Genomic DNA, 57,671 nt, shown 5'->3' with positions numbered 1-57,671 from the left:
CGGGAATGCGCAGTCTTCCAGTTCCATCACGACGCCCTTCACGGCGGCTTGCGCTTGCGGCAGATCGAGCAACTGAAGGATCACGGGCTGGTCTTTGCCGAGCAGATCGCCATTGGCGATACGGAACAGCAGCGAGTAGCCGATTTGACCTGCGGCGCCGGTTACGGCAACGCGCTTTGCGGACTTAGCCATTGAAACTCTCCTGACGGTGCGTGGAACGCTAGGGAAAAACGCTATTTTATGCGCGTTACGCGAAGCGTTGATGAAGACATGCCGGCGATGCCGCAGCGCTCTCCGATAGCGGCGCAACGCATGGCTCCGCATGAAAGCGTGACGGCATGGCTGTCATGCCATGAATCCTTCTTCGAGCGAGAGACTGCGCGGTGTGACGTGAGGAAACGGCGATTCGCTAGAGTCTGACGGACAAGCGCCCATTCGAGACGGCGCTGGACGTTGCGAGGCGGTAGGCAGGCAGCGGCGCGCGAATCGATTGGCCGATCGGCGTGAGGCGAAAGCGAAAGGGCGTGCCTGGCGGTTGGCGGCGCTGCCCGCGATGTGCCGAACGCACCGTTCACCGGCGAAATGCGCCGATTGAACCGGTCCAAACGAACTTTCCACGGACTGCGCGGCGACCCGCAAACCCTTGCTCGCCAAGGAGTGTAGGATTGGTCGGAGGCAAAGTCAACAGTATCTTATGTCTTATATAAGACATAGGATCATGCGTGAAAATGTGGACGCGCGGCAGCCCTTTGTGTTGAAATGCGCGGCATGAATTCCAACGCGGCAAATCCGGCGAGCACCACCTCACCCAACGGCAACGCACAGTCGGCCGAGGGCGCGCCGTCGCCGACGTTCAGCCCGCTGTATCAGCAGATCAAGGCGCTGATTACGCAGGGCCTCGAATCGGGCGAGTGGAAGCCGGGCGAGATCATCCCCAGCGAAGTGGAACTGGCCGCGCGCTATAAGGTGAGCCAGGGCACCGTCCGCAAGGCCATCGACGAACTCGCCGCCGACAATCTCCTCGTGCGCCGTCAAGGCAAGGGCACGTTCGTTGCGACGCATAGCGAAGATCGCGTGCAGTTCCGCTTCCTGCGCCTTTTGCCCGATGACGGCGACGTTCATCCCCACGTAAGCCGCCTGCTCGAATGCCGGCGCCTGCGTGCGCCCGCCGAAATCGCGCGTCAGCTCGATCTCAAGCCCGCCGATCCCGTGGTGCTCATCAAGCGCCTGCTGCAGTTCGACGGCGAAACGACCGTGTTCGACGAAATCTGGCTGCCGGGCGCGGTTTTCCGCGGACTGACGGCCGAGCGGCTCGCCGATTACAAGGGCCCGCTGTACGCGATGTTCGAAACGGAGTTCGGCACGCGCATGATCCGGGCGTCGGAGAAGATTCGCGCGGTGGCGGCGGACGAGCCGGTCGCGCAATTGCTGCAAGTGCAGCCGGGTTTTCCGCTTCTTTCGGTCGAACGGATCTCGTACACGTACGGCGATCGCCCGGTGGAAGTGCGGCGCGGCTGGTATGTCACGACCGGCTACTACTATCAGAACGACTTGAGTTGACCGAATGAACAGACGCGGCGGGCATCGGCCGGGCGGTCCGCGAAGCATCGACAAAGCATTCACGTTCGCCATTTTCACGCGTGCAGCAATAGTCTCTTGGGCGGGTTTTCCCTGCAGCGTGAAATAAAAAGGCGCTAAAATCGCGGGTTAGTGTAATAACAAGTTGGGGTCTAGCATGGCTGAAGCCGTAAAAAAACCAAGGCCCGAGTACCGGAACATCGGGCTTGGACAGATTGCGAAATATCGCTTGCCGCTAGCAGGGAAGGTCTCCATCCTGCACCGTATCAGCGGCTTGCTGCTCTTCGTTGCACTGCCGTTCCTTCTCTATCTGCTCGATCAGAGTCTGACGTCGGAAATTAGTTTCGACGCATTCAAAGGCTTCCTCGCTCACCCCATCGTCAAAATCATCACGCTCGTGCTGTCCTGGGCGTATCTGCATCACTTCTGCGCAGGCATCCGCTTTCTCGTGCTCGACACGCACGTCGCCGTGAACAAGGAAGGCGGCCGTCAGACGGCGCTTGCCGTGCTCGTCGTGTCGCTGCTGCTGACGCTCGTCGTCGCCCTGAAACTTTTCGGAGCCTTCTAAACATGGGTACCCAGAACCGAGTCGGCTCCAAGCGCCTCGTCGTCGGAGCGCATTACGGCCTGGGCGACTGGCTCGCCCAGCGCGTGACCGCAATCGTCGTTGCCGTGTACACCCTCGTCCTGCTCGTGCTGTTCTTCGGCGCGCACAGCTTCTCTTATGAAGGCTGGGCGTCGATCTTCGCGATGCAGTGGATGAAGCTCGCCACTTTCGTAGCCTTGCTTTCGCTCTTCTATCACGCGTACGTCGGCGTGCGCGACATCTGGATGGATTACGTGAAGCCGGTTGGCCTGCGCCTGTTCCTGACGGTGCTGACCGTGCTCTGGCTCATCGGATGCGCCGGCTACGCTGCACAGATTCTCTGGAGAGTTTAAAGAATATGGCTGCAATCAAGACTTCCCTGCCGCGTCGCCGTTTCGACGTGGTCATCGTTGGCGCGGGCGGATCGGGCATGCGCGCATCGCTGCAACTCGCGCGTGCGGGCCTGTCGGTCGCGGTGCTGTCGAAGGTGTTCCCGACGCGCTCGCACACCGTCGCGGCGCAAGGCGGCATCGGCGCATCGCTCGGCAACATGAGCGAAGACAACTGGCACTATCACTTCTACGACACGATCAAGGGTTCCGACTGGCTCGGCGACCAGGACGCGATCGAGTTCATGTGCCGTGAAGCGCCGAACGCAGTTTACGAGCTCGAACACATGGGCATGCCGTTCGACCGCAATGCGGACGGCACCATTTATCAGCGCCCGTTCGGCGGCCACACGGCGAACTACGGCGAGAAGCCGGTGCAGCGCGCCTGCGCGGCAGCCGACCGTACCGGCCACGCGCTGCTGCACACGCTGTATCAGCAGAACGTCGCAGCCAAGACGCATTTCTTCGTCGAATGGATGGCGCTGGACCTGATCCGCGACGCCGACGGCGACGTGCTCGGCGTGACCGCGCTCGAGATGGAAACGGGCGAAGTCTATATCCTCGAAGGCAAGACCACGCTGTTCGCCACGGGCGGCGCGGGGCGCATCTTCGCGGCATCGACGAATGCGTTCATCAACACGGGCGACGGCCTCGGCATGGCGGCGCGTTCGGGCATCGCTTTGCAGGACATGGAGTTCTGGCAGTTCCACCCGACCGGCGTGGCCGGCGCGGGCGTGCTGATCACCGAAGGCGTGCGCGGCGAAGGCGGCATTCTGCGTAACTCGAACGGCGACCGCTTCATGGAGCGCTATGCCCCGACGCTGAAGGATCTGGCGCCGCGCGACTTCGTTTCGCGTTCGATGGACCAGGAAATCAAGGAAGGGCGCGGCGTGGGTCCGAACAAGGATCACGTGCTGCTCGACCTGTCGCACATCGGCGCCGAGACGATCATGAAGCGTCTGCCGTCGATTCGCGAGATCGCGCTGAAGTTCGCGAACGTGGACTGCATCAAGGAGCCGATCCCGGTCGTTCCGACCATCCATTATCAGATGGGCGGGATTCCGACGAACATGCACGGTCAGGTCGTCGGCACGGCGAACGGCTACAACGAGCCGGTGAACGGCTTCTACGCGGTGGGCGAATGCTCGTGCGTTTCGGTGCACGGCGCGAACCGCCTCGGCACGAATTCGCTGCTGGACCTGGTGGTGTTCGGCCGCGCGGCCGGCAATCACATCATCAAGTACGCGAAGGAAGCGCGCGAGCACAAGCCGCTGCCGGCCGACGCCGCCGACTTCGCGCTCGAGCGCCTTGCCGTGCTGGAGAAGTCGACTTCGGGCGAATACACGCAGAACATCGCGAACGACATCCGCTCGACGATGCAGGCGCATGCCGGCGTGTTCCGCACGTCCAAGCTGCTGTCGGAAGGCGTGGACAAGGTCGCGGAACTGGCCGAGCGCGTGAAGCACGTGCATCTGAAGGACATATCGAAGGTGTTCAACACCGCGAAGGTCGAAGCGCTGGAACTGGCGAACCTGATCGAAGTCGCCCGCGCGACGATGGTCTCGGCCGAAGCACGCAAGGAAAGCCGTGGCGCGCACGCGCACAGCGACTACGAGCATCGCGACGACGACAAATGGATGCGCCATACGCTGTGGTTCAGCGAAGGCAATCGCCTCGACTACAAGCCGGTTCAGATGAAGCCGCTGACGGTCGAATCGGTGCCGCCGAAGGCGCGCACCTTCTAAGGGCAAGGGAATCGAAATGGCAAAACGAATTTTTGAAGTCTACCGCTACGATCCGGACAAGGACGCGGCCCCGCGCATGCAACGTTACGAGCTCGAAATCGACTCGCACGAACGCATGCTGCTGGACGCATTGGTGAAGCTGAAGGCGCTGGACGAAACCTTGTCGTTCCGCCGTTCGTGCCGCGAAGGCGTGTGCGGTTCGGACGCGATGAACATCAACGGCAAGAACGGCCTCGCGTGCCTGACGAACCTGAACGACCTGCCGGAGCGCATCGTGCTGCGTCCGCTGCCGGGCCTTCCGGTCGTGCGCGACCTGATCTGCGACTTCACGCAGTTCTTCAACCAGTATCACTCGATCAAGCCGTACCTGATCAACGACACGCCGCCGCCCGAGAAGGAGCGTCTGCAATCGCCGGTCGAGCGCGACGAGCTGGACGGCCTGTACGAGTGCATTCTGTGCGCTAGCTGCTCGACGTCTTGCCCGAGCTTCTGGTGGAATCCGGACAAGTTCGTCGGACCGGCGGGCTTGCTGCAAGCCTATCGCTTCATCGCGGACAGCCGCGATCAGGCGACGGGCGAACGCCTCGACAATCTGGAAGATCCGTATCGTCTGTTCCGTTGCCACACGATCATGAACTGCGTCGACGTGTGCCCGAAGGGGCTCAATCCGACGAAGGCGATCGGCAAGATCAAGGAATTGATGGTGCGCCGGGCTGTCTGAAATGGACAATGCGATGGTCGACAAGCAAGACAGCGCTCACCAGTCCGACCCTCTTCGCCGTGCGCGCCTCCGGTGGCGTGCACGGCGCGGCCTGCTGGAAAACGATCTGATCTTCGAACGTTTTTTCAGCCGATATGAGCATGACCTCAGTGACGCCGACGTGGCCGCTTTGACCCGCCTGCTGGAGCTGAGCGACAACGAACTGATGGACCTGCTGCTCGCGCGGACCGAACCGGAAGGCGAGCTTGCCACGCCGGACGTGATTCGCGTGATTCAGATCCTGCGTTCCGTGTGATTTCGGCAGAGATCCGCGGAGTTTTGCACAATGCGCCGTGAGTCCGCGCGCCAAGCAGTTGAGAGCGGACAGCGGTCGATCGTGCAGTCCTGCCGCGCAGCTTCCGTCGTGCAAATTATCGAAAACCTGTATCCATACTTCGATTGAGGATGTGCTATGACCCCGTCAGATGTTAAAGCCACGCTATCGTTCAGCGACAACTCGCCGAGCGTTGAAATGCCGATCTACAAGGGCACGATGGGCCCCGACGTGATCGACATCCGCAAGCTGTACGGTCAGACCGGCAAGTTCACCTATGACCCGGGCTTCATGTCGACGGCGGCGTGCAATTCGGCGATCACCTACATCGACGGCGACAAGGGCGAGCTGCTGTATCGCGGCTACCCGATCGAGCAGTTGGCCGTAAACGCCGACTTCCTCGAAACGTGCTACTTGCTGCTGAAGGGCGAACTGCCCACGGCTGCGCAGAAAGAGGAATTCGTGGACACGGTCACGCGTCACACGATGGTGCACGAGCAGATGCACTTCTTCTTCCGCGGCTTCCGTCGCGACGCGCACCCGATGGCCGTCCTGGTGGCGGCGGTCGGCGCGCTGTCCGCGTTCTATCACGACTCGCTGAACATCAACGATCCGCGTCACCGCGAAGTCTCGGCGATCCGCATGATTGCGAAGCTGCCGACGCTCGTCGCGATGGCGTACAAGTTCAGCATCGGCCAGCCGTTCGTGTATCCGCGCAACGAGCTGTCGTACAGCGCGAACTTCATGCACATGATGTTTGCGAACCCGTGCGAAGAGTACAAGGTCAACGACGTGCTCGTGCGCGCGCTCGACCGCATCCTGATTCTGCACGCGGATCACGAGCAGAACGCGTCGACGTCGACGGTGCGTCTGGCCGGTTCGTCGGGTGCGAATCCGTTCGCGTGTATCGCTGCGGGTATCGCGTGTCTGTGGGGCCCGGCGCACGGCGGCGCGAACGAAGCCGCGCTGAACATGCTGGAAGAGATCGGCTCGGTCGACAACATTCCTGAGTTCATCAAGCAGGTGAAGGACAAGAACTCGGGCGTGAAGCTGATGGGCTTCGGTCACCGCGTGTACAAGAACTACGACCCGCGTGCGAAGCTGATGCGCGAAACCTGCCACGAAGTGCTGAACGAACTGGGCCTGCACGACGACCCGCTCTTCAAGCTCGCGATGGAACTGGAAAAGATCGCGCTCGAAGACGAATACTTCGTGTCGCGCAAGCTGTACCCGAACGTCGACTTCTACTCGGGCATCGTGCAGCGCGCGCTGGGCATCCCGACGTCGATGTTCACGTGCATCTTCGCGATGGCGCGTACGGTGGGCTGGATTGCGCAGTGGAACGAGATGATCGCTGATCCCGAGCAAAAGATCGGCCGTCCGCGCCAGTTGTTCATCGGCCACACGCCGCGTGAAGTGAAGCCGCTCGACAAGCGGTAAGTCGGTTGGTTGAAGCTGTAGTTTAGAAAGCCCCGGCGGGTGACTGCCGGGGCTTTTTGCTTTTTGGGCTCAGACCGCGAAGACTTCCTGCAGCGTGTGAAGCGTGTTCGCCAGCGTCTCGTCGGCGATAACGCCTTCCTTCTTCACGAGGCACAGTTTGTCGACGGTTCGGATCTGATCGAGCAAAATCAGCCCTTCCTTTTGCTTGAATGAAACGGGGATGCGAAACGGCGCTGGCCTGCCATTCGAGCTCATCGGCGCGATGATCGCCGTGCGCAAGTGATCATGCAGTTCGGGCGGCGACACAATCGCAAGGGCGCGTCTTCAGCACTTCGCTCTTTTTCGTCGGGTCCAGCGCGACCAGCCAAATCTCGCCGCGCTTCACCATTCGAGCGCTCCGTCGTTCGCGTTACCGAGCTCGCCGAGCACGAGCGCGTCTTCGCCGCTTGCAGCGACCGCCTTGCTCGCTTCCGCCCACGCCGCCCGCACGATCGCGCGTGGCTTGCGCAGCACGATTGCATCGCCTTCGACATCCATTTCTATTTCGTTCTCCAGCCCCAATTGCGTGAGGAACGGCTTGGGTATCAGCACGCCTTGAGAATTGCCGATTCTTCGGATGGTCGTTTTCATGAAGTTCATCGCGGTCACGTACCTGCGAACAATGTTTTTACCGACGTTTGCGGTCGTCAATCTCGATTCGAGATGAACATACGTCTCTTCGCGCGGCGGCGACACTCCGCCGAAAGTAATCGGCGACGCGAGCGGAAATGCCAGTCAAGCAGGTAGTCCCGATCCAGGTATCACCACCACTACGATAACTCACTGAATTTGCACGCTTTTTTCGTTTAGCCTAGTACCACGCGCCGTAATGGAAGTGGCATAATCGTCCAACAGGCCGCACCCCATAACACCCCGCAGTCACCTACGAAAGCGCTCACCATGTCCCAGACTCTCTACGACAAGTTGTGGAACACGCACGTTATCCACACGGAAGAGGACGGCACCTCGATCCTCTATATCGATCGTCATCTGCTGCACGAGGTCACGAGCCCGCAAGCGTTCGAAGGTCTGAAGCTGGCCGAGCGCCCGGTGTGGCGCATCAGCGCGAATCTCGCCGTGTCCGACCACAACGTGCCGACGACCGACCGCTCGCACGGCATCGCCGATCCCGTTTCGAAGCTGCAAGTCGACACGCTCGACGCCAATTGCGATGCATTCGGCATCACGCAGTTCAAGATGAACGATTTGCGTCAGGGCATCGTGCACATCATCGGGCCGGAGCAGGGCGCGACGCTGCCCGGCATGACGATCGTCTGCGGCGATTCGCACACGTCGACGCACGGCGCGTTCGGCGCGCTCGCGCATGGCATCGGCACGTCGGAAGTCGAGCACGTCCTCGCCACGCAGACGCTGCTGCAAAAGAAGAGCAAGAACATGCTCGTCAAGGTCGAGGGTCAGTTGCCGCGCGGCTGCACGGCAAAAGACATCGTGCTCGCGGTCATCGGCAAGATCGGCACGGCGGGCGGCACGGGCTACGCAATCGAATTCGGCGGCTCGACCATCCGGTCGCTGACGATGGAAGGCCGCATGACCGTCTGCAACATGGCGATCGAAGCGGGCGCGCGCGCGGGCATGGTGGCCGTCGACGATACGACCATCAACTACCTGAAGGACCGTCCGTATTCGCCGCAGGGCGTCGAATGGGATCAGGCGGTCGAATACTGGCGCCAGTTCAAATCGGACGATGGCGCGCAGTTCGATCGCGTCGTCGAGATCAACGCGGCCGAAATCGTGCCGCAAGTGACGTGGGGCACATCGCCGGAAATGGTGACGTCCATCGACGGCCGCGTGCCCGATCCTGAGCGTGAAAAGGACCCCGTCAAGCGCGACGCGATGGAGCGCGCGCTCACTTACATGGCGCTGCAGCCGAATACGCCGATCGAATCCATCAGGCCCGACAAGATCTTCATCGGTTCCTGCACGAACGCGCGCATCGAAGACCTGCGCGCGGCGGCGTATGTCGTCAAGTCGCTGGGCAAGCGCGTCGCGCCGAATGTGCGGCTCGCGATGGTCGTGCCGGGTTCGGGCCTCGTGAAGGCCCAGGCCGAGCGCGAAGGGCTCGACAAGATTTTCACGAACGCCGGTTTCGAATGGCGCGAGCCGGGTTGCTCGATGTGTCTCGCGATGAACGCCGACCGCCTCGATGCGGGCGAACGCTGCGCGTCGACGTCGAACCGCAATTTCGAAGGGCGCCAGGGCGCGGGCGGCCGCACGCATCTCGTCAGCCCGGCGATGGCTGCCGCCGCCGCGATCGAAGGCCATTTCGTCGACGTGCGCAAGCTCGCGTGATCAATCGGGATACTGAGAAAGACCATGGAAAAATTCATCGTTCATAGCGGGCTCGTAGCGCCGCTGGATCGCGAGAACGTCGACACGGACGCGATCATCCCCAAGCAGTTCCTGAAGTCGATCAAGCGCACGGGCTTCGGCCCGAATGCGTTCGACGAATGGCGCTATTTGGATGTCGGCGAACCCGGCCAGGACAACAGCAAGCGTCCGCTCAACCCGGATTTCGTGCTGAATCAGTCGCGCTATCAGGGCGCGTCCATCTTGTTGACACGCAAGAACTTCGGCTGCGGCAGCTCGCGCGAGCACGCGCCGTGGGCGCTGGATCAATACGGCTTTCGGGCGATCATCGCGCCGAGCTTCGCGGACATTTTCTATAACAACTGCTTCAAGAACGGCTTGCTGCCGGTCGTGTTGTCGGAGCAGCAGGTCGGCAAGCTCTTCAACGAGACGTATGCGTTCGTCGGCTTCAAGCTGACAATCGATCTGGAAGCGCAGGTCGTGCGAACCGGCGACGGCACCGAGTACGCGTTCGATGTCCCGGGCTTTCGCAAATTCTGCCTGCTGAACGGTTTCGACGATATCGGCCTCACGCTGCGTCACGCCGACAAGATCAAGGCGTTCGAAGCGGAGCGGCTCGCGAAGCAGCCGTGGTTGAACAATCGCTTGATCGGATAAATCAAAGGAAGAGACAGATGAAAATCGCAGTGTTGCCCGGCGACGGGATCGGCCCCGAAATCATGGCCGAAGCGGTCAATGTGCTGAATGCGCTCGGCGAAAAGTTCGAGCTGGAAGAAGCGCCCGTCGGCGGCGCGGGGTATGAAGCGCATGGCCATCCGCTGCCGGAATCGACGCTCAAGCTGGCGAAAGAAGCCGATGCGATCCTTTTCGGCGCCGTCGGCGACTGGAAGTACGACAAGCTCGAACGCGCGCTGCGTCCCGAGCAGGCCATCCTCGGGCTGCGCAAGCATCTGCAACTGTTCGCGAACTTCCGTCCGGCGATCTGCTATCCGCAATTGACAGCCGCGTCGTCGCTGAAGCCGGAAATCGTGTCGGGTCTCGACATCCTCATCGTGCGCGAACTGAACGGCGATATCTACTTCGGCCAGCCGCGCGGTGTGCGTCAAGCGCCGGACGGCCCGTTCGAAGGCGCGCGCGAAGGCTTCGACACGATGCGCTATTCGGAGCCGGAAGTGCGCCGCATCGCGCATGTGGCGTTCGCCGCCGCGCAGAAGCGCCAGAAGAAGCTGACGAGCGTGGACAAGGCCAACGTGCTGGAAACCTCGCAACTCTGGCGCGACACGATGATCGACGTCGCCAAGGAATATCCGGAAGTCGAGCTGTCGCACATGTACGTCGATAACGCGGCGATGCAGCTCGTCAAAGCGCCGAAAGCTTTCGACGTGGTCGTCACGGGCAACATGTTCGGCGACATTCTCTCGGACGAAGCCGCAATGCTGACCGGCTCGATCGGCATGCTGCCGTCGGCGTCGCTCGACAAGAACAACAAGGGCTTGTACGAGCCTTCGCACGGCTCCGCGCCGGACATCGCGGGCAAGGGCGTGGCGAATCCGCTCGCGACCATCCTGTCGGCGGCGATGATGCTTCGCTATTCGCTCGGCAAAGCGGAACAGGCCGATCGCATCGAAAGCGCGGTGAAGAAGGTGCTGGAGCAGGGCTTCCGCACCGGCGACATCGCGACGCAAGACGGCAAGACTGTCGGCACGAAGGAAATGGGCGCCGCAGTGCTGGCTGCGCTTTAAACGTTCAATAAAACGATCGGCCGTTTCTTTTCAGAGCGGCCGATCCGGTAGCATTGACGCGTCGTCCGAATGGATCTTTAGCGCGGGCCGCAACCGCGGACCAACGCGCCGCAGATCGTGTATATTGCTGGGTCATGGCGAAGAACTCTCAATTCTCTACGGATTCCATCGGTCGCGGCATCGACGCTCGCGCGACGGGTCTCGTCATCGTCAAGCGCATCGGCGTCATTACGTCGAAAACGCGCATTACGAAAGTCTCCATCAAAGCGATCACGATTCGCTGATCGTCCCTCGTGTCCGAGCGTCTTCCCCGCGCGGCCACGCCGGGCAAGGATGCGGGGAAGAATCCACACATAAGGTTAGTCATGAACGTAGGTCTCGTTGGTTGGCGCGGTATGGTCGGCAGCGTCCTGATGCAGCGCATGCAGCAGGAAGGCGATTTCGACCTGATCGAACCGGTGTTTTTCAGCACCAGCAATGCGGGCGGCAACGCGCCGTCGTTCGCCAAAAACGAGACGAAGCTCAAAGATGCAACGAGCATCGACGACCTGAAGAAGTGCGACGCCATCATTACCTGCCAGGGCGGTGACTACACGAACGACGTGTATCCGAAGCTGCGCGCGGCGGGCTGGAAGGGCTACTGGATCGACGCGGCGTCGGCGCTGCGCATGAAGGACGACGCGGTCATCATCCTCGACCCGGTCAACCTGAACGTCATCAAGGATTCGCTCGTCAAGGGCGGGCGCGATTTCGTCGGCGGCAACTGCACGGTCAGCCTGATGCTGATGGCGCTGGGCGGCCTGTTCCGCGAGAACCTCGTCGACTGGATGACGGCCATGACGTACCAGGCCGCGTCCGGCGCGGGTGCGCAGAACATGCGCGAACTGCTGTCGCAAATGGGCGCGCTGCACGCGTCGGTCGCGGACGATCTCGCGAATCCGTCGTCGGCTATTCTCGACATCGACCGCAAGGTTCTGTCGACGATGAACAGCGACGCCATGCCGACCGAGCATTTCGGCGTCCCGCTCGCCGGGTCGCTGATTCCGTGGATCGACAAGGATCTCGGCAACGGCATGTCGAAGGAAGAATGGAAGGGCGGCGCGGAAACCAACAAGATTCTGGGCAAGCCCGCGATGGGCCAGCCGGGCTCGATTCCCGTCGATGGCCTCTGCGTGCGGATCGGCGCGATGCGCTGCCACTCGCAGGCGCTGACCATCAAGCTGAACAAGGACGTGCCGCTCGACGAGATCAACGGCATTCTGGCTTCGGCGAACGACTGGGTGAAGGTCGTGCCGAACGAGCGTGAAGCGTCGATGCGCGATTTGTCGCCGGCCGTCGTCACTGGCACGCTGACGGTGCCGGTCGGCCGTCTGCGCAAGCTGGCGATGGGCGGCGAGTATCTGTCGGCGTTCACGGTCGGCGACCAGCTTCTGTGGGGCGCTGCCGAGCCGCTGCGCCGCATGCTTCGCATTCTGTTGGACAAGTAAAGTAAACTACGCGCCAGAAAGCGCGGACCTCGAAGAAAAAGCGTCGCGTTATCGCGGCGCTTTTTTGTTTGTGCGCCCGATTGTCTGGCGCTGTGCGCGAATGGCCGGTCATGACCGTTTCGGGCGCGCGAGTCTTCGTTCCTGTTTCAATTTTTCGCCGTACCCTGGAGTTTCAATGATTCGACGACCCCGCCGGTCTTCCATCCCGTCATCGCGTGCGGCGCTCGCCGCGGCAAGCGTCGCCGTCTGCACGCTGCTCTGGACGAACCCCGGCGCGGCGCTCGCGCAGGCGAGCGGCGCCGCCGCCGACACAGCCTCGGCGGCCGTCGCGGGCGCGTCCGGCCAGCGGTACGCGGTCAAACCGGGACAGTCGCTCAACGACGTCGCCGCCGAAATCACCGGGTCGAAGGAACGCGTCGTTCGTGAAAAAATGGCGCGTGCGCTCTTCGACGCGAATCCGAACGCGTTCGCCGGGCACGACATCAACAGGCTTAAACTCGGCGCGGTGCTGAACGTGCCGGCGGGCGATACCGGCGCGGCATCCGCCTCGCAGGCTCCGGCCGGCGCCGACCAGGTGAGTGCGCCAGCGGTCAGTCCTGCTGGCCCGGTGGCGTCGTCGCCGGAAGCGCCGGCGGAGGCCGCTTCGGGCATCGCGCCGGCTTCGGGTATCGAACAGGCATCGGGTACCGAGCAGGCTTCGGAGCCGCAGCCCGCGCCCGCCGTCGCACCAACGGCCAGCGCACCAACGGCCAGCGCCCCGGCGACGGAAACGGCCCCTGCGCGCCGTGTCGGCCCTGATCCGATGCTGTTTGGTCTCGCGATCGCGGTACTCGTCCTGCTGTTCCTGCTAATGATGTGGCGCAGCGCAAAACGCCGCCGTGCGGTGGCGCAAGCCGAAGCCGATGCGCGAAATAGCGAGCGCCCCGTGACGCCTGCGTTCCCCGCACCGCCGACAGGCTCCGGCGCGGCCGAACTCGAGGGCAAGGCCGTCGAGCGCGATCAGTCCGAATTGAACGCGGTGGCGGCGAGCATCGAGAGCTACGAGGCGGCTCAGACGTTCGCCGCCCCGTCCGACGACGATGCCGTTCGCTCCGTCGATACGCCGCCGGCGTCGCTGCCGACCGCGCTGCACGAAGCCGAACCGGCGACGCCGCACGCGCCTGAATCCGTCGAAACACGCGCCGAGCCGCCCGCGCCGTTCATGCCGTCGCCGCCCGCGGCAATTCACGCGGGGTTCGTGCCGCCGCTGCAACAGTCCGGCACGGCGGACGGGCACGACAGCGATGCCAACGAGGGAGACATCGCCGCTCGCGAAGCCGCCGCCCGCGAAGCCGAAAAGTGGGAAGCCGAAGAACGTCAGGCAGCCGCCCGGCAAGCCGCGACCCGCGAGGCCGAAGAGCGCGAGATTCGCGCACGCGAGGCAGCAGCGCGCGACGCGCTCGCCGCTGAAATGGCGCGCCACGAAGGCGAAGCCGCCGAACAGGAAGCGCAGGCGCAGCACGTCCGCGAGGCGGCTGCGCGGGAGATCATCGCGCGCGAGGCCGAATTGCGCGAGGCACAAGCGCAGGCTGCCGATGAGCAACGCGCGGCGGAGCAGGCGGCGCGCCGCGAGACGCATTCGGAAGAAGCTGCGGACGACGACGAACCGACGCGCGGCGATCGCTTCCCGATGCCCAAGTTTCCGACCGAAGCCGTCGAGGCCCTCGGCTCACTGGACCTGAGCTTGCCGCCGCGCATGGATTTGCGGCTGGGAACGCCGGGCGATGCCGGCGCTGCCCCCGCTTTGCGCGAGTCGCAAACGCCGATCGAGCCGGTGCCGTTCGTGCCGCAGCCCGTCGCCGGCACGGACGCCGGGCGAGTCCGGAAGATCGAACCGCCATCGGCCGCCGCGCAGATCGAAGCGGGAACGGCCGGCGCTGCGTCGGTCGCCGGTCTTGGCGCGACGCCGTACGGGCCGCTCAGCCTGGATTTCGATCTGAATCTGCCGTCGAGCCATACCGAGCCGCTGCCGGCGCTCACCGCGGCCCAACTCGCAACGATCGCACGCAACAAGCTCGAGCTGGCTGTCGAGTACATCGAACTGGGCGATCTGGGCGGCGCGCGCACGCTGCTGCAGGAAGTCATCGTGTCGAACGATACGGCCACGCGCCAGCAAGCCGCCGCGCTGCTCTCGACGCTCGCACCGCATTCCTGATATGCGCATTGCGTTAGGCGTTCAGTACGACGGCGCCGCGTTCAGCGGCTGGCAATCGCAACCGCACGGCAACACGGTACAGGACGAACTCGAACGCGCGCTCGCGGAGTTCGCGCAGACGCCGTTGCAAACGGTCGTCGCGGGCCGTACGGATACGGGCGTTCACGGTCTCGGCCAAGTCGTCCACTTCGATACGGACCTCGAGCGCACCGTGTTCTCGTGGGTGCGCGGCACCAACGCGTTCCTGCCGGAATCGGTGGCGGTGCAATGGGCGAAGCCGATGCCCGACGATTTTCACGCGCGCTTCGCGGCCTTCGAGCGCACTTACTATTACGTGCTGTACGTCAATCCGGTGCGTTCACCCATGCTCTCGAAACGCGCGGGCTGGGTGCACACGCCGCTTGATGTCGCCGCGATGCGCGAATCGGCGGCGTACCTCATCGGAGAGCACGATTTTTCGTCGTTTCGTGCAGCGGATTGCCAGTCGAAAACGCCGGTGAAGCATGTGTATCGGATCGACGTGCGCGAGCAGGGCGATTTCGTCCACTTCCGTTTCCGCGCCAACGCGTTCTTGCATCACATGGTGCGCAATCTGATGGGATGCTTCGTCGCGATCGGGCGCGGCCGACACCCCGTCTCGTGGATGGCCGACGTCCTTGCCGCCCGCGACCGCCGCGCCGCGGCGCCGACGTTCATGCCCGACGGACTTTACCTGGCGGAAGTGGGCTATCCCGAACGCTTCGCGGTCCCGCCGCCGCATATCGCGAGCATGCCGTGGAGCGCCATTTGGACCGATCAGACATGAACGACCAGGACTTGCATCGAACGAGAATCAAGCTCTGCGGGTTGTCGCGCGTGGACGACGTCAAGCACGCCGTCGCGCTCGGTGCGGACGCGGTGGGCTTCGTCTTCTATCCGCCGAGCCCGCGTTCGGTGAGCGTCCCGCAGGCCGTCGAACTGGCGCGGCACGTGCCGCCGCTCGTGGCGGCCGTTGGCCTGTTCGTCAACGCGACGCCCGAATGGATCTCGGAAGTCACGTCGAGCGTGCCGCTTGCGCTTCTTCAGTTTCACGGCGACGAAACGCCCGAGCAATGCGCCGAACTTGCCGCGATTGCGGGTTTGCCCTATTGGCGCGCAGTGCGTGTCGGGCCTGATGCGGCTGCAAGCGATTTGGTAGAATCGTCGCTTAAATATGCAGCCGCAGGCGGCATCCTGCTCGACGCGCTCGTCGAGGGCTTCGGCGGCGGTGGAAAGGTATTCGATTGGTCACTTATCCCAACAGATCTCGGGCATCGGGCCGTTTTGAGTGGTGGGTTGAACACGCAAAACGTCAGTGAAGCCATCCGGCGCGTGCGCCCGTTCGCGGTCGATGTCTCCAGCGGCATCGAAGTGCCGGGCGCCAAGGGCGTGAAAGATCACGCCCGAATGACGGCGTTCGTGCGCGCGGTGCGCGAAGCGGACGCCGGCTGATTCCGAATGCGGCGCCGACATGAATTGTCGGACCGCCACCGAGAGAGTGACGCAATGTACAACTTGCCTGACGAAAGAGGCCACTTCGGCCAGTATGGCGGCGTTTTCGTTTCCGAAACGCTCATTCATGCACTCGACGAACTGCGCCGCGCCTATGACGCGGCCCGCCAGGACCCCGAGTTCCAGGCCGAATACGACTACGAACTGAAGCACTACGTCGGCCGTCCTTCCCCGATTTATCACGCGAAACGCTGGAGCGAGATGCTCGGCGGCGCACAGCTTTATCTGAAGCGCGAAGACCTGAATCACACCGGCGCGCACAAGGTGAACAACGTGATCGGCCAGGCGCTGCTCGCTCGCAAGATGGGCAAGCCGCGCGTGATCGCCGAGACGGGCGCGGGCCAGCACGGCGTCGCCACGGCCACCATCGCAGCGCGCTTCGGCATGGAATGCGTCGTCTACATGGGCGCGGAGGACGTGCGGCGGCAAGCGGCGAACGTCTATCGCATGAAGCTGCTCGGCGCGACCGTCGTGCCGGTCGAATCCGGCTCACGCACGCTCAAGGACGCGCTCAACGAAGCCATGCGCGACTGGGTCACGAACGTCGAAAACACGTTCTACATCATCGGCACGGTCGCGGGTCCGCATCCGTATCCGATGATGGTGCGCGACTTCCAGCGCGTGATCGGCGACGAATGCCGCGTGCAGATGCCTGAAATGGCGGGCCGTCAGCCGGATGCGGTCATCGCGTGCGTGGGCGGCGGATCGAACGCAATGGGCATTTTCTATCCGTATATCGACGACACGGACGTGCGGCTCATCGGCGTCGAGGCCGCGGGCGATGGCATCGACACGGGCCGTCACGCGGCGTCGCTGATGGGCGGAAGCCCCGGCGTCCTGCACGGCAATCGCACGTATCTGCTGCAAGACGACGACGGCCAGATCATCGAGACGCATTCGGTGTCGGCGGGCCTGGATTATCCGGGCGTCGGTCCCGAGCACGCGTGGCTGAAGGACGCGGGCCGCGCCGAGTACGTCGGCATCACGGACGACGAGGCGCTGAAGGCGTTCCACGACTGCTGCCGTATCGAAGGCATCATCCCGGCACTCGAATCGAGCCACGCGCTTGCCTACGGCGCGAAGCTCGCTAAGACGCTGCCGCGCGACAAGGTGCTGCTCGTCAACCTGTCGGGCCGTGGCGACAAGGACATGCACACGGTCGCGGAGCGATCGGGCATCCAGTTCTAAGCCGCAGATGCGCACTGTCATCGACGAACCGTTGTCCGCCGGCGCGCTGCAAGGCGCCGGCATCGACATTCGCAACCGCGATTTCCTGGCCGATGCCGCGAACATTCCCGATGCGTCGATCGATCTGATCGTCGCCGATCCGCCTTATGGACTGGGCAAGGATTACGGGAACGACTCGGACATGTTGTCGGGCGACGCCTTTCTGGAATGGACGTATCGCTGGCTCGACATGGCGATTCCGAAGCTCAAGAAGAGCGGCTCGCTGTATATCTTCTGCACCTGGCAATACTCGCCCGAACTGTTCGTGTTCCTGAAGCGCCGGATGATGATGGTCAACGAGATCGTCTGGGACCGGCGCGTGCCGAGCATGGGCGGAACGACGCGCAAGTACACGTCGGTGCATGACAACATCGGTTATTTCGCGGTATCGAGGGATTACTACTTCGATCTCGATCCGGTGCGCATCCCTTACGATGCAGCGACGAAGAAAGCACGCTCGCGCAAGATCTTCGAAGGCAGCAAGTGGCTGGAGCTGGGCTATAACCCGAAGGACGTCTGGTCGGTATCGCGGCTGCATCGGCAGCACGCGGAACGCGTCGATCATCCGACGCAAAAGCCGCTGGAAATCGTCGAGCGCATGGTGCTGGCGAGTTGTCCGGCGGGCGGCCGCGTGCTCGATCCGTTCATGGGCAGCGGCACGACGGCGGTTGCGTGCGCGCGCCACGGACGGCTGTTCACGGGTTACGAAATCAACGCCGATTACTGCGCGATCGCGGAAGGCCGCATCGCGCAGGCTAATGCGGCGCCTGCGAAGCCCGCTGCCGTTCCGCTTGCCGCCGAAGCGCAAGCCGCGCAATAGCGTCGCTGACCGCGTCTATCGACGCCTACTGAATACGACTACGAGAATTTCCATGTCCCGTATCAAGAACACGCTCGCGGCGCTCGCCGCGCAAGGCAAGAAAGGGCTGATCCCGTTCATCACCGCGGGCGATCCCAACCCGGAACAGACCGTCGAATTCATGCACGCGCTCGCGAAGGGCGGCGCGGACGTCATCGAACTGGGCGTGCCGTTCTCCGACCCGATGGCCGATGGCCCTGTAATCCAGCGTTCGTCCGAACGCGCACTGGCGCGCGGCGTGACGTTGAAGCGCGTGCTCGCCGATGTCGCGCGCTTCCGCGAAACCGACGACACAACGCCCGTCGTGCTGATGGGCTACGCGAATCCGATCGAGCGCATGGGCGCCGAAGCGTTCGCACAAGCCGCGAAGCAGGCGGGCGTGGACGGCGTGCTGGTCGTCGATTATCCGCCGGAGGAATCGGAAAACTTCAGCACGACGATGCGCGCCGCAGGCATCGATCCGATCTTCCTGCTCGCGCCCACGTCGACGGACGAGCGCATCGCGGCGGTCGGCAAGATCGCCAGCGGCTACGTCTATTACGTGTCGCTCACCGGCGTGACCGGCGCCGCTAATCTGGACGTTTCCCGCATCGCGAGTAAAATCCCGGCCATCAAGTCGCACGTGCCCCTGCCGGTCGGCGTCGGTTTCGGCATTCGCGACGCCCAAACCGCCCGCGCCGTGGCCGAAGTCGCGGATGCCGTGGTCATCGGCAGCCGGCTCGTGCAGTTGCTCGAAGAGGCGCCGCCCGAAACGGCCGCGGCGTCGCTTTCGAGCTTCATCGCGGAAATCCGCACGGCGCTCGACTCCGCCAGGTAATTTTCGCCGCCGCGCCGCGCGACTCGCGCGCCGCGGCCCCCGAACAGTCAAGGAAAAACGATGAGCTGGCTCGACAAACTGCTGCCGCCCAAGATCAAGCAAACCGACCCCAAGAGCCGCAAGGGCATCCCCGAGGGCCTGTGGGTCAAGTGTCCGTCGTGCGAAGCGGTGCTGTACCGCAACGACGTCGAGGCGAATCTGCATGTTTGCCCGAAGTGCAGTCATCACATGCGTATCGGCGCGCGCGAGCGGCTCGATCGCCTGCTCGATCCGGAAGGCCGCTATGAAATCGGCCAGGAAGTCGTTCCGGTCGACGCGCTGAAATTCAAGGACAGCCGCAAATACCCGGATCGTCTGAAAGAAGCGATGGAAGACACCGACGAAACCGACGCGATGGTCGTCATGGGCGGCGCGATCCACACGCTGCCGTGCGTCGTCGCGTGCTTCGAATTTTCGTTCATGGGCGGCTCGATGGGTTCGGTCGTCGGCGAGCGCTTCGTGCGCGGCGCGCGCAATGCCATCGAGCAGAACGTGCCGTTCATCTGCTTCACGGCGTCGGGCGGCGCGCGCATGCAGGAAAGCCTGCTTTCGCTGATGCAGATGGCGAAGACCACCGCGCTGCTGACCAAGCTGTCCGAGGCGAAGCTGCCGTTCATTTCCGTGCTGACCGATCCGACGATGGGCGGCGTGTCCGCCAGCTTCGCGTTCCTCGGCGATGTCGTGATCGCGGAGCCGAAGGCGCTGATCGGCTTCGCGGGTCCGCGCGTGATCGAGCAGACCGTGCGCGAAAAGCTGCCGGAAGGCTTCCAGCGCGCCGAATTCCTGCTGCAGAAGGGCGCGGTCGACATGATCATCGATCGCCGGAAGATGCGCGAGGAAATCGCCCAGTTGATGGCGTTGATGACGGGGCAGCCCGCCGATTCCGTCGCCTGAGGCCGTTTTCGTCCCGCGCCGCGCGTGAACCCGCGAGGTTCCGCGCGGCGTTTTTGCTTTCTCGATCTCGACAATGAACACTTTCCCCACACTCGACGCGTGGCTCGCCCATCTGGAGGCGGCGCATCCCGTCGGCATCGACATGGGTCTGACCCGGATCGGCCGCGTGAAAGACGCGCTCGGGCTGACGTTCGACTGCCCGGTCATCACCGTCGGCGGCACGAACGGCAAGGGCTCGACCTGCGCGATCCTCGAAACCATTCTGTTGCGCGCCGGGTATCGCGTGGGCTGTCACACGTCGCCACACTTGCTCGCGTTCAATGAGCGCGCGCGGATCGACGGCGCGGAAGCCAGCGACGCCGAGTTGCTCGAACATTTCGAAGCCGTCGAGAAAGCGCGGGCTAGCCTGCCTGAGCCGGTTTCGCTGACGTATTTCGAATTCACGACGCTCGCGATCCTGCATCTCTTCGCGTCGCGCGGGCTGGACGCGGTGATTCTCGAAGTCGGGCTCGGCGGGCGGCTGGATGCCGTCAATATCGTCGATACGGATTGCGCGGTGATTACGAGCATCGACATCGACCATACGGACTACCTCGGCGATACCCGCGAGAAGATCGCATTCGAGAAAGCGGGCATCTTCCGTTCGGGGAAGCCGGCGGTGTGCGGCGATCCCTCGCCGCCGCAGACGCTGATCGATCACGCCGAGGCCATCGGCGCGGATCTGTGGCTCGTCGGCCGCGATTTTCGCTACGAAGCGCAGCCGGGCAACGAGCGGCAGCAATGGAGCTACATCGGGCGCACGCAGCGGCGCTCGGCGCTCGCGTATCCGGCGCTGCGCGGCGCGAATCAGCTGATCAACACGTCGGCCGCGCTGGCCGCGCTCGAAGCGTTGCGCGACCGGCTGCCGGTGTCCGCGCAGGACATTCGCCTCGGGCTTGCGAACGTCGAGTTGCCGGGACGGTTCCAGGTGCTGCCGGGCAAGCCGCAGATCATCCTCGATGTCGCTCACAATCCGCACGCCGCCGCCGTGCTGGCGCAGAACTTGGGCAACATGGGCTACTTCCCGTACACCTACGCGGTGTTCGGCGCGATGAACGACAAGGATATCGACGGCGTCATCCGCCAGTTCCGCGGCGAAATCGATCACTGGAACGTGACCGCGCTGCCGACGCCGCGGGCGGCATCGCCGGAGCGGCTGGAGGCGGCGCTGCGCGAAGCCGGTGTCAGCGAAGGCCCCGATAGCAGCGTTGCACGCTTCAGCAGCCCGGCCGACGCTTTTCAAGATGCGTTAAGCCGGGCGTCTGAAAATGATAGAATCGTGGTTTTCGGTAGTTTCTATACGGTGGCTGGGGTCATGGCCTACCGCAAATCGCAGCATCACTGAGACGGTCGGCCAGGCCGGGCGTCCAAGCATCTCGCACCAAGCCATACATGGGACTTTTCTCGTTCGGCAAGAAAGACGACGCACGCGCGGCGAGCGACGCATACCCCGATTCCCCGCGCGGCTCGCGTCATACCGTGCGCACGGAACGCCGCACGCGCCGCTCGGAGCGCACGGACGCCGACGCGATGATGCTCGACCCTACCCTGCCCGAGAAGCAGCGCGCGCGCCGCAGGCTGGTCGGCGCGATCGCGCTGGTGCTGGCGGCGGTCATCGTTCTGCCGATGGTGCTGGATTCGCGCCCGAAGCCCGTTACCGACGACATTTCCATCGACATTCCTAGCCGCGCCGCGCCGGCCGCGAAGCAATCGCGCGACGCGGAAGACGCCGATACGCAAGCGGGCGTCGCGCATGACGGTCCTGCGCCGACATCGGCGCCGGCTGTAGCGCAAGCGCAGCAGCCGCAAGCGTCCGCGCCGGTTGCGCAAGCCAAGCCTGAAGCGAAGCCCGAAACCAAGCCGGAACCGAAGCCGGAACCGAAGCCAGCCGTTGCCGCGAAGCCGGCCGCCAAGCCGCAGGCTGTCGAGCAGGCAGCAGACACCGATAACACCAGCAACACGACTTCCGCCACCGCGAACACGCCGTCGTCGCCCGCAGGCAGCCGCTTCGTGCTGCAAATCGGTACATTTGACGACGAAACCGCCGCGCAAAACTGGGTTCACAAGTTGAAAGCCGCGGGTGTGCCCGCATATGTTGAGCATCGGCAGCAGACGGACGGCTCATCCCGTGCGTTGCTGCGGGCGGGACCGTTCCCGGATCGCGCGGCGGCGTCGGCTGCGCTCGTGAAGGTGCGCCAGGCGGGACTCGCCGGCGGCAAGCGTTCGACGTCGAACTAAGCGCCGATGTTCACGAGCTTCGACTACGCGGTAATGGCGGTGATCGGCTTGTCGGCGTTGCGCGGCATGTGGCGCGGCTTGCTTGCCGAAGCCTTCGGACTCGTGGGGTGGATTGCCGCGATACTGATTGCGGGCCGCTTCGTCGGCGTCGTCGTGCCGTATATCCCGTCCACATGGCCGGGCGGTGCGCTGACGCAATGGCTCATCGCGTTTCTGCTGGTGGTCGGCGCGGTGCTGCTGCTGTCGAGCGTCCTGTCGGCGCTTTTGACGCGCATCACCGAAGTCACCGGCCTGCGCGGCGTAGACCGCTCGCTGGGCTTGCTGTTCGGCCTCGCCAGAGGCGCGATACTAGTGGTGATCCTGGTCGCCCTTGCCGGCTTGACCGAATTGCCGCAGAAGGATTTTTGGCGCAATGCGCTGCTCAGGCCGACGGTCGAGCAGGGCGTGCGCGAACTGAAACCGCTGCTTCCCGATACGCTCGCCGCGTATGTGCACGTCGCCCCTGATCCGGGCGATCCGGCGCGAAACGCCGCACAATAGACGAACGGCTGGCTACACGAGGAACGCGCGACGCCAGACTGCGTCGCCTCTGGTTCGGCTTGCACGAGCCCGGGCAACGCGCGCAGGCGGCACGCCTTTCGACCCCGTTTCGACTCTTTGAAGGACCATGCCATGTGCGGCATCGTAGGTGTAGTTTCCCAAAGCCCTGTCAATCAGGTCATCTATGACGCCTTGCTGCTGTTGCAGCATCGCGGTCAGGACGCGGCGGGCATCGCCACGGCCAACGGCAACAACTTCCACATGCACAAGGCCAACGGCATGGTGCGCGACGTGTTCCGTACGCGCAACATGCGCAGCCTGCCGGGCACGGTCGGCATCGGGCAAGTGCGCTATCCGACGGCCGGTTCAGCATCGAACGAGGAAGAAGCCCAGCCGTTCTACGTCAACGCACCGTTCGGCATCATCCTCGCGCACAACGGCAATCTGACGAACTGGATGCAGTTGAAGGACGAGATGTTCCGCATCGATCGCCGGCACATCAACACCGCATCGGATACCGAAGTCCTGCTCAACGTCTTCGCGCACGAACTGCAACTGGCAAGCTCGGGCCTGCAGCTCGACGCCGCCGCGCTGTGGAAGGCGGTCGCGGGCGTGCATCGCCGCGTAAAGGGCTCGTATGCGATCGTTTCGCTGATTGCGGGCTACGGTCTCGTCGCGTTCCGCGATCCGTTCGGCATTCGCCCGCTCGTGCTCGGCAAGCTCGAAACGTCGACGGGCGTCGAGTGGATGGTCGCGTCGGAATCGGTGGCGATCGAGGGTATCGGTTTCGAGTTCGTGCGCGATGTCGAGCCGGGAGAAGCGATTTTCATCGACGCCGAAGGCAATCTGCACAGCCACCAGTGCGCCGAAAAGCCGGTGCTGAACCCCTGCATCTTCGAACTGGTTTATCTCGCGCGTCCGGATTCGTGTCTCGATGGCGTGCCGGTCTACAACGCCCGTCTGCGCATGGGCGACTATCTCGCCGAGAAGATCAAGCGCGTGCTGCCCGACGTGCCGATCGACGTCGTCATGCCGATTCCCGATTCGTCGCGCCCCGCCGCGATGCAGGTGGCGGCGAAGCTCGGCGTCGAATATCGCGAGGGCTTCTTCAAGAATCGCTACGTGGGCCGCACGTTCATCATGCCTGGCCAGGCGGTGCGCAAGAAGTCGGTGCGCCAGAAGCTGAACGCAATGGGCATCGAGTTCAAGGGCAAGAACGTGCTGATCGTCGACGATTCCATCGTGCGCGGAACGACCTCGCATGAAATCGTGCAGATGGCCCGCGACGCCGGCGCGAACAAGGTCATTTTCGCGTCCGCCGCGCCGCCGGTGAAATTCCCGAACGTGTACGGCATCGACATGCCGACGCGTGGCGAACTCGTCGCGCATGGCCGCAGCGACGACGAAGTGGCGCGCATGATCGGCGCGGACTATCTCGTGTATCAGGACGTCGAGGACCTGAAGAGCGCGGTGCGCGATATCAATCCGGCGCTGAAGGAGTTCGAGGCATCGTGCTTCGACGGCAATTACATCACCGGCGATGTCACGACGGACTATCTCGATCGCATCGAGACCGCGCGTCTTGCGCCGCAGGAGCAAACGGATCGCGACATCGCGGGCGAAGCGCTCGATGGCGGCCCGGCGCGCTCGCAACTGCACTTGCAACTGTCGGTGGAATAGGCCCTTTGCGGCTTTGGAAGAAGCCCGCTGCGTCGTTCAGACGAGCGGGCTTTTTTGCGTCTACTGTGCGCGCATGAGGCCGCTGTTGCGCCATTGCCCCGGCGCGATGCCGAAGCGTTTCGAGAAAGCATGCGTGAACGCGCTTTGATCGGCGAAGCCGACATCGAGCGCGATCGCAGTCAGCGTGGTGCGCGGATCGGCAAGCAGCGTGAGCGCCGTATCGAGCCGCAAGCGCAGCAGATAGCGATGCGGCGTCTCGCCGAACGCTTCGTTGAACAGTTGATGAAAGCGCCGCATGCCGAAGCCGCAATGAGCGGCGAGATCGGCCACCCGCAGGGGCTCCGAGAGATGCGCGCGCAGCCATCGGTCGATGCGGGCAAAGTCGAGCGCGCGCATTTCATCGCTTGTTGATGCGCCGGCATCGGCCATCAATGCGCCACACAGACGCGTGGCCGCTTGCCATGCAAAGCGTCGCGGCAACGCGGCATCGTCGATGGTCACGCTGGTAGCCACGTTCGCGACGAGTTCGGTGATGCAGGCATCGAGATCGACAGTGCGGGCGCGTTCGAAGAAGCGCGCCGGCACCGCCACCGATGATGCCGGCAGGTCCAGCACGAGCTGGCGATTCACCCCTTCGGCCCAGTATTCGTGACGCGCGCCGGCCGGGATGATCCACGCGCGATGGCGGTCGATCTGCGACTCGCGGCCATCCACTGCCATGCCCATCGCACCGTCGAAGCCGAGCACGATCTGATGAAAGTCGTGTTCGTCCGACGCCTGCACCTGTTCATAGCGGCGCAGCGAGACCGTGGGCGTGGAGAGGGCGAGCGGCGCGCTCACGTGTACCTCAGACGTCGAGCAGTTCCACTTCGAACACGAGCGTCGCGTTCGGCGGAATCACGCCGCCTGCACCGCGCGCGCCATAGCCGAGCTGCGCCGGAATGGTGAGACGGCGCACGCCGCCGACCTTCATGCCCTGCACGCCTTCATCCCAGCCCTTGATGACCATGCCGCCGCCGAGGACGAAGGCGAAGGGCTCGTTGCGATCCTTGCTCGAATCGAACTTCTGGCCGTCGGTCAGCCAGCCGGTGTAATGCACGCTGACCGTCTTGCCCGCGACGGCTTCGGCGCCTTCGCCGACGGTGACGTCTTCATACTTGAGACCGGAATCGGTGGTGACTGTCGACATGTTTGCTCCCTGGTTGCACGGCATAGCGCCGATGGTCGAAACCAGCATTGTAGAACGGAGCGGGGGAAGAGATGGGGCGTGCGCCGGAGTGCGCCATGCGAGCACCACCGCTCGCATGGCGCCCCCAGCTTACTTCGCGAGCAAATCCGAAGGCTGCGGCGATGCCGGGTCATACGCGCCGCGCGATGGCGTCGCCGGCATCATCACGTTCTGCGCCTGTGCTTCGAATACCTCGCGCGAGAAGCGGCGGCGGAAGTCGCTGGTGAGCGCGGCCATCGGCACGTCGCGCGCGGCAAAGATGCGCTCGACAAAAGCGTCGTGATCGCCGGCCGGGAAAAGCAGCGCATCGGGCAGATACGAATCCAGACCGCAAATGCGCGATACCACGATGGGACGCTCCGCGAGCACCGCTTCGATCATCACGAGCGGCACGCCTTCGAAAGCCGACGGCAGCACGAGCGTATCGCTCGCGACGATATACGGCAGCACGTCGCTCTTCGGGCCGACGATTCGCACGCACGCAGTCAGCGTCGGGCTGGCGTCGACCATCGCTGCGAGCCGCGCCGCATCGGCGCCTTCACCGATGATCAGCACGATGGTCCGCTTGAACGCTTCCGGGTGACGCTCGATCGCTTCGAGCAGAAAATCCTGGCGCTTCTGCTTGAAGTTGATGCGGCCAATGTGCGCGATGACCGTGGTTCCATCATCGGGCAAGCCGAGCGATGCGCGCGCCGCTGACTTGGTCAGCATCGAGCGGCTGAAGCGGTCATCGACATAGTTCTCAAGGATCATCGTTCGCGCATGCGGCGCGAGCGTGCGCAGCTTCCCGCGCAGATGCTCGTTGAGGGTCACGAATTCATCAGGCATCCGATACATTACGCGCTTTGCGAGCCACTTGACCTTATCCGTTGAGCTTTCGGTGGCCGGGCCGTCATCGACGAGCGGCAAGTAGCTCAACGCACGCACACGCGCATAACGCGCGGCGAAGAGCCCGGCGATGCCCGATACGATCGTGCCCTGCGCGATCAGCAGCTTCGAGAGCTGCAGCGTGCGCAGCGTCGCAGCCGTCGAGCGAATCGCACGGAACAGCGCGAACAGATCGCCGCGTATCGATTCCGCGGTGTAAGACAGGCTCACCATGCGCACCTTGGCATTGTGGCGCGCCAGTTCGCTCACATAGCGATGCAGCGCCGCATTGCTCTTCGGCACGAGGATGTGCAGCGTTTGTACATTTCCGCTCGTAATGAGCGCGAGCATGAATCGCTTGAGCATCTCTTCATGCCCACCGTTGATGCCCGAGTCACAATAGATTCCAACGTTCACCGGCTTTCTCCCCTAACAGCGCGCGCCGTGCGCGTATTCACTGCCTGTTGACGAATTGCATCAGCAGCCGCGCACTTTCCGTCCAACGATAGCGCTCGGCGTGCGCGAGTCCACGGCGCCTGAGGTCTTCGCTTAGCTTAGGCGAATCGAGCAGTTCTCGCAGCTTTGTCGCCATGTCGTCGACCGAATAAGGATCGCAATAGATCGACGCGTCACCGCATGCTTCCGGCAGCGCCGCAGCGCGTCCGACGAGCGTGGGGCATCCGTTGCGCATTGCCTCCAGCGGGGGAATGCCGAAGCCTTCATAGATCGACGGATACAGAAAACATGCTGCATGCTGATACAGCGCCTTGAGTTTTTCGTCGCTCACATAGCCTGCTTCCTTGATGTTGGGTGCGTTCGACAAATCCTGTGCCTTGCCGAAAATCGCCGCATTCTTCATACCGACGATGACGAGGTCGATCGACGGATCGTTCAGACGCATGAAAGCCTCGACCAGCCGCTTGAAATTCTTGGTCGGATTCATGCTGCTCACTGCCAGGACGTAACGATTGGGAGTGAGATTTAATTCCGCGATGACTGAATCATCGGCCACGACATGATCGAGGTGATCCGCAGCGAGCGGCACCACGCCGATGCGCTCGGGCGCAACACCCACATGATGCGCAAGCCGGTCCCGCGAAAACATCGAGTTCGTCAGCACACAGCTCGACGTGCGCGCGAGAATCCAGAACATCACGCGATACCACATGCGAAACTTCCACGAGAAATGCGCGGGCGTGTCGAACACCGCAGCATCGTGCATGTAGATGATCTGGTTTCGACGAAAGATCGAGCCGGAGTTGCTGAGATTCACGATGCGCGATCGCCCTGCAAAGAGCGGCAGCACGAACTGCTCCCACAGCACGCCCTTGCCGAATCCGAGCTTGACGGTGGGCACGCCATCGACCGGCACGAGCCCGGACTGCGGCGGCACCGCGAGCATCACGTGCGCGCCCTCCGGCAGCTTCACGAGCGCAGCGACGAGTTCGCGTGCGACACGCTGCACGCCCGTCGTCTTCTGGCTCGTGAATCGCCCGTTATAAACGAGCTTGCTGGTTGCGATCGAAGTGTCCATGTATTCCGCTTTAAAACTGTGAGTCCGGCCGGGCTTCATACGATGCGACTTCGTTTGCGCCGAGTGGTTCGCGCACTGGCTTGCCGGATCCCGTTTCGTAGATCGACAGCCATTGACGAAAGATCGTGTCCATCGAGAAGCGCGCGCTCGCAGCGTGTCTCGCGGCAGCGCCCATGCGCGCACGTAGCGCGGGATCGTCACGCAGGCGGGCGATATATGCCCCCATCTCTTCGATGCTCGTCGCGACGAAGCCGGTCACACCATGCTTCACGACATCGCGATTGCCGACGACATCCGTGACGACGGCGGGAATACCGGCGACCTGTGCTTCGATGAGCGCGATCGGCATGCCTTCCCAGCGCGATGTCTGCACATAGACATCGAGTTGCGCAGTCAGTTCAAGCGCGCGATCGCGCGTGACCCATCCGCTGCATTTAACCGCGCTGCGCGCTTCGACGGGCAACTCATCGGGGTTGCCGCCTATCCACGAGAAGCCGACGTTCGGCGTTTGCAAAGTAGTTGCAAGGCTGGCGAATGCTTCGTGATTTTTCTGATACGACGCGCGTCCGCTCATGCCGATCACGATGCGGTCATCGTCCTTCTCGATGCGCGGCGGTATCTCCGATACGTTGACACCGTTCTCTATCAGCACCGCGCTGCGCGGATTGACCTTGCTTTCGATCTCGTGCAACTCACTCGCCGAGCATGCGACGATGACGCCGCCCATGCGCGCCGCAATGCGTTCGAAGTTCAAGTAAGCCAGTTGCTTTGCAGGCGATACATCACGGCGCAGGAAGGACAGGCCATGAGGCGAATAGAAGATCCGCGCGTCAGGCGTTGCAATGCATGCGGCAGCACGGCCGAGCACGCCTGCCTTCGACGAATGAAGATGCACCACGGAAGGATCGCAATGGCGAAGCGCGCGCACGAGATCCCATAGACCGGTCCAGTCCTTGACCGGATGAACATCACGGCACATGTCCACGTGGACAAGCCTGACTGCGGGATGAAAGAGCTTCGAGAAGTTGACGGGACTCTCCGGCCGGATCGAATGAAGGATCGTGACACTGACTCCTGCCGCCGCTGCGCGGTTCGACAGTTGCGTCAGCATAGACAACACCCCGCCACCGAACGCCTCGGTTATGTGGACGATCTCTTTCATTCCTGGACTCTTTTTTTAGTGTATTGCCACGCACCCCGTTGCACTCGCAATGGAGAATATGCGCGGCCAGGTCCTGTCAATAGTTGGTAGCACACATATCCCCGAGCTAAGCAGGGCGGGACTGTGCGCGAATACACGTTGAAAGCGAAACACAAGGCAATGAAGCCGACGCGCAGCATCACTAATCGAATGCGATCTTGGCCACTCGATTCACAAGTCTTGTTTTGCTGCTCGATTGAATTGAGTGCGTTTCGTTGATACAGGAACCAGCCTGTTCAGCGAAAGGCTTCCCTCGCACGAGGCGAGGAATTCAGTTTTGGCAATCGGAGTCGCGCCGTCCTGTCGAAAGACGGCGCATTCTTCGATACGCGAGTGAGTTTGCACGACGCAAAGCCGGTAGTGAATGTGTAGCCGTGCAACTTGCCGTTGCACCCCTAGTCATCAGGGGCGGCAAGATCGACAGCGAGCTTTGGGTCGTGCTGCCGAAGTCAATTGACTTCGGGTTCGGCCTTGGCGTTCGCCAATGCCTGCTGCGAGAAGGCGACTTCGCAAACTTCGAGAAGCACCCGCAAATCCTTGACCGGAATTGCAGCCGATTGCATGCGCAGATTTTCGGCGCGCTCTACCAGCTTCTGCACGCGTTCGAACGAAAGGTCGTCTGGTTTCATTCCACCGCTCACAATAAGTATTCTTACCTAGTACCTTAAACCCCGAACCGTCGCCCGTCCGTGCGGAACCACACATACATGGCTCCAACATCTGGAGTAGCGCAGCGCTCAGGCATGCAAAGGCCGCTGCTATCAAGCGGCCAGTTCGGGTTTCAGGGCGTTAGGCACGGACGTTCCGGCGGCGCCGGAACGGGGAAGGGAGCACGTCTAGCAGCAGGAAACGCGCCAGGGGAATTAGTTGGCGCCTTCCGTCATCGGACGCTGGCGCTTCAGCAACGGCACGCCTTCGAGATGCAGCGTAAAAGCCATTGCCGCCGCGATGGCGGTCTCGACGACCAGCACGGTCGCCGCTGCGCCCTGCTCGTGGAACAGCGTCGCCAGCACCCCGAGCAACGCGAAGTTGAGCACCGCGGAGCCAATCAGCACGCGGCTGAAGTGCGACTTCATGCCGAGCGGAAGCATCGTCTGAACGCCGAAGAGATCGGCCAGTCCGGACATTAGCGGCACGAAGGCCATCCAGCGCAGTACGTCTACCGTCGGGCCGAACTGCGGTCCGTAGAGCACTTTCACTGCGAGCGGTGCGCCGAAGAAAATGCACACCGAGATGACCGACACGATCGCGCCTTGCACCACGAACATCTTTCGCAGGAACGCGAATGCATCATCGCGTGCATGGTGCATCAGAAAGCTCACACGCGGATACGCGGCGGTCTTGAGCGGCCGCAGCATGTTCAGCGCCGCGCGGATCAGCTTGTCGCCCGCGGCGAAGTAACCGCCCGCCACGTTGCCCGCGATGAAGGTCAGCAGCACGATATTGCTTGACGCATAAATATCGACGAGCGATGTGGCCATGAAGACGCTCCAACCATCTTTCAGCCGTTCGATGATGGTCTTGAGCGATACGTGGACGAAATCGAGCTCGCGGCGGAAATACAAGTAGACGCAGATAGCGATGCCCGACAGCAGCGGCACGAGCGTATTGACGAGCATCGCGTTGTTGACGTCATCGTGATGGCGCACGAACAGATACATCGCCGGAATGCTGAGCGCGCGGCCCACGAACACGATTGCGCTGATCACGCCAAGATCTTCGACGCCCTGGAAATACCACGTGGGAATGAGCATGGAGCCGATCGCCATGCCGAAGCCGACGAGCAGGAGCCCCCGGTTTTCCGCGAGCATCGGCACGATGAACGTCAGCAAGACCAGCACGATGAAGCCCGCGACGGACAGTGCTATTTGCGCGTACATCGTCTCCCAGAACATCTTGGAGCGCAGCGCACGGTTATCGCGGTTGATCGAAATCTTGGGTGTCGCGGTGAGCGAGAAGCTGTAGTTGGTCAGCGTGATGAAATACGTGGTGAAGGCCATCGCGAAGGAAAGCCGCCCATATTCGCTAGGGCCGAGGACGCGCGCCAGCCACGGCAGCGTCAGAAGCGGTGCGAGGTACGTCGATACCTGCAACGTCATCAGAATGGTGAAGTTCTTTCGAAAAGATGCCATTGAGCGATTTTTCCCGACTTGAATTGCTGCCCTGGTGTCGATGACGCAAAAAGTGCTGCCTTCTGCATTTTTGCCCTTTCAACCGGGCATTTCCATGACAACGCCCGAGACGAATAGTTTCGTCCGGCGTTATTCCTTCATGGCAGAGGCGCACGGCCAAGGAGGGTAAAGCGTCCGTGCCTTGGCCTGACAGCGGATGCGAAAGGGGCATTGCGAGAGGTGAAGCAACGCTGGAACGACTGCGCGTCAGTGCGGCGCCATTGACCAGCCGCCGGGGATGACGCGACGCGTCCGCAGCGAGCATTAAACCGGAAAAAAAATAAATCTTCAGTGGGTTTGCACACGCAAATTCTCCGCGCGATGTGCTGTGCGGGAAAAACGACCGCCGGGCCGCGCGGCTCCGGCGGGCAAATCGCTCAGGCCGATGCGTTGTCGGCTATCTTCCGTGCGCCTCGTTCGGTGCTGTCGATGATCGCATCCGAACGCACGATATGATGCGGCGGCAAGCCGATGAACCGGCGCACCACATTGCGCGTGATCTGGTCCACGACGAGGCGGCTTTCAGCGTGTTTGTCCATTAGCACGCGGGCCCAGTCAGTCGTGCCGCCGTTGAATACGAGCCCTTGCTTGACGCTGCCGTCGCGATTCGGCCGATACACACCCATCGCACCGATGCCGCCCATGTCCCAGCCTTCGAGTCTCACCGTATCCGCGAGCGTGACGAAACCATTGGGCGCGGGCGGCACGCCATCGACTTCATAGCCGACGAGCCGATCCACTGCGCCGAAGCTTTGTCCATTGCGCAAGCCCGTGCCGCCGAAAACCCAGTGGTTCGCATCGCGCACGGTGTAGCCGATCGCTTCGCGCTCGCGCTTGATCCAGCCGCCGCGCAGGCGTTTCCATACGCCGTATTTGCCGCCGCCGTATCCATACGAGAGGCCGATGAGATCCGACTCGTCGTGTCCCGGCCATTGCTCGCCGAGTCGATTCATCACCGCGTAATCGCCGTCGATGGGTGCGTCCGCGTAATCGATCGGGCGAAAGCAGGTATTGCCGCTGAAGATCGCGAGATTGCCGCCATCGGCGATGAAGCGCGCGACATGCTCGCGCATCTCCTTGCTCCAGTATTCATGATGCCCCACGCTCAACATGCAGCGATAGGCTTCGAGTTTGAGGTGCGAGCCGCGATGCAGATCGTGATCGGTATAGAAGTCACACGCAATGCCTTCGGCTCGCAGCCAGCGAATGAATTTCGCGTCCCAATGCGTGAATTGCTGACGCGGCGAGCGCATGTCGTAGGGATCGGCGGGTTCGCCAAGTTGAGCGCCAAGACCGCCGCCCGGCCGCAGGAGGCTCACGCGCGTTTGCGCCTGTGTGCGATGGATCGGATCGCCGTAATAGCATCCGCCGCCCATCGAGTTATACGCGTGATATGTATTGATCGGGACGATATACGCGATGTCCGCGGAAGGCGTGCGCGGCCTCGCGATGATGAGCGCCATGCTGTCGCTATCGGGCGGCCCTGCAAAGATGGGCTTGTGCGCAGCGACGCGACGTCCGAGGTCGGTCAGCGGCTCGCCATTCGCGCCGACTTCATAGGCGATCGCGACATACGCGCCGCTTTCGAGATCGTCGTTATTCGGCTTGATGGTGACGATGGGCCAACGCCAGTCTTCATCGAAACGCACGGGCTTGAGATTGCCCGGCGACTGAAACACGATCCTGCCGTTGATCATCTCGGCACGCACGCTGCCGCCCGGTTGAACGGCGACACCGCCAACGCTCGTCAGGTCTTCATCGCTGCGTTGCTGGTAGATGGCGATGGAAAACCGCGAGCCCGGTTGCACCGCAAGCTCGAACCAGTCGCCGGCCGTGAAGCCGGGCCTTATCGGATAGATCTGCATGTCACGCCCTCGTGTTGGCCTTGTTATTCGTTATTCGTTCTTGTCATTGATTGGCGGTGGCGGTGGCGATGGTGCGCGGCGCGGACGACGGCGCGCGCAGCTCCTTGCCGAGCACGCGCTTCACAATGCGCTTGGTCTGGAACCAGCGCCGGTCCGCGACGATTCGCGTATGAAAGCGCAGCACCGAAGGCGTATCCGTGCGATTCGCGGCAAAGACGCGATAGCGCGCGGCGGTCGCTTCCATCATTCGCATCGATTCCGCGAAGCCGCGTGCATCGACGCGTGCGGCTTCATGGCAGGCATACGCGAACACCTTATGGAACATCGCGAGCCAGAAGGTATCCAGCGGGCCGCCGTTACAGCGCGCGAGTGTTTCTTCCGCGCATGTCGTGAGACTCATCACCGTGAACGGCGTCGCTTTGGTGGTGATGCTGCCCGCGCGCCGGCGATAAAAATACAGATCGTCGGCGAGGCGATAAAGCGTTTGCGCACGCGAATAAACGAGCGGAATCGCGGAAGCGTCCTCGTACACGCGGCCCGCTGGAAATTCGATCCCGTTCCACAATTCGCGCCTGTACACGCGCGCCACGGGAAAGACCTGATAAACACGTGCGAAATCGAGCAGCGCTTTGAGATCGCAAGTGCGGGGACCGGTCGTGGCGCGGTGGACCAACTCGAGATGCTCGATGAGCTTGCCATTCGAATTGATGATGCCGACGTTGAACTCGATGATGTCCGCCACGTTCCTGTCGAGGAGCGGCATGATCTTCGCGGTGAAATCGGCGGACCACACATCGTCGGAATCGAGAAATCCGATGAACGGCGATGACGCCAGCGCGATCGCCCGATTGCGGGCAGCCGACACACCACGGTTTTCCTGGTGAATCACCTGAATATGCTGTCCGCGCTCGCTGCGCTGAACTTCGCGGATGCGTTCCAGTGTGCGGTCTGTCGAACCGTCGTCGATGACGATGATTTCGATCTCGTTGGCGCGTGGTTGCGAGAGTGCCGATTCGAGGGAAGCGGCGATGTAATGCTCGACGTTATAGGCGGGAATGATCACCGACAGCAATGTCGGCGCGACGCTGCGGGCGCGTTTCATGGACTCGTGTACCCGGTTGATGTTTTGAATTAAGGCTTACCGTGGCCGAGAGCGGCGTTGCTGATCGGAGTTCGACTCCCCGTCGCGGCCCATGCTATTGCAGGGCCGGCCGACCAGTGCGCTATCTTGAGAAGCAGCTTATAGTCCTTTGTAAGGATAAAGTGTTCGAAGACGCACGATGCCCCGGCGCGTCGCCGACCCCTTGGTGTGTTGAACCGCATATACGAAACGCAACGGCAATTGCAAAGAGCCGCGCACGGTGATTGCTGGTTCGATGCATTAAGCGTTTTACGCTTCGCAAACGGGAGAGGCGCTCACATATAATGATTTGGTCGGGCTCCGACAAGCATCCGTTTCTTGGCGACATGAACCGCAACATCGATATACGCAAGGACCAACAACCGTGACCACGTCTTTCTCCAGTACGGTCGAGCCCGGAGGCGCGCAGCAGATCGATCCGGCCGCTTCAGGAAATGACGGCGTGCTCGTGCTCGATGCCGCCCAGCGTTGCCTCTCTGCCGACGCCGCCTTTGCACACATCTTCGATACCGGCTCCGCCGGCCTCACAGGCCGCGCCCTGACTGAAACGTCCTTGCCGAAGCCGCTCGTTGCTGCGCTCGCCGAGGCTGCGGATGCTGCGCTTGCTGGCAACGGCATCCGTCGAGCGCAGGTTTCCATCGAAGAAGACGAGTCCACGCGCAACTTCGCCATTCTTGCGCTGCCTTCGAATGAATCGGTCACGCTCGTCGTTTCGCCTTGCACGGGTGCTTCACAGACGCAAGGGAAAGCCGAGCGCTTTGCGCATTTGCGGGCAGAGGCATCGCTTTTCATGCGCGATCATGTCTTGTCGGTCGTGTCGCATGACTTGCGCGGACCGCTCAATGCGATTCATAGCTGGGGTTACGTGCTGGAACGAAAGGTCGACGCCAAGGATCCCGCCGCGCAGCGCGCGCTTGCGGGCATACGTTCGGGTGTCGAGCAGCAGGTGAAGCTGATCGAGCAATCCGTCGATACGACGCGTGCCGAAACCAAGGCGCTCGCGTTGTCGCTTGCGCCCGTGGCCGTCCGGTCAGTGCTGGATAAAAGCGTGTCGCTTGCGAAGGGCAGCCTTGCGCTGCAGCGTGGCGTCGCTATCACGGTTGAATCTCCGCTTGCGGAGGAGCAGGTCGAAGGCGATGCCGAGCGCCTCACGCAGATGCTGTGGCTCATGTTGACGTTCGCGGTCGAAGCCAGCGCGCGCGATACGACCGTGCAGGTCGCGAGCGTGATCGAGGGGAACATGTGGCGCACGGACGTGCGATTCACGGCATCGGCCAAGGCGCTCACGGATGCATCGGCGCCGCACGCGCTCGAAGCCTTTGCGCGACGGCAGGCGCTCGAGCCGCGCGAGGGCGGGCGGATTGCGTGGGCCTTCGCGCTGTGCAAGCGCGTGACCGAAGCGCACGGTGGTGCGTTCGAACATGCGAATATCGTCGATGGCACGGAGGTGGTGCTATCGGCGCGGATCGCGGTTGCCGGGATGTAATTTGACTTTCGATTGCCTGTCGCCCATATACTGACGCTTTCCACTTTCGAAGAGAGTTGCTTTGGCTCAGGTTGTCGCGCTGATCGGCGCATTGTTGCTCGTCGCCCTGAATGGCTTTTTCGTCGCTGCTGAATTCGGGCTCGTCAAACTCAGGGCGACGCGTGTCAAGGCCATTGCCAGGACCAACGGTCTGCCGGGCCGGCTGCTCGCGAAAGTTCACGGGCAACTCGACGCCTATCTCTCCGCATGTCAGTTGGGCATTACGCTGGCATCGCTCGGGCTCGGATGGATTGGCGAGCCCGCTTTCGCATCGGTGCTGCATCCGCTTTTCGCGCTGATCGGCGTGGAGTCGGAGCGGCTCGTCGACTCCATCTCGCTGTTCTTCGCGTTCACGGTCATTTCGTTCCTGCACATCGTCGTTGGCGAACTTGCGCCGAAGTCATGGGCGATTCGTCGTGCCGAGCAGGTGGGATTGTGGCTTGCCACGCCGCTTTACGGTTTCTATTGGCTGATGTACCCGTTTATCTGGGTGCTGAATTCCAGCGCGAATCTGGTTTTGCGGCTTTTTGGAATATCGGCCGAGCATGGCCATGACGCACATTACTCGACCGATGAACTCAAGCTGATCTTGCGCGGGCGCCGGCTTGGCGGAGCATCGTCGTATAACGCGGATGAGTGGAACACCATTGCGCATTCGCTCGATTTCAGCCGCATGACGGTGTCCGACCTGATGCGGCCGGGGCATGAGCTTGTCGGTCTGCGCAATGATTTATCGGTGCGCGAGAATCTTGCGGTGATTGCGCGGCATCGCTTCAGCCGATATCCGTTGTATGCGGATGGATCGGGTGAGCGAGTGATCGGCATGATCCATCTGAAGGACTTATTGCTTGCGCGCGATGGCGGGAGCAAGACGTTCAGCTTCAGTTTCAGCAAGGATGGCGAGAAACTGGAAAAGCTGTCGCGTTATGCGCGGCCGGTGCAGTATGTTGCGCCGAATCTATCGGCGCTGGAGTTGTTCAGGCGCTTTCGCAAGGGTGCGCCGCATTTCGCGCTTGTCGGGAGGAAGGGGGCGAAGCCGATTGGCTTTATCACGCTCGATAACTTGCTCGGTGCGCTGGTGGGCCAGATTCACGATGAGTTCCGTCAGGGCGATGCGGACTGGTCGCGTATGGACGATGGCACTTTGATGGGCAAGGGCTCGTTGCCGGTTGTATCGCTGGAGCGCGCGCTGGGGATCGATATCGATGAAGGGCGGGCGGAATCGGTCGGGGGGCTAGTCATCAATGCGCTTGGCGATTTGCCGTCGGAGGGGCAACGCGTTGCGTTCGATCGGTTCGATATCGTCGTCAAGAAGATGAATGGGCCCCGGATTGTGCTGGTTCGGGTTTATCCTCGTGAGGAGGAGGCTTTTGCTTAGGCGGCGGGTTTTTTGTTTTCTTGATTCGGCTTCGTATCATTCGCGTCGGTCTATTAGTGCGCCCCGGCGGGGCGAGCAAATAGACCGACATGAAAGCAAGTAGCGCGATGAAAAGGGGCGTCGACTCAAGTCAGCAAACAACAACCCCCGCCCCGGGAAAGGAGCGACCAACCCGGCCAATACCGAACTATTCACACGCTCCGCACCCCGGCACCCCTTCCTCCACGAGCAACGCCACTGGCATAGCCCCCAACGCATCGCGCAAGAAAAGCCGCTCGCCATCGCCCTTGGGCGCATTAGGACTGAGCCAGTCGAACAACGCCCGCGAGTGAAGCGCCTCCGGCAGCACGACGTACGTATCGCCCCAAACCGAAGGTTCAACGAGCGGCACATCACGCTGATCGCCAAGCAACGACGCAGAAAGCCTCGTAGCGATAACGACCGCATAAGCACTGCCAGCATGCCGCGCATAAGCGATCACATGCTTCGCATGTTCCCCCTGCACGGTCAGAGGCAAATATTCCCCTTGCGCAAACAGCGATTCGCAATGCTTGCGCAAAGCAAGCGCCCGCCGCACGAGTCCGAGCTTCACGCGGCCATCGCGCCAATTAGACATTTGCTCCGAAGGCGGTCCCTTCTCGTCGATCTCTTCGAGCCACCGGCGACGCAACGCATAATCCACCGGCCGGCGATTATCTGGATCTACCAGACTGAAGTCCCACAGCTCCGTGCCCTGATAAAGATCCGGCACGCCAGGCGCGGTAAGACGCAGCAGCGTCTGCTGAAAACTGTCGATCGCACCGACCGGCCCGATCCGCGCAACGAACGACGACAACTCCTGCAAGAAGCCATTACGCCGCTGCGGCGAAACGATATCGAACAGGAAGTCACGGCACGCCTGCTCATACGCCTCGTCCGGCGCGAACCAGCTCGTGCGCAGCTTGCCCTCGCGCAAAGCCTTCAACTGCCACTGCGCCACGCGCTCGGCCAGTTCCTGAACGCCGGCTTCGTCATCCGGGGCGAGGGTGAGCGGCCAGCAGCCCACGAGCGTTTGATAGAGCATCGCTTCGGCAGCCGGGCCGGGCGCCCAGTCGTGACCATCGCCCGCCCCGCGCCGCAACGGCGTGTTCAAAGTCGACCATGCCTTGAGCGTCGCGGCCCATTCATCGGGAATCTCGCTCAATGCGGCAATGCGCGCGCGAACGTCCTCGCCGCGCTTGTGATCGTGCGTCGCGGTGCAAAGCATCGCATGCGGAAAGTCGGCGAGACGCTCGCTATTGCCTTTGTGAAACTCCTCGACCGACAACGCGAACTCGCCCGGATCGGCACCCACTTCGTTGCGTGAGATGAGCCGGCCATAGCGATAACACGCCGTATCCTCGACCGCCTTCGCCGCGACCGGCGACGTCAGTTGCGAGAACAAAGTCTGCGCCGCGCGCCGTTGCGAGCCAGTCGAAGCCTGCGGATTGGGTCCCGCCTGCGCCTGATTGCGATCGCGATCGCGGCCACGCTCAACAGCACGCTCCCGCTGACGATCGTTCCTTTCGTTGCGATCAGCCGCCGCCGTCTCTTCCGGCAACTTGCCGCCGAGCCATTGCGCGACCTGATCGAGGATGACGTGATCCGCGCGAGCGAGCGATGCACGCGCCTTCTCGAGCGCCTGCGAGAAATAACGCTCGTCTTCGGCACTGCGCACGCCGCCAACCGGATAGATTCGATACACCGGAAAATGCACGACCAGTTCCGCGACGACGCGACGAATCGACGTGAACGTGAAATCGCGCGTGCTCTGCGCATCACGCGCAATACGATGCAACGCACGCGTCACGCGATCCAGTTCCGCCGCGAGATTCTCCGCCAATATCTTGCGTCGTGCGATCAACGCTTCGTCGGCGAACTCGCTGCTCTTGCCGGTGATCTCGGCCCACAACGCCGCGAGCGGCTCCGCGCCCGCCGGATCGTGCAGCAACGCGCCGACATCGTTCATGAAGTCGTAACCGGTCGTGCCATCCACTTCCCAGTCGCGGCGAAGCGGCTCACCGCGCGCCAGGATCTTCTCGACTACGAAATAAGTGCGGCTACTGCCGTGGCGCAACGCCTCCGGACGTTCAGCGGATAGCTCTTCGAGCCGCGCACGCAAACGCTGACAATACTCGCGCGGCTCCGCGAGGCCATCGACGTGATCGATGCGAACTCCATCGATCAGCCCCTCAGTAAAGAGCCGGAAAATGAGCGCATGCGATGCCTCGAACACTTCAGGCCGCTCCACGCGCACGCCGCCGAGCGTGCTCACATCGAAGAAGCGCCGCCAGTTCACTTCGTCCGCCGCGGTGCGCCACCACGCAAGCCGGTAGTGCTGCCGTTCGAGCAGTCGATGCAAACGCTCGCGTCCCGCTTGCGTCTCGGACGAATGCGCCGCGAGCACGGCGGCAATCGCGGCCTGCCCGCCTTCGGTCTGCGCGATGGTCACGAGCGCGGTGCGCGCTTCGGCGGCGCGCGGCTGATCGGCGGGCTGCGTCGTCAGGCCGCTGAAACGCTGCGCAAGCTCGGGCGCTTCCTGGAGCACGGAAGGGTAGTCGACCGGGCAGACAGGGAACACATGCGAGTAATACTCAATGACGAAGCGCCCCTCGTCCGCGCGATACGCAAGCTTGATCTTGCCGCCCTGCAACTCTTCGCCGTACGCCGCGCCGAGAAACGGCGCGAGCACCTTGCCGCGCAGTGCGGGATCGGGCGAATGCCAGTCGACATCGAAGAAACGCGCGTGCGCCGCATGCCGTCCCCATTCGAGGATATCCTGCCACCACGCGTTCTCCGACCCGCCGACGCCCATGTGATTGGGCACGACATCGACGATCAGACCCATGTCGTGCGCGCGGAGCTTTTCGACGAAGCGGCGCAAGCCTTCTTCGCCGCCAAGCTCGGGATTGACCTTCGTGTAGTCCACGGTGTCATAGCCGTGCGTGGAGCCGGATGTTGCAGTCGTGATCGGCGATGCATACGCATGGCTCACGCCGAGCGACGCGAAATAGTCCACTTGCGCGGCGGCGTCGTCGAACGTGAAGTCCTTGTGAAGCTGGAGCCTTAGCGTGGAGCGCGGTACGGTCATGGCGATTCGGGCTTTGGGGTATCTGAGTTATCGGGGTGAAAGGCGCGCTTGCGGGCTGAATCCACGGCGAGAAGGCGATCACAAAAGGCATCGTCGAGAAACAGTTCATCGACCGGCAGCGTAAGACGGCGCCGCCAGTTCGGGTGCTCGTCGATCGAGCCGGGCAAATTCGGCTGCTCCGCGAGGCCGAGCAAATCTTCGAGCGGATACGTGACGAGCGGGGCAGGCGTCATGCCGACGAAGGCAAGCGCTTCATCCACGGGCGCGTTATCGACCGGCGGCGCTTCTACATTCGCAGGCGCGACGCCCGCCTCCTGAAACGCGCGCCACAGATGCGCGCGATCTTCACCGCGCTCTTCCATCGCGACTTCGACGGGATCGCGGCCATCGTCGCGCGCCATCGTCTGGCCGATCTTCGAGCGCCATTCGATATCCTCGCCGCGCCACCATCCGGTGACGGTGGGCAGGTCGTGCGTCGTCGTGGTTGCCGTCACGCCGTTGCTCCATTCGCGAGGTGGCTTGAATCCTTCGCCCTCCTCAGCACGTTCGAACCACAGCACACGAATACCTAGCAAGCCGTGCTCCTGCAGTCGCTCGCTGAAGCCGGGCGGCACCGTGCCGAGGTCTTCACCGACGACGATCGCGCGATGCCGCCACGATTCCAGCGCAATCAGCCGCAACAGGTCGTCGATCGGATAACGCAGATACGCACCATCCTTCGCGCTTTCGCCTTCAGGCACGAGCCAGAGCCGCCGCAAACCGAGGATATGATCGATGCGAATGCCGCCGGCTTGCGCGAACGAGCAGCGCAACATGTCGATGAACGCCGAGAAGCCCTGCATGCGCATCGCGCGAGGCGAAAACGTCGTGAGACCCCATGATTGCCCCGCCTGATTGAAGAGATCGGGCGGCGCGCCGACGGACACGCCCGTGAGCATCTCATCGCGATACGACCATGCGTGACTGCCCGCGCTATCGCATCCGACGGCCAGGTCCGCGACGAGACCGACAGCCATGCCCGCATCGCGCGCCGCGTGCTGGGCATGCATCAGACCTTTGGCCGCGAGCCATTGCGTGAAGAGAAAGAAGTCCACTTCGCGCCGGTTCGCTTCCGCAAACGCGGCGACCGCATCGCTGCGCGGATCGCGCAAAGCTTCGGGCCAGTTGCGCCAGTGGCCTTCGCCGTTCTGCGCGATCTGTTCGGCTTGCAGGGCTTCGAATCGCGCGTGGTCTTCGAGCGGGCGTCCGCCTTCTTTCACGAACGACGCAAAGTCCTTCGCGAATGCCGAGTCGCTATCTTGCGAGAACGCATCGAAGAGCGCGCGCAACACTGCAATCCGCGCTTTCATCGCACGGGGCCAGTCGATCAGCGGCAAGCGTTCCAGTTCGGCGAGTTCATCGGCGACGCCTGCTTTTTCGATCGCGGCGCGCGCAGCGGGCGCACCAAGTACCGCAGCCGGGTCGATGTGCGCGATGTTGAAAAAGAGCCGCGACGACGGCGAATACGGGCTGTACTTGTTCGGCTCCGCGCTGAACATCGCGTGCATCGGACTGATGGCGAGCGCGTGACTGCCGTGCTTCGCCGCCTTCGTCGCAAGCGATGCGAGCGCCGTGAAATCGCCGATGCCGCCGTCGCCGGTGCGGCGCAAGCCATACACCTGCGCCGCGATGCCAAAGAGCGGCGGCGCTTCTTGCGCGTCTTCGTTGAGCGAGCGCCAGGCATCGTCGATCGTATAGCAGCGTGCCGGGGCAACGGCCAGCGTAGTGCGATGGTCGTTGATGACGAGCGTGTGATAGCCCGGCTCCGCAATCGGCGCAAGCAACGCAGTTTCGCCTTTGGGCGATGTAAAACGCCCGTCGATGATTTCGCCGCTTTCGAGCTCGACGCGATAGCGCGCGCCCGACTTCGCCACCGACACCGGCAGCGCAATGCCGCGATCCACTTCGGCCGTGATGAGCGGCGGCAGCTTGCGTCCGCTCGCTTCGGCATCGACGGCGGCCATGCTCTGCTTGATCTGCGTGGCGTTGCCGCATGGCAGGCCGAGCTTCTCGAGCAGGATGCGCAACGTATTCTCGGGCACACGTTGGGTGGTCTTGTGCGCGTCCTGCCATTCGACTTCGAATCCCGCGCGTTCCGCGAGCGTTTCGAGCGCCGAGCGTGGACGCGCATCCTTTTGCTGGTTCACGTTCACGTGCGTTGTCCTTCGATCGGTTCCAGATGACGCGCATCGTGCGCGATCGCGTATTCATTCACTTCGCCGGTGATCCATGCGACGAACGTGCGCGCGCTCAGTTCGCCTTCGCTCGCGCGATCCTGCGCACGGGCGGGCGTTTCGAAGACGACCTTGCCTTGCGGCGCATCGGTCAGCGCGACGGGCGCATCGGCGAGATTGAGCGCAATGGTCAGCGTTTCGCCGTCGCCGAGCTTCCATCGCGCGACGACCGCCTTCTCGCCGAGCACCGTCGCGCCCAGCGCCTTCGCGCCTTTCAGACGCGGCGTGACGAGCTTCGCGCGCACCGTCAGCGCGGAGCGATAGAAGTGCAGCCAGTCGAGCCTGTCGAGTTCATCGCTCTTGTTCGCCACACTGGGCGACGACATCTCGAACGTGCGCTTGTCGTTCGGATCGGGAATCTGCGCGCGGCGCTTTTCGTCGGCGAATGCGGAGAACTTTGCGAACTCGCGGCGGCGGCCTTCGCGGACCGCATCGGCGAGTTCGTCGTGATAGTCGGTGAAGAACAGGAACGGCTGCTTGGAGCCGTATTGCTCCTCCATGAAAATCATCGGTATTTGCGGGGAAAGCAGCAAAAGTCCGGTCGCGGCAAAGAGCGACTGATCGTCGGTGAGCGAGCGCAGACGTTCGCCCATCGCGCGATTGCCGACCTGATCGTGATTCTGCAAAAACATCACGAAAGCGGTCGGCGGCAGGTGGGCGCTCTTTTCGCCGCGCGGCGCGCCGTCGTGAATCGGCGACGGATCGCCCTGATACACGAAGCCTTCCGACAGCACACGCGCGAGCTTCTCGATGGGCTGCTCCGAATACGCGCCGTAATAGCTTTCGCTCTCGCCGGTCAGGAGCACATGCAGCGTGTTGTGCGCGTCGTCGCTCCATTGCGCGTTGAAGTGCGTCTCCAGCAGATTCGCCGTGTTGTGTTCGTTCTCTAGCACGAGATGTACATGACGTTGATCTTCGACGGAACTGCGCACGCGGTCCGCGAGTTCTCGCAGCCATTCGTCGTCGTTGATCGCGTGCACTGCATCGAGGCGCAGACCATCGAAGCGATACTCGTTGAGCCAGTAGAGCGCGTTGTCGAAGAAGAAGTCACGCACTTGCGGACGTTCGAAGTCGATCGCCGGACCCCATGGCGTATCGACGCCTTCGCGGAAGAAGGTCTTCGCATAGGCGTGCAGATAATTGCCGTCCGGGCCGAAGTGGTTATAGACGACATCGAGAAACACCATGAGGCCGAGGCCATGCGCGGTGTCGATGAGTTGCTTAAGTTCTTCGGGGCGGCCATAGGTCGAATCGGGTGCATAGGGCAGCACGCCGTCATAGCCCCAGTTGCGCGTGCCGGAGAAGTCATTCAGCGGCATCAGTTCGATGGCCGTGATGCCCAGTTGCGCGAGTTCCGGCAGGCGCGCGGTGACGCCCGCGTAGCCGCCCATTGCGCCGACGTGCAGTTCATAGAGCACGGTCTCTTCCCACGGACGGCCGTGCCAGTCCGTGTTGGTCCAGCGATAGGCGCGCGGATCGACGACCTCGCTCGGCCCATTCACGTCCTGCGGCTGAAAGCGCGATGCGGGATCGGGCACCGCGAGGTTTTCGTCGAGGCGATAGCGATACAACGTGCCCGCGCCGGCATCGGCTTCCGCTTCGAACCAGCCGTCGCCGGTCGCTTGCATGTCGATGACATCGGGCGTCGCGCTGCCGGGACGCTGAAGCTCCACTTGCACGTGGTCGCGCGACGGTGCCCAAAAGCGAAAGCGCGTGCGCGGATGCTCGCGCTCCGGGCCCGTGAGATGCGCGCCGAAGGGAAGGCAATGCGCGTGTTGGTGCTTGTGAGGATCGATCGGACGTTCGGACATGATTTCGTGCCTGGTTGCTAACGCATTGCCACTTTGATGTGATGCCTGCCGCGCGAGCCTCGATGCATGACGCGATGCTTCGCTAGGACGTCGAATCGGTCTCCGGCGTCTGATGCGATGGCAGCGTTCCGGGGTCCGGCGGCAGGGCGGTCAGAAGACGCGGGCCTTGATGGGCGCCCGCCATCCATACGGCTTGCCAGTCCGCTTCGCCGGCCGGCTGCGCGAGCAGCACGACGATGCTGTGCGCGGCCAGTTCCAGTTCGCTCCCGACGAGCGGTCTCTCGACAGCGTCGGGCTCCGCGCTATCCAGGAGCACGTTCCATTCCAAGTGCGGCGCGGGCGGTGCGAACGTGAGCGGCTGCGCGGAGCCGTTGATCATGAGCAGGACGACATCGATTTCGCCCGTGAGTCCCGGCCCCGCGCGACGCAGGACCAGAGCCCGTCCTTCCGGGTCTTGCCATGCTTCTATCGCAAGCGCGTTGCCGCGTTCGTCGAACCAGCTCACGTCGTAGAGGCCGGGCAGCACTTCGCGATCGCCATAGAGAAAACGCGTCTCGCGCAGCACCGGGTACTTTTTGCGCAGCGCGATCACGCGCGCGACGAACTCCGTCATTTCGACGCCGCGCGGGCTACGAGCGGCGTCCCAGTCCATCCACGAGATCTCGTTGTCCTGGCAATACGCGTTGTTGTTGCCGTGCTGCGTGCGAAGGAATTCGTCGCCGCCGAGCATCATCGGCGTGCCGAGCGACAGCAGCGTCGTCGCGAGCATCGAGCGGGCAACGCGTCCGCGGATATCGAGAATCGCGGGATCGTCGGTCGGACCTTCCACGCCCCAGTTCGCGCTGCAATTCTCGTTGTGGCCGTCGTTATTGCCTTCCTGATTTGCTTCGTTGTGCTTCTGCGTGTACGCGGTGACATCGGCGAGTGTGAAGCCGTCATGCGAAGCGACGAAGTTCACGGATGCCCACGGCTTTCTGAAGCGGCGATTGAACAGTTCAGCCGAGCCGGTCAGACGCGCCGCGAGATCGGGGCGCGTGCCTGCATCGCCGCGCCAGAAGCGCCGCACGCCGTCGCGGAACTTGTCGTTCCATTCGGCGAAACCGGGTGGATGATTGCCGACCTGATAGCCATCGGGACCGATATCCCACGGCTCCGATATGAGCTTGCGCGTCGAGAGAATGGGATCTTGCCGGATTGCATCGAAGAAGCCGGAGCCGGGATCGAAGCCGTGGCCTTCGCGCCCGAGGGTGACGCCGAGATCGAAACGGAAGCCGTCGATGTTGAACGCGGTGGACCAGTAGCGCAGCGAGTCCATCACCATTTGCAGCACGCGCGGATGCGAGAGATTGACCGTGTTTCCGCAGCCTGTATCGTTGATGTAGTGCCGTTCGTCGCCGGGAACGAGGCGATAGTAGCTGGCGTTGTCGAGCCCGCGCCATGAGACCGTCGGCCCGAGTTCGCTGCCTTCGCAAGTGTGGTTGTAGACGACATCGAGAATGACTTCGATGCCTGCCGCGTGCAACTGGCGCACGGCGATGCGCATTTCGTTGAGCCGATGCGTCGACAGATACGACGGCTCGGGCGCGAAGAAGGCGGCGGTGTTGTAGCCCCAGTAATTGCGCAGTCCGCGTTCGACGAGAAAGCGGTCGTTGAGAAACGCATGCACGGGCAGAAATTCGACGGCCGTGATGCCAAGCTTTTGCAAGTGCTCGATGAACCACGGCGATGACAGTGCCGCGAACGAACCGCGTTCGTGCTGGCGGATATCGTTGCGCTTCATGGATGCACCGCGCACGTGCGTTTCGTAGATGATGGTTTCGCCCCACGGCGTATCGGGGCGCACGTCGCGGGACCAGTCGAAGGCGTCGTCGGTGACGATGCATTTGGGCATGGCGGGCGCGGAGTCGCGCCGGTCCATCGACATGTCGAGGCGATTCGAATGCACGCGATAGCCGAAGAGGGCGTCGGACCATCGCCAGGGGCCGACGAGTTTCTTCGCGTAGGGATCGAGCAAGAGCTTGTGCGGATTGAAGCGATGCCCTTGCTGCGGCTGATAGGGACCGTGGGCGCGGAATCCGTAGACGGTGCCGGGATGTGCGCCGGGCAGATAGCCGTGCCAGACTTCGTCGGTGCATTCGGGCAGGTCGAAGCGCATCAACTCCTTGCGGCCGGTGCTGTCAAATAGACACACCTCGATGCGGTGAGCATTCGAACTGAATACCGCGAAGTTGACGCCGAGTCCGTCCCAGTTGGCTCCGAGCGGGTAGGGGGCGCCCGGGAGTAACTTATCGGGGAGTGCGTTGGGCATGGTTTGCTATTTTTTCTGATGCGCTTGGCGGCGCTTGGGGGTCGGCCTTCTCGGGACGTTGAACTTGTATTCGTGTCGACCTATTGGCTCGCCCCTCCCCGGAGCGACCTAATAGACCGACACGAAATTACTAAGCCCATAAAAACTCAATCAGCCCGCAAAACAATAGTAGCCAAAGGAGGCAAAGTCAGTGCAGCAGACTGCTGCCGCCCATGACTGAACATGTCATCGGCATGAATAACCCCCCCGTTCCCGGTATTCGACCCACCATAGACGGAAGCATCCGAATTGAGCACTTCACTCCACCGCCCGCCGCGAGGCAGCCCAACGCGATATCCCTCCCGAGGCACCGGCGTCATGTTGCAAACCACGACCAGCTCGCGCCCCTCGGCATCCGTCCGCCGATAAGCAAACACACTATTGGCGTTGTCATCGCCGACAATCCACTCGAACCCCCGCGGATCGCTATCGAGCTTGTGCAACGCAGGCTCGCCCACATAGAGCATATTCAAATCGCGCACGAGTTTCTGCAACCCGCCGTGGAACGGATCATCGAGCAAATGCCAATGCGGCGATGCATCGTGATTGAATTCCGCCACCTGCCCGAACTCACCGCCCATGAACAGCAGCTTCTTCCCCGGATGCGTCCACATGAAGCTCAAATAAGCCCGCAAATTAGCGAACTTCTGCCACCGGTCCCCGGGCATCTTTCCGATCAGCGATCCCTTCCCATGCACCACTTCATCGTGCGAAAGCGGCAGCACGAATCGCTCGGAATAGGCATACACCATGCCGAACGTGAAAAGGTGATGGTGATACTGCCGATACACCGGGTCTTCCTGCATGTAATGCAACGTGTCGTGCATCCACCCCATGTTCCACTTGAAGTCGAAACCCAGTCCGCCGCTCTCCACGCTCGCCGTCACGCCGGGCCATGCCGTCGACTCTTCCGCAATCGTGATCGCGCCCGGAATGTGCCGCACTTCCTGATTCAAGCGCTTCAGGAATGCAATCGACTCCAGATTCTCTCTGCCGCCATAGATGTTCGGCACCCACTCGCCCGCCTTGCGCGAATAGTCGCGATACAGCATCGACGCCACTGCATCGACACGCAAGCCATCGACGTGATAGCGCTTCAGCCACGCCAGCCCCGATGCGATCAGGAACGCGCTCACCTCGTTGCGGCCGAGGTTGTAGATCATCGTGTTCCAGTCCTGGTGATAGCCCTCGCGCGGGTCGGCATGCTCGTAAAGCGGCGTGCCGTCGAATTCCACGAGGCCATGCGCATCGTTCGGAAAATGCGCGGGCACCCAGTCGATAATTACGCCGATCCCCGCCTCATGCGCGCGATTCACGAACTCCGCGAATTGCTCCGGCGTGCCGAAGCGCGCAGAAGGCGCGAATTGCCCGAGCGGCTGATAACCCCACGAGCCGCCGAACGGATGCTCCGCCACCGGCATGAACTCGATATGCGTGAAGCCCATCGTCTTCACATACGGAATCAGACGCTCGGCAAGCTCGTGCCAATTCATGCCGCGATTGCCTTCCTCCGGCACGCGTAGCCATGACTCCGCGTGCGCTTCGTAAATGGCGATCGGCGCTTGCGGGGTCTGCTTCGCGCCGCGCGTGTTCATCCATTCATCGTCGGTCCATGCGTAATGATCGATGGCGTCGGCATCCGCCACCACCGATGCCGTCGATGGCGGCTTCTCGCTCTGCATCGAGCAGGGATCGGCCTTCAGCGGCAGCGTATGGCCTTCGCGCGTGACGATCTCGTACTTGTAGCGCGTGCCCGCGCCGATGCCCGGGATGAACAACTCCCACACGCCGGCGTTATGGCGCAGACGCATCGGATGACGACGGCCATCCCACGTGTTGAAGTCGCCGACCACCGACACGCGCCGCGCATTCGGCGCCCACACCGCGAAGCGCACGCCCGCCACGCCGCCATGCGTGATCGGCCGCGAGCCGAGACATTCGAGCACCGCATAGGGATCGGCGCGCGACAGGCGATCGAGCCACTCATCGGACAGCACGGGGCCGAAGGAGTAGGTGTCGTACGTTTCCTGCGGCGTGCCGTGCCAGTCGATCACCAGCCGATACGTAGCGGGACGTTCGACATAGCCCGCGAAAAGCCCCGCATCGTGGATGCGCGTGAGCTGGCCCAACGGCTCGCCGTTCGATGCATCGACGACACTTACACCGGACGCATTCGGCAGGAACGCGCGCACGACATAGCCGTGCTCGGTTTGATGCAGGCCGAGCATCGAGAACGGATCGGGGTGCCGCGCTTCCACGAGCGCATCGATGTCGAGCGGATTGAGGCCATGCGCCGGGTTACGCGTGTCCGATCCCGCGTCGCTACGGTTATTCATGGTGGGTTCCATCCGGATTGTCCTTGGTGGCGTCGGTCACGTGACGCGTGCCGGGCGCGGGCGGCGCGCCGGTGTCGCCGAGCAGCCGGCTCGCAAGCGATGCGAGACCGCGCAGCGGCAGGCCGATCCACGTCGGCCGGTTCGCGGCTTCGTAACGGATCTCGTAAGCGGCTTTCTCGATGAGGAAGAGATCGAGCAGGGCCGAGAAGACGCGCTGATCCGCAATCGTCTCGGGCGATGTCTCGATAGCCTGCCGGTACTGCCGCAGGAACTTCTCTTCGGCGAACGCGCGCATCCTTTCGAACAGCGCGCGCTTGCGATCGGCCGTCTGTGCAGGCGCGTTTTCGGTCGTCGGTTGCGCCGCGGCGCTCGCGTACGACAGCGAACGCAGCAGGCCGGCGACGTCGCGCAGCGGACTCGTTTTGCGGCGGCGCTCCTCGAGCGTGCGCGCGGGCTCGCCTTCGAAGTCGATCAGATACGCATCGCCTTGCGCCATCAGCACCTGACCCAGATGGAAGTCGCCGTGGATGCGCGTGCAAAGTGCATCGGCATCCGAAGGAACGAGCTTCTTCACGGCGTTGATCAGCATCTCGCGACGATCAAGCAGGCTTTGCGCGAGCCCCCGATCGTGCTCGTTGAAGCTCGCCGCCTTCTGCTCGAGGATGTCGAGCGCGCTCGTGAGCAGTTGCAGCGTGCCGTCCACCCAGCCCTTCACGTCCTTGGCCGTAGCACGGCGCGGCGAGAACGCTTCGTCATCGGTCGGCGTGGCGAGTGCGACGTGCAGTTCGCCGAGCCGCTTGCCGATGATGCCCGCGATGTTGCCGTAGCCTTCGAAGCCGCCTGCCTGCACGGCCTGGTCGGGCTTGGCGTCGTCGGTTTCGCCGGTGACCGCGAGTTCATCGACGACACGGCGCAGATAATCGAGCGCGTAGTTCCACGCATCGCCCTGATTGTCGACGAAGCCCTGCAGGATCACGAGCGTATGCGGCACGCCCTGCGGATCGACGCGCACCACTTCGCCATACAGCGGGCCGGTGTTCGCATAGCCGAGCTTCGTCAGATAGCGGCTCATCTCCGCTTCCGGATGAATGCCGCCGACCACGCGCCGCACGAGCTTCAGCACGATCTTGTCGCCGATCACGAGCGAGCTGTTGCTTTGCTCGGCCGCAAGCCAGCGGATTTCCGGCGGCGATGCCGGATTCATGTCGAGCTCGTCGAAGCGCTCCGTCGGAATGAAGCGAATCTCGCTCTTCTGCACGGTCGGCACCACGGCGCGTTGCTTGAGCTTGCGCAAGATGCCGTAGGTGAACTGCGGCACCGCGAACGCATCGGTGATATGGCCGATCGTACGGCCCCTGCGCACGCGAGCGAGCGCAAGCTGCATGTAGAGCGGCGAAGTCGTTTCCGTGCCCCACGCAATCGAAAGCGGCAGCACGTAACGCTCGGTGTGCTTGCCGACGTCCGCTTCGATCTCGGTGAAGGCGAAGCCTGCGCCTTCGATCGTCGTCAGCGCGGCGAGGCGCACTGCATGCAGCTTCTGGTCCTTCGACGCGAACCAGCGGCGCTTGCTGAGATAGCTCGGCAATACTTCGGATTCCAGAAGACGCACGTTCTCCGGCGTCGGTCCCGTTTGTCCCGCGCGAATGACCATTGTTACGAACTCCGGCAATTGCTCTGACGGCGCCTGCGACCATGCGGGCCGCATGTTGCCGGGGCAGAGCTGGAACCACAAAAAGCCATAGGGCGGGAAGGTCAGCAGATACGTTAGTTGGCCGATGGCGGGGAACGGCGAATCCGCCGTCATTTCGAGCGGCACCGAGCCCGCGAATTCCGACAGATCGAGTTCCACCGCTTGCGGCGCACGCGAGAGGTTCGCGACGCACAGCACCGGCGGCTCGCCTTCCAGTTCGCGCAAATACGCGAGAATCTTGCGGTTGCTCGGCTTCAGGAAGCGGATCGAGCCGCGCCCGAATGCATGCTTCGAGCGGCGCACCGCGAGCATCTTGCGCGTCCAGTTCAGCAGCGAATGCGGATCGCGGCTTTGCGATTCGACGTTGACCGCGTCATAGCCATAGAGCGAGCCCATCACCGGCGGCAGCACGAGTTGCTCGGGGTCGGCACGCGAGAAGCCGCCATTGCGGTCGGACGACCATTGCATCGGCGTGCGCACGCCATCGCGATCGCCGAGGTGGATGTTGTCGCCCATGCCGAGTTCGTCGCCGTAATAGATGACGGGCGTGCCGGGCATCGACAGCAGCAGCGAGTTGATGAGTTCGATGCGCCGCCGGTCGCGCTCCATCAGCGGCGCGAGACGCCGGCGAATGCCCAGGTTCAGCCGCGCGCGGCGATCGGCGGCATACGTGTTCCACAAATAGTCGCGCTCGGAGTCCGTCACCATCTCGAGCGTGAGTTCATCGTGATTGCGCAGGAAGATCGCCCATTGATTCGTGGCCGCGAGATCCGGCGTCTGACGCATGATGTCCGTGATCGGGAAGCGGTCCTCGCTCGCAATCGACATGTAGATGCGCGGCATCAGCGGGAAGTGGAACGCCATGTGGCATTCGTCTTCGTCGCCGAAGTATTCCTTGACGTCTTCCGGCCACTGGTTTGCTTCCGCGAGCAGCATCCGGTTCGGATACTCGGCGTCGATGGTCGCGCGAATCTGCTTCAGGATGGCGTGCGTTTCCGGCAGATTCTCGTTGTTCGTGCCTTCGCGTTCGACGAGATACGGCACCGCATCCAGCCGCAGACCGTCGATGCCCATGTCGAGCCAGAAGCGCATCACGCTGAGCACTTCCTTGATGACCGCAGGGTTGTCGAAGTTAAGGTCGGGCTGGTGCGAATAGAAGCGATGCCAGTAGTACTGGCCCGCAACGGGATCGTGCGTCCAGTTCGAAGGCTCCGAATCGATGAAGATGATGCGCGTCTCTTCGTACTTCTTGTCCGTATCGGACCACACGTAGTAGTTGCGATGATTCGATCCCGGCTTGGCGCGCCGCGCGCGCTGAAACCACGGATGCTGGTCCGACGTGTGATTGATGACCAGTTCCGTGATGACGCGAATGCCGCGCGCATGCGCTTCCTGAATGAAGCGCTTGACATCGGCGATCGTGCCGTAGTCCGGATGCACGTTGCGATAGTCGGCAATGTCGTAGCCATCGTCGCGACGCGGCGAGGGATAGAACGGCAGCAGCCAGATCGCATCGACGCCGAGTTCCGCGATGTAATCGAGCTTCGCGAGCAGGCCCGCGAAGTCGCCGATGCCGTCGTTGTTCGCATCGAAAAACGACTTGATGTGAACCTGATAAATGATTGCGTCTTTGTACCAGAGCGGATCATCGCTCAGCAGCGATGTCTTCTTATTGCGCTTCACCCTTGTATCCACGGTTTGCTCCAAGTGCTCTTAGTAGGCCATGTGCCCTGTTATCGGTTCACCGTCGTTCGGTGCGCGCATTCACTGTTCCCCGGCGAGCCGAGGCTTCGGCAAACCTCCGGCCGGCGAGATGCGCCAGATCGCGAAGGGCAGCGAATGGGGATTGAGCCGCACGTGTTGCCGCCGCCCGCGCCATTCGAAACGGTCGCCCGTCACCTGATCCTCGACCGCGATCGCGTCGCCTTCGTGCACGCCCCAGCGTTCCAGCGTCTTCCACGGCAGCTCGATATCCGCGCCCTGCTCGTTGAACGGATCGAGATTGATGGCGACCAGCACGACGTTATCGCCCGATGAGTTCGTCTTCTCGAAGAAGAGGATGTGATCGTTATGCGCGGGCAGGAAGTTCACGCCGAGATGCGTCTGCAACGCGGGATTCGCGCGGCGGATGCGGTTCAGCGCCGTGATTTCGCCAACGATGTTGCCCGGCCGGTTCCAGTCCCACGCCTTCAACTGATACTTCTCGGAATCCAGATATTCCTCGCTGTTGGGCAGTGCGGCTGACTCGCACAATTCGAACCCGCTATACACGCCCCAAAGTCCCGACAGCGTCGCCGCCAGCGCCGCACGGATCACGAAGCCGGGACGCCCCGAGCTTTGCAGGAAGCGCGGATTGATGTCCGGCGTATTCACGAAGAAGTTCGGGCGGAAGTAATCCTTCGCGTCGGTCTGCGTGAGGTCGTGCATGTACTCGATGAAGTCGCGCTTCGTCTCGCGCCACGTGAAGTACGTGTACGACTGCGAGAAGCCGAGCTTCGCCAGGCGATTCATCACGCGCGGCCGGGTGAACGCTTCGGCGAGGAACATCACGTCGGGATGACGCGCGCGCACATCGCCGATGACCCATTCCCAGAACGGAAACGGCTTCGTGTGCGGGTTATCGACGCGGAAGATGCGCACGCCCGCCGCGATCCAGTGCAGGAACACGTCGCGCAGCGCGAGCCACAGATCGGGCTTGGCGTCCTTCGCATAGAAGTCCGGATTCACGATGTCCTGATACTTCTTCGGCGGATTCTCCGCATAGCGCAGCGTGCCGTCGGGCCGCCAGGCGAACCATGTCGGATGCTCCTTGAGCCACGGATGGTCCGGCGAGCATTGCACCGCGAAGTCGAGCGCAATCTCCAGCCCATGTTCGTGCGCGGCATCGAGCATGCGCCTGAAGTCGTCGAGATTGCCGAGTTCCGGATGCACGGCGGTATGGCCGCCTTCCTTGCCGCCGATGGCATACGGGCTGCCGACATCGTCCGGCCCGGCCGTCAGCGAGTTGTTCTTGCCCTTGCGATTCGCGATCCCGATCGGATGAATCGGCGGGAAATACAGCACGTCGAAACCCATCTCGCGGATGCGCGGCATCTTGCCGATCACATCGATGAAGGTGCCGTGGCGGTTCTCGTCGTCGCTCATCGAACGCGGGAAGATTTCGTACCAGCTCGCGAATCGTGCAGCGGCGCGTTCCGAGTCGATGCGATACACCACCGGATCGCGCGACAGGAACGGCCGATGCCGCGCCGCAGCCACCGCTTGCGCCGTCGCCGGCGCAATCACGAGTTCGAGCTTGCGCGCGTCGTCGGCCTTCGTGAATTCCTTGACGATTTTCTCGAGCGGGGCGCTGTCCGAGTCTTCGACTGTCTTCACTTCCGCGAGGATCAGCGCGAACAGATGCTTCGCTTCCTCGACCTCGAGTTCGACGGTCTGCCCGGCTTTCAGCTTCTTCTGCATGTGATCGACGAGCGACGCGTAATCGTCGCGCCACGCCATCACGACGAACTCATGGCGGCCCACGCGTTCGAGCGGAATGCGCGCGGTCCACAGGTCGAGGCCGAGCGGCAGCACGGGCGACATCGGCGTTTCGTGCCATTCGGTCTCGTCGGCGGCGCGCCATTGCACGGCGGCGGCGATCTTGTCGTGGCCTTCCGCGAAGATCGCGGCCTGAATCTCCACCGCTTCGCCGACGATGCGCTTCGCCGGAAAGCGCCCGTGATCGACCGATGGCGTCACGCTTTCGATCGACACGCGCGGGGCGGCAATCGCCTCGGCCACCGATTTCTTGTCGGCCGCCTTCGCGCCGCGCTTCACTTGCGGCTGCGCGAGCAGTACGAACGGCTCCGCTTCGGCGCGGAACAGGCGCACTTCGCCCGCTTTCAGCGTGAGCGACGCGAGGCGTTCGGGCTTGGCGGCGGCATCGTCGAGGGGCGCAAAGCGCGTGTAGTTGCCGGGAACGCCTTCGAGCAGATGGCGCGTATCGACCTGCACGGGTGCGACGAGGTCCGGATTGATGACGATCAGCACCGCCGATTCGCTATGCCGCAAGTCGCCGCCCGCCGCGCGGATCAGCGCCGCGTACGGCGTGCCCGCGCCGGTCAGCGCGCGCAGTTCGCCGACGCCGGAAAGCGTCGCGGTTTCGCGTTGCAACTTGTTCGCGCGCTTGACCTGCGCGGACAGATCGAAACGCGCTTCTTTCTTCGCGCGCTGATATTCGGCGGCGACGCCGTATTGCTGCGACATCGGCAAGCCGACGCCATATTCGAAGCCCATCGGCACGAGCATGCCCGTGCCGAGCGCAGCGGCGGTGAAGAGCGCGCGGCAATAGGCGCGTTCGATGAGCGCGGTGTCGCTGGTATCGCTCAGATCCGCGATCAGGCGCGAGCCGTAGGGCTCTTCCGGAAACGTAACCGGCGGCGCAATGCGCGACAGCGCCGCGTGTTCATCGACGAGCCACGCGCTCTTGAAGTCCCACCAGCGCGTCGAGGCGAAGACGGCATCGAAGCCCGCATCGACGAGGCCGTGCAGATCATGGCGCGATACGCCCACGGTCCACGCGAGCCAGCGCGTGTCCGGATGTTTTTCGCGCACTGCCGCGCCGAGCCTGCGCCACACGTGAGCAGGCACGGCCTGCGGCGAAGCGAAGCGAAAGCCGCCGATGCCCGCATCGGCGATCAGGCTCAGTTCGCGCGCCCACCACGCGGTGAGTTGCTGCGCGGCTTCGCCATCGTTGAAGTTCGCATGCGCGACATCCCGCTGACTCGGCGGGCGGCGCGGATCGAGCCGCGCATCGGCGCTTTCGAATGGCTTGAACCAGTGCTTGTTCTCCTGATAGAGCCCGCCTTCCGCGCTCACGCGATCGATCACGATATCGACCAGCAGCGTGATGCCGTGCTTTTTCGCGGCATCGGCGAGTTCGCGCAGGCCGTCGGCGGCACTGGCGTTCGATTCAAAGACAGGATGCAGGCGATGATGATCCGCCACCGCTTCACGATGCCCGTTGCTGCCGGGCACGAACGGCGAGCCGATCAGAACGTGATCGAAGCCCAGCGCGGCCGCGTGCTCGAACTGGGCAGGCCAGTTGGCGAGAGGGCCGACGAGAAGGGGATCGATGAAGTAGATACGAGGCGCGTACGCATGATGAGCTTGATGGTTTTCCATCGTTCGTCTTTTCCAGAGTCGTCCTGCGGTGGCGGGGATGCGGGCAACGAAATCGCGATCACGCTCACGGGTCAAACTGGCTGAAGGGCCGGTCCGCACGTTTCGGCGCATCGCGCGCTTCGCGGACCCCATGCGAAAGCTCGGCGCCGTCGACGATGCAGGCCCGGGTCGCGTTTCGCGATGCAAATGGATCGGGCACGGCTGCCGCCACGGTCCAATGGGTTTCCAGCGGGCGTTGCATCGCCTGACAGCACGTTGCGTGCCGCGCCTTTTGCGTACCCGAACGGCGCGTCGTCACAGCGATACTATGCGGCAAGCCGGGGCGCATGTGGGACGCCCCGTTCGCATGCGGGTCAAAACGCTACGCGCTCTTCGCGACGAGCGGTTTGCCGTTGCGGTGCGCGTGGTCGGGAAGGGGTGTCTGCACGTCGGCCCGGACAGGCAGACGGCGCAGGCGCACGGCCGTACGGCTCGGGCGCAGGCCGGTGAGGCCGGAATACAGCGCGATCATCTTCGATACCGCCTCGCCCCAGCCGAAATCGCACGACATCGCGTTGCGCTGCATCGCGCGCCAGACGGGCGGACGCATGTACGCATCGAGTGCGCGGCCCGCCGCGGTGACGACGTCGTCGGGCGTTTCGCCGTCGAACAGAAAGCCCGTCGGCGCACGCGACGAGGCTTGCAGCGCGATGGGCGCGTCGTGCGTGCCGTCGCGGACATACACGGTTTCCTGCGGTGCGATGTCGGCTTCGTCGGCATCGACGATGGTATCGGCCAGTCCGCCCACGCGCGACGCGACCGGCAGCGTGCCGTAGCGCATCGCGTAAAGCTGGGTCAGGCCGCACGGCTCGAAGCGGCTGCCGTGCAGAAGAATGTCCGCGCCCGCGTGCAGCGCATGCGCGCGGCGCTCGCTATAGCCGATATGCACGCCGACGCGATCCGGCCACTCCTGCGCGAGCTTGCGGAATCCCTTCTCGATGTACGCCTCGCCCTGCCCGATGACCGCGAGTTGCAGGCGCGGATGCTTCTCCAGCAGACGCGGCAGCGCCTGAAGCACGACATCGGCGAGTTTCTGACCGGTCATGCGGCTGCCGATCGCCATGACCGGCGCGAACGGGTCGACCGGCAGGCCGAACATGCGCTGCAGCGTGCGCTTGCAGGCGTGCTTGCCGCGCATGTCGTCGAATGAATAAGTCCTTTCGATCAGTGGATCGATGGCGGGATTCCACGCGTCTTCATCGATGCCGTTCACAACGCCCGACAGTTTGTCCGCGCAGCTTTGCAGCACGCCTTCCATCAGGTGCCCGAAGCGCGGCGTGAGAATCTCGCGCGCATAGGTCTCGCTGACGGTCGTGATGCGGTCGCTATGAACGATGCCCGCCTTCATCAGACTCAGTGCGCCGTAGAACTCGATGCTCTGCGGATCGCTCAACGCATGCACGAGCCACTTCTCGGGCACGCCGAGCGAGCGGCCGAGCGACAGCGCGTAGTTGCCCTGGAACGCCAGATTGTGGATCGTGAAGACGCTCTTCGCCTGCACGCCGGCGTGCTTCATCAGGAGCGGCGTCAGGCCGCTGTGCCAGTCGTGCGCGTGGACGATGTCCGGC

The 57,671-nt window shown here is 62.9% G+C and carries 45 protein-coding genes and 1 pseudogene (1 of these 46 running past the window's edge); 25 read left to right on the top strand and 21 right to left on the bottom strand.

Annotated features, from left to right (window positions below):
• Nucleotides 1-192, bottom strand: partial view of a malate dehydrogenase gene (locus BG57_RS24220; protein ID WP_035968888.1) — the 5' end (the start) only. It extends 795 nt beyond the left edge of the window; the window shows 192 of its 987 coding nt (coding positions 1-192); it begins with the start codon at nucleotides 190-192; the stop codon falls past the left edge of the window.
• Between the two features lie 576 nt (nucleotides 193-768).
• On the opposite strand from BG57_RS24220, the gene BG57_RS24215 reads away from it, so the two are divergent.
• From BG57_RS24215 to gltA, 7 genes are all read left to right on the top strand, one after another.
• Entirely contained in the window at nucleotides 769-1,560 is a 792-nt protein-coding gene (locus BG57_RS24215; RefSeq protein ID WP_174447243.1) for a GntR family transcriptional regulator, read from the top strand.
• 175 nt (nucleotides 1,561-1,735) lie between these two features.
• A complete protein-coding gene (gene sdhC / locus BG57_RS24210) occupies nucleotides 1,736-2,146 on the top strand; it encodes a succinate dehydrogenase, cytochrome b556 subunit (RefSeq protein WP_035968885.1) in 411 nt (136 codons plus the stop codon).
• A gap of 2 nt (nucleotides 2,147-2,148) precedes the next feature.
• Complete coding sequence (gene sdhD, locus BG57_RS24205) at nucleotides 2,149-2,517, top strand: succinate dehydrogenase, hydrophobic membrane anchor protein (protein WP_035968882.1); 369 nt, start codon at nucleotides 2,149-2,151, stop codon at nucleotides 2,515-2,517.
• A 5-nt stretch (nucleotides 2,518-2,522) separates the two neighbouring features.
• Nucleotides 2,523-4,298, top strand: a complete 1,776-nt coding sequence (sdhA, locus tag BG57_RS24200) for a succinate dehydrogenase flavoprotein subunit (RefSeq protein ID WP_035968880.1) — start codon at nucleotides 2,523-2,525, stop codon at nucleotides 4,296-4,298.
• A 16-nt stretch (nucleotides 4,299-4,314) separates the two neighbouring features.
• Nucleotides 4,315-5,019, top strand: a complete 705-nt coding sequence (locus BG57_RS24195) for a succinate dehydrogenase iron-sulfur subunit (protein ID WP_035968879.1) — start codon at nucleotides 4,315-4,317, stop codon at nucleotides 5,017-5,019.
• A 1-nt stretch (nucleotide 5,020) separates the two neighbouring features.
• Nucleotides 5,021-5,314: an FAD assembly factor SdhE gene (locus tag BG57_RS24190; protein ID WP_035968877.1), complete on the top strand. Its 294-nt coding sequence runs from the start codon at nucleotides 5,021-5,023 to the stop codon at nucleotides 5,312-5,314.
• 156 nt (nucleotides 5,315-5,470) lie between these two features.
• A complete protein-coding gene (gene gltA, locus BG57_RS24185) occupies nucleotides 5,471-6,772 on the top strand; it encodes a citrate synthase (protein ID WP_035968876.1) in 1,302 nt (433 codons plus the stop codon).
• A gap of 69 nt (nucleotides 6,773-6,841) precedes the next feature.
• Here gltA and BG57_RS24180 read toward each other — a convergent pair.
• Both BG57_RS24180 and BG57_RS24175 read right to left on the bottom strand, forming a co-directional pair.
• Nucleotides 6,842-7,160 (bottom strand): annotated as a pseudogene (locus BG57_RS24180) (type II toxin-antitoxin system PemK/MazF family toxin).
• Entirely contained in the window at nucleotides 7,154-7,402 is a 249-nt protein-coding gene (locus BG57_RS24175) for an AbrB/MazE/SpoVT family DNA-binding domain-containing protein (protein WP_035968895.1), read from the bottom strand. Before BG57_RS24175 ends, BG57_RS24180 begins: the two are co-directional and overlap by 7 nt.
• A gap of 309 nt (nucleotides 7,403-7,711) precedes the next feature.
• Between BG57_RS24175 and leuC the strand changes: the two genes are divergently transcribed.
• The 16 genes from leuC to purF all read left to right on the top strand — a co-directional run bounded on the left by leuC (nucleotide 7,712) and on the right by purF (nucleotide 24,425).
• Nucleotides 7,712-9,121, top strand: coding sequence for a 3-isopropylmalate dehydratase large subunit (gene leuC, locus BG57_RS24170; RefSeq protein WP_035968873.1), 1,410 nt, complete (start codon nucleotides 7,712-7,714; stop codon nucleotides 9,119-9,121).
• 24 nt (nucleotides 9,122-9,145) lie between these two features.
• Nucleotides 9,146-9,796, top strand: coding sequence for a 3-isopropylmalate dehydratase small subunit (gene leuD, locus BG57_RS24165; protein ID WP_035968870.1), 651 nt, complete (start codon nucleotides 9,146-9,148; stop codon nucleotides 9,794-9,796).
• A gap of 17 nt (nucleotides 9,797-9,813) precedes the next feature.
• A complete protein-coding gene (gene leuB, locus BG57_RS24160; RefSeq protein WP_035968868.1) occupies nucleotides 9,814-10,881 on the top strand; it encodes a 3-isopropylmalate dehydrogenase in 1,068 nt (355 codons plus the stop codon).
• A 134-nt stretch (nucleotides 10,882-11,015) separates the two neighbouring features.
• Nucleotides 11,016-11,165 carry a hypothetical protein gene (locus tag BG57_RS33120; RefSeq protein WP_160174749.1) on the top strand — a complete coding sequence of 50 codons (150 nt, stop codon included), beginning with the start codon at nucleotides 11,016-11,018 and terminating at the stop codon, nucleotides 11,163-11,165.
• An 81-nt stretch (nucleotides 11,166-11,246) separates the two neighbouring features.
• Nucleotides 11,247-12,368 (top strand): aspartate-semialdehyde dehydrogenase, encoded by a 1,122-nt coding sequence (gene asd / locus BG57_RS24155; RefSeq protein WP_035968865.1) that lies wholly within the window; start codon nucleotides 11,247-11,249, stop codon nucleotides 12,366-12,368.
• 175 nt (nucleotides 12,369-12,543) lie between these two features.
• Nucleotides 12,544-14,562 (top strand): FimV/HubP family polar landmark protein, encoded by a 2,019-nt coding sequence (locus tag BG57_RS24150; protein WP_035968864.1) that lies wholly within the window; start codon nucleotides 12,544-12,546, stop codon nucleotides 14,560-14,562.
• Nucleotide 14,563: 1 nt separating this feature from the next.
• Nucleotides 14,564-15,367, top strand: coding sequence for a tRNA pseudouridine(38-40) synthase TruA (gene truA / locus BG57_RS24145; RefSeq protein WP_035968862.1), 804 nt, complete (start codon nucleotides 14,564-14,566; stop codon nucleotides 15,365-15,367).
• Nucleotides 15,364-16,032 carry a phosphoribosylanthranilate isomerase gene (locus BG57_RS24140; protein ID WP_035968861.1) on the top strand — a complete coding sequence of 223 codons (669 nt, stop codon included), beginning with the start codon at nucleotides 15,364-15,366 and terminating at the stop codon, nucleotides 16,030-16,032. Before truA ends, BG57_RS24140 begins: the two co-directional genes overlap by 4 nt.
• Nucleotides 16,033-16,086: 54 nt before the next feature.
• Nucleotides 16,087-17,280, top strand: coding sequence for a tryptophan synthase subunit beta (trpB, locus tag BG57_RS24135; protein ID WP_035968859.1), 1,194 nt, complete (start codon nucleotides 16,087-16,089; stop codon nucleotides 17,278-17,280).
• Nucleotides 17,281-17,287: 7 nt separating this feature from the next.
• Complete coding sequence (locus tag BG57_RS24130; RefSeq protein ID WP_035968856.1) at nucleotides 17,288-18,139, top strand: DNA-methyltransferase; 852 nt, start codon at nucleotides 17,288-17,290, stop codon at nucleotides 18,137-18,139.
• Between the two features lie 52 nt (nucleotides 18,140-18,191).
• Nucleotides 18,192-18,995, top strand: coding sequence for a tryptophan synthase subunit alpha (gene trpA / locus BG57_RS24125; protein ID WP_035968854.1), 804 nt, complete (start codon nucleotides 18,192-18,194; stop codon nucleotides 18,993-18,995).
• A gap of 60 nt (nucleotides 18,996-19,055) precedes the next feature.
• Nucleotides 19,056-19,928: an acetyl-CoA carboxylase, carboxyltransferase subunit beta gene (accD, locus tag BG57_RS24120; protein ID WP_035968851.1), complete on the top strand. Its 873-nt coding sequence runs from the start codon at nucleotides 19,056-19,058 to the stop codon at nucleotides 19,926-19,928.
• Nucleotides 19,929-20,001: 73 nt separating this feature from the next.
• Complete coding sequence (gene folC / locus BG57_RS24115) at nucleotides 20,002-21,312, top strand: bifunctional tetrahydrofolate synthase/dihydrofolate synthase (RefSeq protein ID WP_035968848.1); 1,311 nt, start codon at nucleotides 20,002-20,004, stop codon at nucleotides 21,310-21,312.
• 47 nt (nucleotides 21,313-21,359) lie between these two features.
• Nucleotides 21,360-22,205, top strand: coding sequence for an SPOR domain-containing protein (locus BG57_RS24110; protein ID WP_035968847.1), 846 nt, complete (start codon nucleotides 21,360-21,362; stop codon nucleotides 22,203-22,205).
• Nucleotides 22,206-22,211: 6 nt separating this feature from the next.
• On the top strand, nucleotides 22,212-22,745 hold the full coding sequence (locus BG57_RS24105; RefSeq protein WP_035968846.1) for a CvpA family protein: 534 nt from the start codon (nucleotides 22,212-22,214) through the stop codon (nucleotides 22,743-22,745).
• Between the two features lie 132 nt (nucleotides 22,746-22,877).
• Entirely contained in the window at nucleotides 22,878-24,425 is a 1,548-nt protein-coding gene (gene purF / locus BG57_RS24100; protein ID WP_035968845.1) for an amidophosphoribosyltransferase, read from the top strand.
• A gap of 60 nt (nucleotides 24,426-24,485) precedes the next feature.
• Here the strand turns inward: purF and BG57_RS24095 are convergent, their stop codons facing one another.
• From BG57_RS24095 to BG57_RS24055, 9 genes are all read right to left on the bottom strand, one after another.
• Nucleotides 24,486-25,265 carry an AraC family transcriptional regulator gene (locus BG57_RS24095; RefSeq protein WP_035968843.1) on the bottom strand — a complete coding sequence of 260 codons (780 nt, stop codon included), beginning with the start codon at nucleotides 25,263-25,265 and terminating at the stop codon, nucleotides 24,486-24,488.
• Nucleotides 25,266-25,272: 7 nt separating this feature from the next.
• Entirely contained in the window at nucleotides 25,273-25,614 is a 342-nt protein-coding gene (locus BG57_RS24090) for an FKBP-type peptidyl-prolyl cis-trans isomerase (protein ID WP_035968893.1), read from the bottom strand.
• A 129-nt stretch (nucleotides 25,615-25,743) separates the two neighbouring features.
• A complete protein-coding gene (locus BG57_RS24085; protein WP_035968842.1) occupies nucleotides 25,744-26,937 on the bottom strand; it encodes a glycosyltransferase in 1,194 nt (397 codons plus the stop codon).
• 37 nt (nucleotides 26,938-26,974) lie between these two features.
• A complete protein-coding gene (locus BG57_RS24080; RefSeq protein ID WP_035968840.1) occupies nucleotides 26,975-28,054 on the bottom strand; it encodes a glycosyltransferase family 4 protein in 1,080 nt (359 codons plus the stop codon).
• A 10-nt stretch (nucleotides 28,055-28,064) separates the two neighbouring features.
• Entirely contained in the window at nucleotides 28,065-29,216 is a 1,152-nt protein-coding gene (locus tag BG57_RS24075) for a glycosyltransferase (RefSeq protein WP_035968837.1), read from the bottom strand.
• Between the two features lie 488 nt (nucleotides 29,217-29,704).
• On the bottom strand, nucleotides 29,705-29,884 hold the full coding sequence (locus tag BG57_RS24070; RefSeq protein WP_035968835.1) for a hypothetical protein: 180 nt from the start codon (nucleotides 29,882-29,884) through the stop codon (nucleotides 29,705-29,707).
• 234 nt (nucleotides 29,885-30,118) lie between these two features.
• Nucleotides 30,119-31,387, bottom strand: a complete 1,269-nt coding sequence (locus BG57_RS24065) for a flippase (RefSeq protein ID WP_035968834.1) — start codon at nucleotides 31,385-31,387, stop codon at nucleotides 30,119-30,121.
• 416 nt (nucleotides 31,388-31,803) lie between these two features.
• Nucleotides 31,804-33,291 carry a N,N-dimethylformamidase beta subunit family domain-containing protein gene (locus tag BG57_RS24060; RefSeq protein WP_035968833.1) on the bottom strand — a complete coding sequence of 496 codons (1,488 nt, stop codon included), beginning with the start codon at nucleotides 33,289-33,291 and terminating at the stop codon, nucleotides 31,804-31,806.
• A 43-nt stretch (nucleotides 33,292-33,334) separates the two neighbouring features.
• Entirely contained in the window at nucleotides 33,335-34,393 is a 1,059-nt protein-coding gene (locus BG57_RS24055; protein ID WP_035968830.1) for a glycosyltransferase family 2 protein, read from the bottom strand.
• 403 nt (nucleotides 34,394-34,796) lie between these two features.
• Between BG57_RS24055 and BG57_RS24050 the strand changes: the two genes are divergently transcribed.
• Together BG57_RS24050 and BG57_RS24045 are read left to right on the top strand one after the other, a co-directional pair.
• Nucleotides 34,797-35,918: a sensor histidine kinase gene (locus BG57_RS24050; protein WP_229753847.1), complete on the top strand. Its 1,122-nt coding sequence runs from the start codon at nucleotides 34,797-34,799 to the stop codon at nucleotides 35,916-35,918.
• A 61-nt stretch (nucleotides 35,919-35,979) separates the two neighbouring features.
• Nucleotides 35,980-37,335, top strand: a complete 1,356-nt coding sequence (locus tag BG57_RS24045) for a hemolysin family protein (RefSeq protein ID WP_035968828.1) — start codon at nucleotides 35,980-35,982, stop codon at nucleotides 37,333-37,335.
• 187 nt (nucleotides 37,336-37,522) lie between these two features.
• On the opposite strand, the gene treY is transcribed toward BG57_RS24045, so the two are convergent.
• The 9 genes from treY to glgA all read right to left on the bottom strand — a co-directional run.
• Nucleotides 37,523-40,444, bottom strand: a complete 2,922-nt coding sequence (treY, locus tag BG57_RS24040; RefSeq protein ID WP_035968825.1) for a malto-oligosyltrehalose synthase — start codon at nucleotides 40,442-40,444, stop codon at nucleotides 37,523-37,525.
• Nucleotides 40,441-42,636, bottom strand: a complete 2,196-nt coding sequence (gene malQ, locus BG57_RS24035; protein WP_229753848.1) for a 4-alpha-glucanotransferase — start codon at nucleotides 42,634-42,636, stop codon at nucleotides 40,441-40,443. Before malQ ends, treY begins: the two co-directional genes overlap by 4 nt.
• Nucleotides 42,633-44,528, bottom strand: coding sequence for a malto-oligosyltrehalose trehalohydrolase (treZ, locus tag BG57_RS24030; RefSeq protein WP_035968823.1), 1,896 nt, complete (start codon nucleotides 44,526-44,528; stop codon nucleotides 42,633-42,635). The genes malQ and treZ overlap by 4 nt, the downstream gene beginning before the upstream one ends.
• Nucleotides 44,529-44,610: 82 nt before the next feature.
• The gene (gene glgX / locus BG57_RS24025; protein ID WP_035968822.1) at nucleotides 44,611-46,836 is read right to left on the bottom strand and encodes a glycogen debranching protein GlgX; all 2,226 of its coding nucleotides are present in this window, start codon (nucleotides 46,834-46,836) and stop codon (nucleotides 44,611-44,613) included.
• A 146-nt stretch (nucleotides 46,837-46,982) separates the two neighbouring features.
• Nucleotides 46,983-49,211: a 1,4-alpha-glucan branching protein GlgB gene (gene glgB, locus BG57_RS24020; protein ID WP_035968821.1), complete on the bottom strand. Its 2,229-nt coding sequence runs from the start codon at nucleotides 49,209-49,211 to the stop codon at nucleotides 46,983-46,985.
• Nucleotides 49,204-52,596, bottom strand: coding sequence for a maltose alpha-D-glucosyltransferase (gene treS / locus BG57_RS24015; RefSeq protein ID WP_371875841.1), 3,393 nt, complete (start codon nucleotides 52,594-52,596; stop codon nucleotides 49,204-49,206). Before treS ends, glgB begins: the two co-directional genes overlap by 8 nt.
• 69 nt (nucleotides 52,597-52,665) lie before the next feature.
• Nucleotides 52,666-56,064: a maltotransferase domain-containing protein gene (locus BG57_RS24010; RefSeq protein WP_035968818.1), complete on the bottom strand. Its 3,399-nt coding sequence runs from the start codon at nucleotides 56,062-56,064 to the stop codon at nucleotides 52,666-52,668.
• Nucleotides 56,065-56,128: 64 nt separating this feature from the next.
• Nucleotides 56,129-56,305 carry a hypothetical protein gene (locus tag BG57_RS33115; protein WP_160174748.1) on the bottom strand — a complete coding sequence of 59 codons (177 nt, stop codon included), beginning with the start codon at nucleotides 56,303-56,305 and terminating at the stop codon, nucleotides 56,129-56,131.
• A 120-nt stretch (nucleotides 56,306-56,425) separates the two neighbouring features.
• The coding region (glgA, locus tag BG57_RS24000) for a glycogen synthase GlgA (protein WP_035968815.1) at nucleotides 56,426-57,671 on the bottom strand (1,246 nt) is incomplete at its 5' end.

Source organism: Caballeronia grimmiae (assembly GCF_000698555.1).
Taxonomy (GTDB): domain Bacteria; phylum Pseudomonadota; class Gammaproteobacteria; order Burkholderiales; family Burkholderiaceae; genus Caballeronia; species Caballeronia grimmiae.
Note: the sequence above shows the minus strand (reverse complement) of the source record. Positions and strands in the feature narration are given on the sequence as shown.

Bases quoted from the DNA above. Each gene is read 5' to 3' on its own strand.
- BG57_RS24215 (WP_174447243.1), top strand. From the start codon at position 769: ATGAATTCCAACGCGGCAAATCCGGCGAGCACCACCTCACCCAACGGC.
- sdhC (WP_035968885.1), top strand. From the start codon at position 1,736: ATGGCTGAAGCCGTAAAAAAACCAAGGCCCGAGTACCGGAACATCGGG.
- sdhD (WP_035968882.1), top strand. From the start codon at position 2,149: ATGGGTACCCAGAACCGAGTCGGCTCCAAGCGCCTCGTCGTCGGAGCG.
- sdhA (WP_035968880.1), top strand. From the start codon at position 2,523: ATGGCTGCAATCAAGACTTCCCTGCCGCGTCGCCGTTTCGACGTGGTC.
- BG57_RS24195 (WP_035968879.1), top strand. From the start codon at position 4,315: ATGGCAAAACGAATTTTTGAAGTCTACCGCTACGATCCGGACAAGGAC.
- BG57_RS24190 (WP_035968877.1), top strand. From the start codon at position 5,021: ATGGACAATGCGATGGTCGACAAGCAAGACAGCGCTCACCAGTCCGAC.
- gltA (WP_035968876.1), top strand. From the start codon at position 5,471: ATGACCCCGTCAGATGTTAAAGCCACGCTATCGTTCAGCGACAACTCG.
- BG57_RS24175 (WP_035968895.1), bottom strand. From the start codon at position 7,402: ATGAAAACGACCATCCGAAGAATCGGCAATTCTCAAGGCGTGCTGATA.
- leuC (WP_035968873.1), top strand. From the start codon at position 7,712: ATGTCCCAGACTCTCTACGACAAGTTGTGGAACACGCACGTTATCCAC.
- leuD (WP_035968870.1), top strand. From the start codon at position 9,146: ATGGAAAAATTCATCGTTCATAGCGGGCTCGTAGCGCCGCTGGATCGC.
- leuB (WP_035968868.1), top strand. From the start codon at position 9,814: ATGAAAATCGCAGTGTTGCCCGGCGACGGGATCGGCCCCGAAATCATG.
- BG57_RS33120 (WP_160174749.1), top strand. From the start codon at position 11,016: ATGGCGAAGAACTCTCAATTCTCTACGGATTCCATCGGTCGCGGCATC.
- asd (WP_035968865.1), top strand. From the start codon at position 11,247: ATGAACGTAGGTCTCGTTGGTTGGCGCGGTATGGTCGGCAGCGTCCTG.
- BG57_RS24150 (WP_035968864.1), top strand. From the start codon at position 12,544: ATGATTCGACGACCCCGCCGGTCTTCCATCCCGTCATCGCGTGCGGCG.
- truA (WP_035968862.1), top strand. From the start codon at position 14,564: ATGCGCATTGCGTTAGGCGTTCAGTACGACGGCGCCGCGTTCAGCGGC.
- BG57_RS24140 (WP_035968861.1), top strand. From the start codon at position 15,364: ATGAACGACCAGGACTTGCATCGAACGAGAATCAAGCTCTGCGGGTTG.
- trpB (WP_035968859.1), top strand. From the start codon at position 16,087: ATGTACAACTTGCCTGACGAAAGAGGCCACTTCGGCCAGTATGGCGGC.
- BG57_RS24130 (WP_035968856.1), top strand. From the start codon at position 17,288: ATGCGCACTGTCATCGACGAACCGTTGTCCGCCGGCGCGCTGCAAGGC.
- trpA (WP_035968854.1), top strand. From the start codon at position 18,192: ATGTCCCGTATCAAGAACACGCTCGCGGCGCTCGCCGCGCAAGGCAAG.
- accD (WP_035968851.1), top strand. From the start codon at position 19,056: ATGAGCTGGCTCGACAAACTGCTGCCGCCCAAGATCAAGCAAACCGAC.
- folC (WP_035968848.1), top strand. From the start codon at position 20,002: ATGAACACTTTCCCCACACTCGACGCGTGGCTCGCCCATCTGGAGGCG.
- BG57_RS24110 (WP_035968847.1), top strand. From the start codon at position 21,360: ATGGGACTTTTCTCGTTCGGCAAGAAAGACGACGCACGCGCGGCGAGC.
- BG57_RS24105 (WP_035968846.1), top strand. From the start codon at position 22,212: ATGTTCACGAGCTTCGACTACGCGGTAATGGCGGTGATCGGCTTGTCG.
- purF (WP_035968845.1), top strand. From the start codon at position 22,878: ATGTGCGGCATCGTAGGTGTAGTTTCCCAAAGCCCTGTCAATCAGGTC.
- BG57_RS24090 (WP_035968893.1), bottom strand. From the start codon at position 25,614: ATGTCGACAGTCACCACCGATTCCGGTCTCAAGTATGAAGACGTCACC.
- BG57_RS24080 (WP_035968840.1), bottom strand. From the start codon at position 28,054: ATGGACACTTCGATCGCAACCAGCAAGCTCGTTTATAACGGGCGATTC.
- BG57_RS24075 (WP_035968837.1), bottom strand. From the start codon at position 29,216: ATGAAAGAGATCGTCCACATAACCGAGGCGTTCGGTGGCGGGGTGTTG.
- BG57_RS24070 (WP_035968835.1), bottom strand. From the start codon at position 29,884: ATGAAACCAGACGACCTTTCGTTCGAACGCGTGCAGAAGCTGGTAGAG.
- BG57_RS24065 (WP_035968834.1), bottom strand. From the start codon at position 31,387: ATGGCATCTTTTCGAAAGAACTTCACCATTCTGATGACGTTGCAGGTA.
- BG57_RS24060 (WP_035968833.1), bottom strand. From the start codon at position 33,291: ATGCAGATCTATCCGATAAGGCCCGGCTTCACGGCCGGCGACTGGTTC.
- BG57_RS24055 (WP_035968830.1), bottom strand. From the start codon at position 34,393: ATGAAACGCGCCCGCAGCGTCGCGCCGACATTGCTGTCGGTGATCATT.
- treY (WP_035968825.1), bottom strand. From the start codon at position 40,444: ATGACCGTACCGCGCTCCACGCTAAGGCTCCAGCTTCACAAGGACTTC.
- treZ (WP_035968823.1), bottom strand. From the start codon at position 44,528: ATGTCCGAACGTCCGATCGATCCTCACAAGCACCAACACGCGCATTGC.
- glgX (WP_035968822.1), bottom strand. From the start codon at position 46,836: ATGCCCAACGCACTCCCCGATAAGTTACTCCCGGGCGCCCCCTACCCG.
- glgB (WP_035968821.1), bottom strand. From the start codon at position 49,211: ATGAATAACCGTAGCGACGCGGGATCGGACACGCGTAACCCGGCGCAT.
- BG57_RS24010 (WP_035968818.1), bottom strand. From the start codon at position 56,064: ATGGAAAACCATCAAGCTCATCATGCGTACGCGCCTCGTATCTACTTC.
- BG57_RS33115 (WP_160174748.1), bottom strand. From the start codon at position 56,305: ATGCAACGCCCGCTGGAAACCCATTGGACCGTGGCGGCAGCCGTGCCC.